This is a genomic window from Oceanotoga sp., from assembly GCF_030445905.1.
Classification (GTDB): Bacteria; Thermotogota; Thermotogae; order Petrotogales; family Petrotogaceae; genus Oceanotoga; species Oceanotoga teriensis.
Genome location: NZ_JASUSU010000014.1, coordinates 1 through 57,671, shown reverse-complemented (window position 1 = coordinate 57,671; position 57,671 = coordinate 1). Strand labels below are relative to the sequence as shown.

Sequence of the window (57,671 nt, the reverse complement as noted above, 5' to 3'; positions counted from 1 at the left end):
ATGCTTTTGCAGCTGCTAAAGCGTATGATCCTCCTGAACCTATTGCCATTATATTACCTTCGGGTTCCATTACTTCTCCATTTCCAGATATTAATAATAAATGATTTTTATCTGCTACCATCAGTAAAGCTTCTAATTTTCTTAAAGCTTTATCTGTTCTCCATTCTTTTGTTAAATTTACAGCTGCTTTTAATAAATTACCATTAGATTCTTTATATTTAGATTCAAATCTTTCGTATAATGCTAAAGCATCAGCAACTGATCCGGCAAATCCAGATATTACATTTCCATTTCCTAATCTTTTTACTTTTACAGCTGTACCTTTAAAAACAGTATTTCCCATAGTAACTTGACCATCACCAGCTATTACAGTTTTATTATTTTTTTTAACACCTATTATAGTAGTTCCTTTAAATTCCATTTTTATTCCTCCAATCATATATGGTTATTAATAATAATTTCAACAAGTTTTGTGAAATCTATTCCAGCAGCATTTGCTGATGTAGGTAAATCGCTTAAATTAGTGAGACCCGGAACTGTATTTATTTCTAGTATATAAGGTTTATTATCTTTTATTATTATATCTATTCTAAATATATCTTTGAAATTAAAATATTTTAAGAGTGTATTTTTTGTTTTTTCAATTTCATTCTTTATTTTAGGATCTTCTATGTTGTCTATTATTAAGTTAGTAAATCCTTCTGTATATTTAGATTGATAATCATAGAATTCTTTTTTTGGTTTTATTTTTAAATATGGTAAAGTTATAAAGTTTTGTGAATTTTCTAAAACTGATATTGTATATTCTTCACCTTTTATATATTCTTGTATCATTGTTTGATTATATTTTTTTAAATTGTATTTTAAATATTCTGAATATTCTTTTTCATCATGTGCAATAAATACACCGTTACTTGATCCACCTTTTCTTTGTTTTATTATAACTGGATAGTTTTCAAAAGGATTTTTTATATATTCCTTCGTTATATGGGTTTTTGGAAGATTTAATTTGTCTTTAAAAAATTCATAAAAAGCATATTTGTCATAAGTTATATAACATGCATCTGAATCAGAACAAGTATATTTTTTGTTTAAGGTTTCAAGAAATCCTTGTATTTTTCCATCTTCTCCATAATCACCATGTATACAATTAAAAACAATATCTATTTCTTGTATTTTTTTAAAAAAGTCTTTATCTGTAGGTTCAAATATGATAAAATCATAATTTAGTTTTTCAAGACTTTTTTTTACATTATAAGCACTTTTTAAAGAAATTTCTCTTTCTTCACTTTTTCCACCAACTATGAGTCCTATGTTCATTTTTTCTTTATCTCCTCGATATCATAAAATGTTTTTGTTTCTGGGTTATATAATTTTTCTTCTTTGTTTTTATAATAATAAAATAAAGTTTGATTTGTTTCTGGATCTTTATAATTTGAAGGCTCATTCCAAAACATTTCTCCACAGTCTTTATTAGTACATTTAAAGTATAATTTACCTTTTTTACTTTTTAATTTTGAAACTTCTGAGTTACATTTTGGACATTTTCCTCTTGCTGGAACACTTTTTGTATATTTACATTCTGGATAATTTGAACATGCAATAAATTCTCCAAATCTACCTCTTTTAAGTACAAGTTCTGAACCACAATTAGGACATTTTTCTCCAATTTCATTATTTTCTGATGAAATATCTTCAATATAATCCTTTATATATAATTTTTCTTTTAAAGTAATTCCATACATATAAAATGGAACTTTTTGAGTTTTTTCGCATTTTTCACATTGAAGGTACATGCCGTATCTTCCAAATTGTAATTTCATATTTTCATTACAGTCTTCACATTTTACATCTGATTCATAATTTAGTTTTAATTCAAAATTTTTTATTTTTTCACTTGCATCATTTAAAAAATTTTCAAAAGATGAATAAAAAGTTTTTAATACTATTTTTGAATTATTTAAACCTTCTTCTATTTTATCTAAATCTTCTTCCATGTTTGCTGTAAAATTTGTATTGATAATATCTGGAAAATTGTTTTCTAAAAAATCTGTAACTATGAATCCAGCGACAGTAGGCCTTAAGATATTTTTTTCAATTTTGTTTATATATTTTCTTGTTATTAATGTCGAAATTATAGTTGAGTATGTTGAAGGTCTTCCAATTCCATTAGATTCTAATTCTTTTACTATAGAAGCTTCGGAATATCTTGGAGGTGGCATGGTTTCTTTTTCTTCATTTTTTACATCTTTACCCTTAAAAACAATATCATCTTTTAACTTATATATAATTTCTTTATTATTATGACTCCAAAATACTTCAAATCCTTCAAATATTTTTTCTTTTGATATCAATTCAAATGTATATTTTTTTTCTTGATCTGATAACTCATATTTTGTTTCTATATATTTTGCATTTGATGTTTGAGAGGCCATGAATCTTTCCCAAATCATTTTATATAATTTTATAGTATCTCCAGATAATATTTTTTTTGCTTTTTCTGGAGTCATATTTATATCAGTAGGTCTTATAGCTTCATGAGCATCTTGTGTTTTATTTTTTGATTTTTTTTCTTTATATTTGCTTGTATATTCTTTACCATAATTTTCTTCAATGAATTTTTTAGCTGCATTTTGTGCGATATCAGAAACTCTTTTTGAATCTGTTCTCATATAAGTTATAAAAGCCAAATTACCATCATTTGTTTCTATTCCTTCATAAAGTTTTTGAGCTATTTGCATAGTTTTTTTTGATGACCAACTTAAAATTGAAACTGCAGATTGTTGTAAAGTTGAAGTTATAAAAGGATCAGGTGATTTTCTAAGACTATCTTTAGTTTTTTTATTAAATAATTTTATATCTTTATCTTTTAGATAATCTAATATTAAATCTTTTTTTTCTTGATCTATTTTTTCATTTTTAATTTTTTTCCCATTTTCTTTCACTAAAGGAATTTTTATATTATCTTTTTCTAAATATATTTTAAAATATTTTTTTGATTTAAATTGAAAAATTTTTCTTTCTTTATCTACTATAAGTTTTAAAGCAGCCGATTGAACTCTACCAGCACTTGTTTTATAATTTTTAAATACTTTCCATACTAATGGACTAACTTTGTAACCTACTATTCTATCTAAGATTCTTCTTGCAATTTGAGCATCAACCTTGTTTAAAGATATTTGTAGAGGTTTTTTTATGGAATCATTTATAGAATTTTTTGTTATTTCAGTAAATATAATTCTGTTTTTTTCTTTAGGATCTAATCCTAATATTTGAGATAAATGCCAAGCAATTGCTTCACCTTCTCTATCCATATCTGAAGCAAGTAAAATTTTTTTGTTTTTGACTTTAGATTTTATCTCTTTTATAACCTTTTCTTTTCCGCTCATTGTTTCAAATTCAGGTTCAAAATTATTTTCTATGTTTACACCAAATTTTTTCTTTGGTAAATCTCTTATATGCCCTTTTGAAGCTATAACTTCAAAATCTTTTCCCAAATATCTTTCTATTGTTTTAGCTTTTGCAGGTGATTCAACTATTACAATATATTTTGAATTTTTTGACATTACAAATCCTCCTGAGTCTTTATCATTAATTTTCTTCCGAGTCTTTTGTCAAAGAAGCTCCAATTTGAGTTGTTGTTATTAATATCATTATTATTTTCTATTATTTCTGATATTTGAGCTATTTTTGAGTCAATATTATCAGCATAGTGAATAATAAATGCTTCTATTGTTTTTGGAAGTATAGGACTACCATATTCTATTTCTCCGTGATGGGATAGAATTATATGGTTTAATTGATTTAATTTTATAAAATCAATTTTCTCTATAAATCTTAATTTAGAATTTATAATGTTTAAACCAATAGCTATATGACCTAATAATTCACCATTTTCAGTTTTTTCTATCCCCGTATTTGTTATTTTATATTCATATATTTTTCCCAAATCATGTAATAAAGCTCCAGATATTATAAGATCTTTATCAACTTTTATTTCATAATTATTTGCAATATTTTCTGCCATCATTAATACTTTTAATGTATGCTCTAATAAGCCATTTTTATAGGCATGATGAACTGTTATAGCTGCTGGTGATTCAATGAAAAGATCATGTATTTTTTTATCTTTTAAAAGTATTTCTGAAGTTAATTTTTTTAAAAATGGGTCTTTAATTTTTTCAATATTTAAGTTTAAATCGTTTATTAAAGTATTTATATTTTTATTAGAAGTTTTTATATACTTATCTTGGTTTTTTACATCTTTTATTATTTCTATAGTATAATTTTTATCTAAATTTATTTGAGGTCTATTTTCAAATATAACAGATTTACCTCTAACTTTTATTATATCTTCAATGTTTATGATCTTATCATGGTCTTCAGCTTTGAACCAATCTATTATTCTCAAAGATTCAGTTTTATCTTTTATAGTGATTAAAAGAAAGACTTTACCATCTTTTGTATTTTGTAATTTTTTAGATACGACTTTTCCTTCAACTTCTATTAATTTTCCAATTTCTATATCTTTTATAAACTCATAATAATTAAACTCATCTTTAAAAATAGATTTGTCTATCATTTGGCCTATACTGTATTGTTCATTCAATATATTTTCCTCCCTTTTTGTAGATTCTTTTGATTCTCTTAGTAATTTTTGAAGTTATTTCATAGTTAATTGTGTTGGCTTTTTCAGCATGTTCATTTGCTGTTGGATACTCTCCAAATATTATAACTTTATCACCAGTTTTAGCATTTAAATCATTTAGATTTACAACCATTTGATCCATTGAAATATTTCCTATTATTTCACATTTTTTTCCTTTTATATTTATAAAAGTTTTATTAGAAAGATTTCTAAATATACCATCAGCATAGCCTATTGGTATTATAGCTGTATTTATATCTTTATTTGTTTTATAAGTTCTACCATATCCAATTGTATCCCCTTTTTTTACATTATTTATTTTTGATATGGTACTTATAAGAGTCATAACCGGTTTTAATTCTTTAAATTGTTTTTTTGAACTTGGTTGAAGTCCATAAGTTGCAATTCCAGGCCTAACAAAATCTAAAGACATTTCAGGATGAAATAAACTCGCTGCAGAATTTGAAATATGTCTAATTGAAAAGTTAATATGTTTTGAATTTAAATAATTTTCAAAATTTTTAAATTCTTTAAATTGTTCAATTATAAATTCATCATCTTCATCAGCAGTAGCAAAATGTGAATAAATACCTTCTATTTTAATATTTTTTTCTTTTATTTTTCTTAAAATTTCATCTATTTCATAATCGTTTAAGCCTATTCTATTTATGCCTGTATTATAATTTAAATGAAATTTAAATTTTTGAATATTTTTTCCAGAATAATACAATATTTTTTCTAAAAATTCTAAAGATGAAATTGTAGGTATTATATATTCAGAATAATCATCTATATATTTCATCATTTCGGGATTAAAGTAGTTAAAAACTAATATTGGTTTTTTAATTCCATTTTTTATTAATTCTACTGCTTCATCTAAAAATGCGACTGCAAATCTTTCATATCCTTCTTTTAAAGCATGTTTTGCTAAGACTTTGCTTCCATGTCCATATGCATCTGCTTTTAAAACTGGCATTATTTTTGTATTTGTTTTTTTGTTTATATATTCAAGATTTTGTAGATAATTATCTATATCAATTAATGCAAAAGTTCCACGATTATCAAATATCAATTTAGTTCCCCCTTAAGAAGATTCAATAAAAGATTTATATTTTCTATTTTATTTGATATTATTATTTCATTATTTTGAAGTTTTATTATTAGATTTTTTGAGGTTAAAACTGTATCTTTTACATCTTTTATTTGATATTCAACATATCTTGGATTGAAAAAACCAAAGTTTATATAAAAAAGCTTTTTTTGACTATCTACTATTATTGGGAACTTCATATATTTTCTTATAAAAAAAATTAAAATGGATGAAAAACAGATTAAAAATAAAAATCCCAAAAAATTATTTTGAGTTTTAGAAATTAAATAATTTCCAATATAAAATATTATAAAAGCTAAAATTATTGGTAATATATGAAAAATTTTTAAGTATCTAAAATTATATCTCATAATATATTATTCTCCTAAATATTAATTAAATTATTCAAATTTATTATACTCTAACTTATATGATTATACAAATTTTTAATAAAAAAATATATATTTTTTTATTAAAATAATAAAAAGGACAGCTTAGCTGTCCTAATAATGATATTTTTCATTGTTATTTATTTTAAAAGATCTAAATATTTGTTCTGCTATGAATAATGAGACCATTTCATGTGTAAAAGTCATTTTAGAAAGTCCCATGATAAGATCTGCTGATTGATATATTTTTTGATGATGTCCAAGAGGACCTCCTATAAAAAAAGTTATATATTTTTTTCCGTAACATTGAAATTTGTCTAATTTTTTAGCAAATTCTATAGAATTAAAGTTTTCGCCTCTTTCATCTAAAACTATATTTATTGAGTTTTCCATATATTTTTCTATTTTATTATAATCGTTTAATTTATATTGTTCAGGAGATATTTTATTTAAATCTCCCGATAATGGGATTTCTATAAATTCTATTTTTTGAAATTTTGATATCCATTTTAAATACTGTGAAATTCCCTTTTTTATATAAGAAGTTTTTATTGGTCCAATTAATATTATTCTATATTTCATGAAAGTTTAGAGAGAATAAATTCTTCTATTGTTTGTAAATTTCCTTCAATATTATTATCAGCAATTTTTTTAAATGAATCTATTAATATTGAAGAAGTTAATGGTGTTGGAATATTTATTTTTTCTATTTCACAGTCAAAATGTTCAATTACTTTTCTCGATGTATAATATATATCTAATAAAGAAATATCTGATACTTTTGCGTTTAAAGTTAAAATGAAATTATTATCACTTTTTTTATCTATAAATATACTTCCTGGGATTTCAACTAATAATTCTCTTTTTATTTGTTCAGCAAGCCATCTGTTTTTTGAATTTATATAAAAATCTAATGTTATTAAATAACTCCTAACTCCAATTATACATCCTCCAGCATTTTCATTTGGCTCATTTGGTCCAAAATCAGATGTAAGCTTTCCTGTTTTCATTCTCCATTTCAATGATTCAAAACCATCTTTTCTTATATAATTTATATGTTTTTTGTTTGAAATATCAGTAGAATTTTCATATGAGAAAATTGGAATATTAAATTTAGAAGAAATTTTTTCAGAAAGATCAAGAGCCATTTTTTGAGCTTCATCATTTGTTATTTCTGTTATGGGAATTATAGGTATAACATCCACAGAACCTATTGCTGGATGTGCACCAGAGTGATTTTTCATATCAATTTCATTTATGCATATCTCTGTCATTTTAAATAAATAATTCATAACACATTCTGGTTTACCTATAACAGTTAATAATGTTCTATTATAATATTCATCCATTTTATAGGATATAACCCACATTTTTTCATATTCATTTGCCATGTCAATTATTTTTTTTATTAATTTTTCATCTTTTCCTTCGCTAATATTTGGGACAGCCCCCAATAATTTCATAATTAAATTCACCTCTTTATATTTTTATTAGTCATAGCTCCCTTAGTGGCTATTCCTAAAAGTATTGAAAATGATATTGTAGAAGTTCCTCCAGCAGACAAAAAAGGTAATGCGATTCCAGTAACAGGCATTATTCCCATATTCATACCAATATTTTCAAAAATATGAAAGAATAATAAAAATGCAGAAACGATATAAAAGTACTTCCAAAATATATCATAACTTATTTTATAAAGTTTATACAATCTTAATAAGATTAAAAGATAGAGAAATAGTACTAAAGAAATACCAATAAATCCAAATTCTTCCCCTATTACCGAAATGATAAAATCACTATGATTTTCAGGTACAAAATTTCCCAAATTCATATATCCATTCATATAACCTCTTCCCAATATTCCGCCAGAACCTATAGCTCTTGTAGATTGTATTACATTATAACTTATTCCTGAAGAATAAGCTTCTGGAGATAAAAATCCTATTATTCTTGCTTTTTGATAATCTTTCATAAAGAAAAATAAAACTGGTGCAGCAGCCATTCCAGAAAAAAATAAAAATTTCCATAAGAATTCAAATTTTCCAGACAAAAATATAAAAATAAACCATATTAATAATACTATAAAAGTAGTTCCTAAATCTGGTTCTTTATATATTAAAATTGCAGAAAATATAACCAATATAGATGAAAAATAAAAATGTTTTTTTGATTTATAAGATAAAATATAACTTAGGTAAAGAATTAAAAATAATTTAAAAAATTCAGAAGGTTGAAATCCTCCGAGAGGTCCAAGTCTTATCCATCTTTTTGCACCATAAGTAGTTGTTCCTAAAAATAAAACAGCTATTAATGATAAAAATGAAAGTATGAAAAAAATTGGAATAGATTTTTTAAAGGTTCTGTCTGGAATTATTAAAATAAAATTATAAATTATAAATCCAACTATTATAAATAAAATTTGTTTTTCTGATACAGATTCTCTATAGGTATTTAATACAGAACTTTTTATTGCGAAATAACCTATTATAGCCAAAATGATATAAGAAAAAAATAAAATATATTCAAATCTTACAAATCTTTCATTTTTATCATTAAATTTTTTTAACAAGTTCATCATTTCACCTCATTATTATTTTATAAAGTAATTATAACATTTAAAAGTTTAAAAAAGAGTTAAAAAAGACCATTTAAAAGATGACACGGTGTATTACTTATGTTATAATAAATATATAATAAAATATTGAATGGTGGTTTGAGATGATAGGAGAAAATTATATACATTTTTATGATATAGATTCTACTAATAATTATTTAAAAAATAATTGGAGAGATTTGCCATCGGAGACAGTTGTGAGGGCCAGTGTACAAAATTCTGGTTATGGTAGAAAAGGAAATCATTGGTCATCTGAGTTGGGTGGTTTATGGTATTCTGTTTTGTTTAAACCTAAGAGTAGACCTTTGAATCCTTGGCATTATGTTAGAGTTTTTTCTTTGGCTATATACGACACTTTAGCTAAATATAGTATAAATGCAAAAATAAAATGGCCTAATGATTTATTAGTTAATGATAAAAAAATTTGTGGTATTGTCGGTGAAAGTATAATAACCGGAAAAGTTCCAAATGCCATAATTGTTGGAATTGGTATAAATGTAAATAATGATATTCCGTATCATTTGAAAAATTATGCTGTAAATTTAAAATCTTTGATAGATAAAGAAGTAAGTGTTGAAAAGATTATGAATGAAATAAATCATAAAGCTTATAATTCTTATTATTTAAGGTATTTAAAGGAAAAATCTGTTTCTGTTATTACAAAAAAATGGCTCAAAGTTTTAAATATAAAGATTAATGATGAAGTTACTTTGATCAATTTTAATGAAAAAAAAGAAAATGTTTTTATTGAAAAAATAACACCAGATTATTTGGAGGTTATTGATATAGACGGCAATATAAAAAAAATATATGCAGGTGAAATAAGCGTTCGAAAATCGGGAGGTAAATGATGAATATCAAAGAATTAATAAGTGAGGAACAAATAGAAGAAAGAGTGAAAGAAATGGGAAAAGAAATCACAGATTATTATAAAGAGAAAACAGATGAATTAGTTGCTGTCTGTGTATTAAAAGGGTCAATAAATTTTTATAGTGATCTGGTTAAAAGAATAGATATGAATGTTTTATATAACTTCATTCAAGTGTCAAGTTATTCTGGTAAAAATACTACTGGTAGAATTAAAGTTAAGAGTTGGGTTGAAGAGTCTTTAGAGGGAAAACATGTTTTAATAGTTGAAGATGTTGTAGATACTGGTAATACATTAAAATATATTATAAAATATTTAGAAAGACAAAAACCAGCTTCTATAGAGATAGCATCAGCAGTTGTTAAGAATGTCTATCAACATGGAGTTAATGTTAAATTTCCTGGATTTGATCTTGGAGACTATTTTATTCTTGGCTATGGCCTTGATTATGATCAAAAGTATAGAAATTTACCATATATTGGTTATGTTGAATAAATAAGGAGGGTTTTTATGATTAAAAATATCGATGAATATGTTAAAAAAGTAGAAGAAGCATCAAAATATATAAAGGAACAAATAAAAGATAATATTGATTTAGCTATTGTTTTAGGTTCTGGACTCGAAACAGTTTTAGAAAGTGTAGAAAATCCTATCAATATATCTTATGAAAATATACCAAATTTTCCTAAGTCTACAGCCCCTGGTCATAAAGGGGAATTAATAATTGGAAATATAGGTTCTAAAAAAGTATTGCTCATGAATGGTAGGTTTCATTATTATGAGGGATATACTATGAAAGAAGTAACTTTTCCTATTAGAGTTATGAATGAAATTGGAATAAATAAGCTGATAGTTACCAATGCAGCTGGTGGAATGAATCCAAATTTTGAAAAGGGTGTACCTTGTATATTAACAGACTTCATAAATTTCTTTGGAGATAATCCATTACTTGGAGAGAATAATGACAATTGGGGTCCAAGATTCCCAGATATGTCAGAACCTTTTTCAAAAAAAATGATTGAAGCTGCTTTAAAATCTGCTAAGAATGTAGAAGAAAAAGTATTTACGGGAGTATATCTTGGAATTACAGGTCCAACTTTTGAAACACCTGCTGAATTGAGAATGATGAGAAATTTTGGAGCAGATTTAGTTGGAATGTCTACAGTTCCAGAAGTAATAGTTGCGAATCATGCAGGAATGGAAGTTTTAGGTATCTCAGCTATAACTGATATGGCAATTGCTGAAGGACTTGAAAAAGTTACATCTGATGATGTTTTAGAAGTTGCTAAGAATGCTGGTAGAAAAATCTCTAAAATAATTATGGATTTAATAAACAATATGTGATCCGGATTTTCCCAATCCGGATACTTTTTTTACTATCTTGGGGGCATTTTAATGAAAAAAAATATTATTTTATTTGTATATGTAACTTTTATTTTTATACATTTATTTTCTTTTTTTAATAAATATGAAAGGTTATTTCTAAAACCTGGATATTATTTTGAATATAATATTAGCAATAATAAACAGGTCAATTTTAATTTGTTCAATATTTCAAAATTCCCTGTATTGGATAGTAATGAAATCCTTTCTAAAGCTTGGTCTCAACAAAGAAGTTTGATTGGTGGACAAATTATGGTAGAATCTTCAAATTATACACATGCAATATCTTCATCAAATGCAATGGGACTTTTACAAATGAAATATTTAACTGGACAAGATTTATATGTATATAATTTATTCGATCCTTATGATAATTTAAAAGGAGCTTTGGAATATCATGGTTATCTTAGATTATTATTTGATGATGAAAAAAAGCAAATAGCAGCTTATCATGATGGTCCTTCAAAAATACTAAAGAATGGAATGACATCATCAGGCGAATTATATTATTTAAAAGTTAAAGAGCAACAAAAAAAATATCAGAATAGAAAAATATATTCACCTTTTATTTATGGCTTAAGTTTTGGATATGATGGCTTAAATCTCGATGTTGAAAAAATAAATACATCGATATATTTGTCTGCGGCTTACAGAAAAATCGAGTTTTATTCAGATTTATATATCAATTTATCTAAGAAAAGTGATATAATAAAAAGTGATTTTAATTTTGAAATTTCTGTTTTATATTATCCTTCGACGGTATTTGCTTTTGGAATAGAAAATTTATCTGGAGTAATAAGAATAGGGTTACCCTGGGAACATTTTATATTAAAATTTTATAATGATCCTGAATTTTCTTATTTTAAAAAAATCAATGATATAGTTGATTTTAAAGCAATTTTGAGAAACAATTACTCCAAATTAGGTTTTGGTTTTAAATATAAAAATATACAAAGTGATTTATATTATGAGATATTTTCAAATTCATTTATTTTTGAAATTAAACTATTTTGAGAGGGGTTTGTAAATGGGTAAATACTTAGCGAAAATTCGTGAATGGTGGTTAAGTCTTGAAAAAAGACAAAAAGTTATTTATTCCTCTTTACTTGCAGGGTTAATACTCGTGGTTATAGTGTCTGTTATTCTTTTAAACAAAGTTACTTATAGTTTTTTTCTTTCTGGTGTTGAACAATCAGAAGCTGGAAATATAATTTCTAAGCTTGAAGAGATGAACATAAAGTATAAAGTTACACCAGGTGGATCTATATATGTTGCTGATGTTAATGTAAATGAATTAAGAATGAAAATGGCTGCGCAAGGAACTCTTGGAGGAACTAATAGAGGATATGATTTGCTTAGTAATCAAGGTTTTGGAGCTACATCATATGATAAACAAGTTAATTATCAAATAGCTTTAGAAGGAGAATTATCTAAGAGTATATCTACAATACAAGGCGTTAAGTATTCAAGAGTACATTTAGTTATTCCGCCAAGAACATATTATCAAGTCGGTGAAACTGCTAAACCGAGAGCATCAGTCCTTTTAATATTAGATGCAGGTTATACTTTGAAAAATGATCAAGTTATGGGAATAGTAAATTTCATAACTGGTTCTGTACAGGGACTTGAAAGAGAAAATGTTAAAGTAGTTGATAATTATTCTAATGACTTAACAGCTAGTGTAACTGATTATGGAGTTGGAAATGCAAATACTAAATTTCAATTAAAAAAACAACTTGAAGACTATTATTCTGAAAAAGTTGAACAAAATCTTCAAACTATATTTGGTTTGGGGAATGTCGTTGTTATACCAGAAATAAATTTAAACTGGGAAAAAATAGAAAGTGAAGAAAGAGAGTTAAAACCTTCCACTAAAGATAAAGGAATAATATTAAGCCAACAAAATGAAAGTCAAGAGTCGTATGATAACAATTCTACTCAAGGAGTAGTTGGAACTGATTCGAATGTTCCGCCTTTTACATATCAATCTCCTGAGAATGCAGATGGAATACTTTATAAGAATTCAAAAACAATTACTAATTATGATGTTGGGGAAATTTATAAAAAAACTGTTGAAGATAAAAATGGAGAAATATCTTCAAAATCATTCACAGTTTTTGTTGACTTTCAAAAAGCTAATATACCTGAAAATGATGAAATCAAACAACAATTTACACAAGCAATTTCTAATGCGGTAGGTACTTCACAAGAAAATATAACTGTTATGTCTATGGCATTTAATAGAGAATATGAAACTATTAGAGCTGAACTTGAACAAAATATTAAAGAAAAAAACGATAAAATTATTTTAATTCTTACATTGATAATAAGTGTTAGTTTATTAACATTATTAATGTTTGTAGTTATGAAATTGATGAAGAGAAGAAAAACAAGAAAAATAATTGAAGAAAGAAAAAGAAAACTTGAAAGTAGAGTTAAAGAAGTTGTTAGTGAATTAGAAGAAGAAACTATAGAAGAATATACACCTGCTCAAGAAGCTCAAAAGAAATTAGAAGAAATTGTTGATGCGAGACCAGAAGATGTTGCCGAAATCATAAAAATCTGGATAAATTCGCAATAAGGGAGGGATTTATATGGAAAAAAATGAATTGAATGGAATTAAAAAATCAGCAATTTTATTAGTTCTTATGGGTTCTGATAGAGCGGGGAAAGTTTTGAAAAAATTAAATGATACGGATGTAGAGCAATTAACGCTTGAAATAGCTAATTTAGAAAAAATAGAGGAACCTATAAAAGAAAATATTTTAGCTGAATTTTTTGAATTTGCTAAGGTTAAAGAGTTTATCAATAAAGGTGGAGTAGAATATGCAAAACAACTTCTTGAAAATGCATTTGGTCCTGATAAAGCAATAGAAATAATAGAAAAATTGGTATCTAATTTACAGGTTAAACCTTTTGATTTTCTGAGAAAAATAGATGTTGCACAAATGGTAAATGTTTTACAAAATGAACATCCTCAAACAGTAGCTTTGGTTTTATGTTATTTACCTCCTGTTACTTCATCTCAAGTAATTGCAAATTTGCCAGAATCATTGCAAGTAGATGTAATAAAGAGAATATCTGTAATGAATTCAGCAACTCCTGATGTGGTAAAAGAAATAGAGTCAAAGATGAAAGATAGACTTTCAACATTTACGGTTCAAACTTTTTCTCAGGTTGGAGGAATAGAAGTTTCAGCTGAAATAATGAATAGTATAGATAGAGTTGTAAGTAAAAATATTTTTGACAGACTTTCTGAAAGAGATCCTAAACTTTCAGAAGAAATTAGAAAAAGAATGTTTGTTTTTGAAGATATTGTTAAACTTGATGATAGAGCAGTTCAAAGAATTGCAAGAGAAATCGAAACAAAAGATCTTACTTTGTCTTTAAAAGGAGCTTCTGAAGAAGTAAAAGAAAAAATGTTTTCAAATATTTCAAAAAGAGCTGGTCAGATAATAAAAGAAGAATTAGAATTTATGGGTCCTGTTAGAGTTAAAGATGTTGATGAGGCTCAACAAAGAATAGTCAATATAATAAGAAAGTTAGAAGAATCAGGTGAAATAATAATTGGTGGTGGTGGAGGTGAAGAACTAATTGTATAATAAAAAAATAATAGATAATAAGTACGTAGTTCTTGATACCCCAATAAATATAGAAGATAAAGATAAAATTAATAAAATAAACGAAAATAATAAAAGTTTGATTTTAGAGAAAGAAATAGAAATCAAATTGAAAGATGCTGAAAAAAAATCTGAGACATTAATAGAAGAAGCAATTTCAAAATCTAAAAAAATATTAGAAGAAGCAAGAATAAAAGCTGAAAATGAATCCAAAAAAATTCATGAAGAATCATTAAAAGAAATAGAAAATCTTAAGTTAAAAGAAGTTGATAATTTTAAAGAAAAACTTCAAAAAAATTTAGATGAATTAGATCATTATTATGATGATCTAATTTCATCATCTAATTACTTTATTTTTGAAGTCATAAAAACGGTTACAAAAAAATATTTAAATGAAGAAATTTTTAATAAACCAATATGGTTAAATGAGGCAATATCAAGATTAAAAAATCGTCTTACAACTTATAGTAAAGTAAAGATAAGAATGAATTCTAATATGAATGAAAAATATTATGAAATTTTTAAAGAACTTTTATCTGATTCTTTCACTATAAAAGAAGATAACTCATTAGAAGATAATCAAATAATTGCAGACACTGAATCAGGCATTTTTGATATAAATCCTGAAATGTATATAGAAGAAATAATGAACTCTTTGGAGGAATCCATAAATGAGGAAAATTGATTTTGAAAATATACTCTATAATTTTAAAAATAATTTAAAAAGCAAATCCAATTTAATATTAGAAGGAAAAGTTAACAGAATTGTTGGAGTTACTATAGAATCAACAGGACCAGATGCTGCTATAGGCGATTTATGTAAAATAAAATTAAAAAATAAAAACACTTCTCTTGCTGAAACAGTAGGATTCAAAGATAATAATTTATTACTCATGCCTTATGAAGATGTAGAAGGGTTATATGTTGGGGCTTCTGTAAAAAAATTAAATAAAAAAGTTTCAATAAATGTTGGAGATGAACTTTTAGGAAGAGTAGTTGATGGGCTTTGTAGACCAATAGATGAAAAAGATTTAAAACTTAAAGATAGTATAAGTATATATAATTCTCCTCCAAACCCTTTAAAAAGAAAAAATATTGAAAATCCTCTTTCTGTTGGAATTAAAGCTATTGATGGAATGTTAACTATTGGAAGAGGACAACGTATAAGTATAATGGCTGGTAGTGGAGTTGGAAAAAGTACATTATTAGGAATGATTGCGAGAAACACAGAAGCTGATATAAATATAATAGCCTTAATTGGTGAAAGAGGAAGAGAAGTAAGAGAATTTTTAGAAAGGGATCTTGGTGAAAAGGGATTAAAAAAATCAGTAGTAATTGTTTCTACCTCTGATCAACCAGCTCTTATGAGGGTAAAAGCTTTATATACAGCAACTTCTATAGCTGAATACTTTAGAGATAAGGGGAAAAATGTTCTTTTAATGGTTGATTCGCTAACAAGATGGGCTATGGCTAAAAGAGAAATAGGTCTTTCAACAGGTGAACCACCGGCAACTAGAGGATATACTCCAAGTGTTTTTTCAGATCTCCCAAAAATATTAGAAAGGGCTGGTAATTCAGATAAAGGTACTATGACAGGAGTTTATACAGTTCTTGTTGAAGCAGATGATATGAATGATCCAATTGGTGATACAGTTAGAGGTATTGTTGATGGTCATATAGTATTATCCAGAAAATTAGCTGATTCAGGACATTATCCTGCAATTGATATATTATCAAGTGTTTCAAGGGTTATGAATAATGTCATCAGTAAAGAACATTTAATTTCTTCTAGACTTATTAAAGATTTATATTCTACTTATAAAGATGCAAAAGATTTAATTGAAGTAGGGGCTTATAAAAAAGGAATGAATCAAAAGATAGACAAATCCATAGAGTTAATAAATGATATTAATTTATTTCTAACACAAGATGTTTCAGAAAGTTTTCTTATTGAGGATATAGTTCAAAAAATGTTAGAAATATCGAATATGGCCAATAATTAAATGGAGGTATTTTAAATGGGTATTCCTGCAGAGTATTTGATTTTAGTCATTTCTTTTGCAATAGTATTATTCTTATTGCTTTTAAAATTTCTTTTTAAAAAAACTTTAACTCCTGTAAATTACAGGAAAGCAAATGAAAGTATAACAGCTTATTTGTACTTACTACCATCTTTTGTGGTACTTTCAATATTTGTTTTTTGGCCTGTAATATACTCTTTTATTTTAAGTTTTTTTAAATGGGATTTCCAGAATCAGGCAAATCCAGCATTTATAGGTTTAGAAAACTATAAAAAATTATTTCAATTAAAAAATCCTATAGATGTCAGTTTTAATCAAGCCTTTTTTAATTCTCTATTAATTCTTTTGACATTTATATTTTTAATGCATTGGATTTTTGATATTAAAAAAATTCAAAATAAAAAACATAAAAATATAGTTAAAATAATGAGTATTTTGGGGATTGCTGGTATAATTTTGACTGTTTTTTTCAATGTTATTGGAATAATTAGTTCTTTAATTTTGGTTATTGCTTATACAATATTGGCTGCTAAAAAATTTGCTTATAATACAAATGATAAATTAATGGGAAGACTTATATTATTTTTTGTCTTCATATTTTTAACTTCTAAGATAGGGATTTTAGATATAATAAAATATGTTTCTATAGCGAAGCAAGAAGCAGATTTTATAAAAGCTATTTGGAATACTACATATTATGTATTATTATCAACGCCTATAACAATATTTTTGGCGCTTTTAATAGCACTTTTAATGAATAGAAAATTATTTGGAAAAACTTTTTTTAGAACTATTTATTTTATACCTTTTGTAACCAGTGTAGTTGCGGTTTCATTGGTATGGCAATGGATTTTTAATGATAATGGTCTTTTGAACTATTTTTTACAACAAATGGGATTTGAAAAGGTTTTGTGGCTTAAAGATGAAAAGTTTACAATACCAACGGTTGCTATAATATCTATTTGGAAATTGATAGGTTATTATTCTGTAATATTCCTTTCAGGATTACAAAATATAAGTAGAACATATTATGAAGCAGCAGAAGTAGATGGAGCTAATCCATGGCAAAAATTTAAATTTATTACTTGGCCATTATTATCTCCTACAACATTTTTTATTTTGATTGTTTCTATGATAGGTGCATTTAAGGTGTTTTCGGAAATTTTCGTTCTTTATTCAGGTATGCCTGGACCATACAATAACTCTGGTTTAACGGTTGTATATTTTATATATGATAAGTTCTATACACAACAAAGAATGGGAGAAGCAAGTGCTGCAGCTTATGTGCTTTTTGGAATTATTCTTTTGTTCACTTTCATACAAATAAAAGCCGGTAAAAAAAGAGTTCATTATGATTCTTAAGGAGGAATGAAGATGAATTATACTAAGTTTTGGAAAACGCTTATAAATGTAATAATATATTTATTGGTCGCAGGTGGAGCTGTTGTTATGATTCTTCCTTTTGCTTGGATGATAATGACATCATTAAAAACAGATGGAGAAGTTAATAATTGGCCACCTACATGGACATCTAAAAATTTTGGTTCAACTAGAGATATTAATTTGGCAAAAGGATCTTCTACTATTTCAAATAAATCTGTTTTATCATTAACCGAATTTAAATCGTTAACTTCAAATAGTATTTATAATCCTAATAAACTTGTTTATTATGTTAATGATGATAAGGTTAGAAGAGGTGAAATAACTTTAAATTATGATAAAATAAATTTTGCTGATTCTGAAGATTTAAATGTTTTATTAGAAGAATTTTATAAATATTTTGATAATAGTGATGTAAGAAAAGATATTAATTTATTTTTTATAGATAGGGAGGCTACGCCAGAAAATTTTGAAAAATTATATTTTGGATTATTTTCTCCAGAAACGGGCTACTATAAAAAAACTAATATGGTAAAAAATATAATATTAGATCTGAATAAAATGTCAAAATTTATAGATCTTACTTTAGAAAAAAATATAAATCGTTTGCCGTACTTTAGAATAAATGATTCTTATGATCAAAATAGAATAAATGAAATAAATGATAAAAAACAAGAATTTGAAAATTATTTAAAAGTTCTTAGAACAGAAATAAATAAAACTATAAATGAAATTGAAATATATTCAAAAGGTTTAGGTTTGATATCTATTGAAGAAAATGAAAAAATATTGAATTTATTGATGGACTTTAACACAAATATAAAAACTTTTCAAGATTCAATACTATCGAAATCTAATATGTTAATATCTAAAAATATATATGAACCTAATATACAAAATATAAATACATTGAATATGTACTCTTATTTTATTAGTAATTATGAAAATATTCAAAATAAAAAACTTGATAATTTAAAAATAACTTTTAAAGTTCCTTTAAAGGAAGATATGTATAATAATTTTGTAGAAGATATAAAAAAATCTGATTTTTCAGAAGAATTCAAAACAGAAGTTTTAAAATTATCAAATAAAAAAAATATTTTAGAATTAAAAGAATTAGTTATACAACATTTTGAAACAAAAATAATTGAAAATATAAAATCTGATTTTATAAATGAACCAAAAGATTTATCAAGATTTATAAGTGTATTAAGAACTCTTTCAAAAAATAATGCTAATATAAATAATTATGCAGAATATATAACTAATAGTGAGTTTGAATTTATAAATTCAAAGATATCAGATAAACAAAATGAATTTGAGTCACTGTTAAATTTAAGGATTTCTACAGATAATGAATTGAATAAATTTACAAAATTTTATTCAAATAGTATATCAAGAGTAGAATTATTAGAAACTTCAGAAATTATAGATAAAATACTTTATAAAGAGAATTCAAATATAGAAATATATACAAAAAAAATATATTCGAGTTGGTTAATAGATGAAATGCCTATCGCAAAAGCAAATTTTACATTTGGTGAAAAATTTAAAAACATATTTCAAAATTATGTAGATGCATGGAATGCTGCGCCATTTTCTAAATATTATATGAACACCGTTTTAATGGCTACAGCAACAACTGTTTTAGAAATAATAATTGGATCAATGGCAGCTTTTGCTTTTGCAAAATTGAATTTTTTTGGTAAAAATTTTATTTTTACTTTATTTTTGGCTACTATGATGGTACCTGGAGAAGTTATGCTTGTACCAAATTATATTACAATAAGTAGATTTCAATGGATAGACTCATATTATGCATTAATTGTACCTTGGGTTGTAAGTGTTTTTGCTATTTTCTTGTTAAGACAACAATTCCTTACTGTACCTAATGAATTATGGGATGCAGCAAAAATAGATGGTTCTTCAAGTTGGAGGTTCTTGTGGACTGTTATGGTTCCATTAAGCAAACCTTCAATATTAACTGGAGCTTTATTAAAGTTTGTAGGAAGTTGGAATGCATTTTTATGGGTTCTTATAGTTACAAAGAGTCCAGAAATGAGAACATTAGCTGTTGGATTGCAAACATTTAGAAGTGAATCTGGAGAAATATACAATTTATTGATGTCAGCATCTACATTCTCATTAATTCCGGTAATATTATTATTTATACTTCTACAAAACTACTTTGTTGAAGGTATAGCAAAAAGTGGTTTAAAAGGTTAAGGAGGAATTTTATGCCATTTGTAACGATAAAAGAGGTCAATAAAAAAAATCATAAAAAAGTAAAAAAAAGCAAAAAAGTTTCAATAGTATTTTTATTTGTACTAATGACTTTTTTTGGATTTCAAATTTTTAGAATAGTGTTTTATTATAAAGATCTTGAAAATCAATACAATGGCATAAAAGCAGAACAAATAAAGTTAGAAGAAATATATAAAAACAAATATGAAAAATATAGTCTTTTAAAAATAAAATTGGAAGAGAGAGGAGTTTTATTAAATAATGGAACAATACTCCAAAATGATATTTACAACATCCCACAAACCAAAGAAAGAACAAATTGAAAAAGCTTACGAATATGCTAAAGCTTATGATGGTGTCTATAAAAATAGAAGACATATATATAAATATATAAATGATGAAGATTTTTATTTTTCAATTGATAAAAATAATAATTTAGAGATAATCTGGAAGAATGGTAAGTTTTTTTACCATCCTTCCATTGCTAAGATTAGGTATAATAATTATGAGCATACTAAAGATGATTATTTAATAAAATCATTAACTCCTTGTAAAGAAGATTCTATTTTGGATTTAACATATGGTCTTGGTAGTGAAGCATTATTATTGGCAGCTTTTTCTGATAATGTGATAGGACTTGAAGGATCATATCCAATATATATAATTGTAAAAGAAGGTTTAAAAAATTATAATTTCCCAGATAATTGGATGAGAAAAGCCTCTAAAAACATAAAAATTAAAAATTTTAATTATAAAAAATATATTTATAAACAAAAAGAAAATTCCTTTGATCTTGTCTATTGTGATCCAATGTTTGAAAACCCACAAATGAAATCTGCCAGTTTAAATCCTTTGAGAAGATTTGCTGTTTATGATCAATTAGATGAAAAGGATATAGAACAAATGTATAAAATATGCAAAAAGAAAGTTGTTATAAAAGCTAGAGACAAAGATAGTATATGGAATTGGTTGAAAGTAGATGAAAAAATGGGTAGTAGTCATAGTGGAGTATATTATGGAGTGATAAATAAAAAATGAAAATTCCGATAATAACTGGACCAACAGCTAGCGGAAAAAGTGATATAGTTTTAAAATTGGCAGAAGATTTAAATGCTGAAATAATATGTATGGATTCAAGACAAATATACAAAGAAATAAATATTGGAACTGCAAAACCAAATATTTATGAAATGCAAAAAATAAAACATCATTTATTTGATATAATTGATTTAAAAGAAAGCTTCAATGCATATGAATATGTTAAACTTGTCGATAAAACTATAAAAAATATTATTTTGAGAAATAAAATTCCTATATTGACAGGAGGAACAGGTTTTTATATTGATGCTTTAACAAAAGGCTTTTTTAATGTGGAAAATAATTATTCTATAAGAAAATATCTTGAAAATATTTCTTTAGAAAAAAATTTATATCAAATTTTAAAACAAATTGATATTGATTCATATAATAGAATACATAAAAACGACAAAAAAAGAATAATAAGGGCTTTAGAAATATTTTTAAACACTGGAAAAACAATGACATATCATATGAAAAAAAGTATTTTAAATAAATCTAATTACGATTTTCAAATTATAGTTTTAAATAGAGATAGAAAAAATTTACATGATAGAATCAATAAAAGAGTTGACAAAATGATAGAAAATGGTTTAATTGAAGAGGTTAAATCTTTAAAAGAAAAAGGGTATGATCCAAATTTAAATGCTTTAAATACAATAGGCTATAAAGAAGTTTTTAAGTATTTGGATTATAATTGTGATTTAAAAGATACGGTAGAAAATATAAAAACTAATACAAGAAGATATGCAAGAAGACAAATTATATATTTTAGACATATAAAAGAAGCTATATGGGTAGAATTAAGTTCAAATAATGAAGAAAATAAAAATAAATTAATCCAAATTATTAAGGGGGGTTTTTGATGTCAGAGAAATTTAACTTACAGGACAGATTTTTGAATATTTTAAGAATTAGTAAGGTAGAAGTAAAGATATATTTTGAAGGTGATTTTCAAACAAGTGGCATAGTTAAATCATTTGATAATTATACTATACTTTTAGAAAAAAATGGTGAACAATCATTAGTTTATAAACATGCAGTTAAAATGATGGTTCCTTCAAAGTTTATAAAACTATTTCAACCTAATGAAAATCAGTGAAGGTGATAGAAATAAATAATGGTGTATTATTATCAGTACAACAAAGAGAAGATAAGTCTTCACAAATAGAAGAACTTATCTCTCTTTGTTCTAATATTGATATAAATGTTGAAAAAGTTTTTCAGCAAAAAAGAAATAAATATGATTTAAAATATTATTGTGGAAAAGGTAAATTATTAGAAATAAAAGAATATATGAAAGCTTTAAAAGATACAAATATAAAGTATTTAATAGTAAATGATAGAATAACTAATATACAGAGAAAAAATATTCAAAAAATAATTACAAATAATTTTGAAATAATAGATAGAACACAAGTAATATTAGAAATCTTTAGGAAAAATGCTAAAACTAAAATAAGTAAAATACAAGTTGAGTTGGCCAGTTTGAAGTTTGAATATTCTTCATTAAAAGGTCAAGGAAATGAGATGTCAAGAACTGGTGGTGGAATTGGAACAATTGGACCTGGAGAAACACAGTTAGAGTATGATAGAAGAACTATAAATAAAAGAATAAATCAATTAAAAGAAAAATTAAAAGAAGCTACTCAAAAAAGAGATTTGACCTCTAAAAATAGAGATAAACTTCCATATCCAAAATTTTCTTTAGTTGGGTATACTAGTGCTGGAAAATCTACTTTATTAAAAACTTTAACTGAAGATAAAAATTTAATAGTTTCAGAAAAATATTTTTCGACATTAAGTCCAACTAATAGAAAAATTCAATTTCCTTGTGGATTAAATAGTTTTTTTTCTGATACAGTAGGGTTTATTGAAAATCTTCCAATTGAATTAGTTGAATCTTTTAAATCTACATTAGAAGAAATAAATAATTCTGACATAATACTTCATTTAATAGATAGTACAGATAAAAATTTGAGTAAAAAAATATCTGTTGTAAATTCTATGATAGAACAAATAGAGTTTAAAAGGAAATTGATTATAAAAGTATTTACAAAAATAGATTTATTAAATGATGAAAAGTATGAAGATTTAAAAATTTTATATCCAGAGTCTTATTTTATAAATTGTTTAGATATTAATTCTATAAACAATTTTTTGAATAAATTAATTTTAGAACTTAAATTATTAAATGAATATGAATTTAAAAAAATACAAATAAATTATAATGAATATTGGAAAATTGAAAAAATGAATGGAATTATAGGAATTCTTTCTAAATCTGAAAATGAAAAAGGATATGAAATGGAAATTATAAAAAATCAATCTATAAAAGAGTTTTAATTTTTGGAGGTGAGCTTTATGAGAAAGATATTTATTTTAATAATAAATTTTTTATTTCTTATAAATATTTTTGCATCTGTATTTAATTTGCCTATAAAAGATTCCTATATAACTTCATCATTTGGAGAGTATAGAAATACTGGAAATAATCCTCATTTTCATATGGGTATTGACTTTTCTACTTTTAATAGAGAAAATATAGATGTACTTACAGCAGCAGAAGGTTATTTAGAAAAAGTTTGGATAAATGATCCAGTTTATGGAAATACTATATTCATAAAACATCCAGATCTTGGGTTAACTACTGTATATGCACATTTGAATTCTTTTTCAAAGAAAATAACAGGATTTACAGAACAGATAAATGAAGAATTTTCTACAAAAAGAATAGAAATAATATTTCCAGAAGAAGAATTAAAAATTAATAAAGGCGAAGTTATTGCTTATTCGGGTTCTACAGGAGAAGCTATGGCTCCACATTTACATTTTGAAGTTTGGGAAATGAAAGAAAATGGTAATATAATAAGAGATGCTTTGGAATATATTGAATACAAAGAAACAAGAGAAAAGAATCTGGAACTTTTAAGTATAAGATCTAATAATAAATATTTTGATATAAAAAAAGATGAAATATCAACTATTGAATATAGTGGAGATTACCCAAACTTAGAAATAAGAGTTAGAGAAAAAATTGGTAATAATACAACTATATTACCTAAAAAAATGTCTTTATACATAGATAATAGGATTGTTTATAAATTGAATTTTGCACAAATAAAAGAAGAAGAGGCATATAATCCAAGCGTTTTTGGTTATGGATCTACTGCTACTGTGTATTGGTTAAAACTTTATTCTAAAGAAGCCTTAACTCCTATTGAAATAGATAATTGGGGTCAATTTATTGGTAAAAATTTAAATAATTCTGTTGGTAAAATAGAATTAGAAGATTTTTGGGGAAATAAAGAAATTTATAATATAAGGTTTAATAAATTATATTAAATAAAAGAGATACATAAATTTTACACAAATCAATTATAATTAATAATTACATATTATAAAAAATGTTATAATAATTAAGGAAAAAATAACAAACGGGGAGGACAATTCATGAATAAAAGGTTATTTACAAGTGAAAGTGTAACTGAAGGTCATCCTGATAAAGTCGCTGATCAAATATCAGACGCAATTCTCGATGCAATATTAGAAAAGGAACCAGAAGAAAATAGAATAAATGCGAGAGCGGCTGTAGAAACACTTGTTACAACTGGTGTTGCTGTAGTTGCAGGTGAAATAAGAACAACATCATATGTAGATATTGCAAAAATAGTTAGAGAAACTATAGTTGAAATTGGATATGATAGAGCAAAATATGGATTTGATGGTGAAACATGTGCAGTTATGGTTAGTATAGATGAACAATCTGCAGATATAGCAATGGGTGTAGATAAAAATTTAGAAACAAAATCTGGAAAAGAAGATTTTGATCCATATGCTAAAATAGGTGCAGGAGATCAGGGAATAATGTTTGGATATGCAACTAATGAAACACCTGAATATATGCCAACACCAATAGTTTTATCTCATCAATTGGCGTATCAATTGGCAAAAGTAAGAAAAGATGGAACTTTAAAATATTTAAGACCAGATGGAAAAACCCAAGTTACAGTAGAATATGATGAAAATAATAAACCAATAGCTGTTAATACAATTTTAATATCTACACAACATAGTGCGGATGTTACAAGAGATCAAATAGAAAAAGATTTAATAAAATATGTTATAAATCCTATAGTACCTGAGAGTTTAATAAATGATGAAACTAAAATTTTGGTAAATCCAACTGGTAGATTTGTTTTAGGAGGCCCTCAAGCAGATACAGGATTAACAGGAAGAAAAATAATAGTTGATACATATGGCGGTTGGATAGCACATGGTGGTGGTGCTTTTTCAGGAAAAGATCCTACAAAAGTTGACAGATCTGCACATTATATGGCAAGATATGTTGCAAAAAACTTAGTTGCTGCTGGAGTAGCAGATGAAGTAATGATTCAGCTAGGTTATGCGATTGGCGTTGCTGAACCAGTTTCATTACTCATTGATACGAAGGGAACTGCTAAAGTTGATGAAGAAAAAATATTAAAAACTGTTAAAGAATTATTTGATTTTAGACCAGGTCAAATAATAAAAAATTTAAATCTTCTTCAACCTATATATAGGCAAACAGCAGCTTATGGGCACTTTGGTAGAACAGATATAGAGTTCCCATGGGAGAAGTTAGACAAAGTTTCTGAAATAAAAACTGCCTTAGGAATATAAAATTTAAGGAGGTTTATTGATGCCTAACATCAAGTCAGCAAAAAAAAGAGTATTACAGAGTGAAAAAAGAAGAGTTATTAACAAATCTTACAAAACAAGGATAAAGAATACAACAAAAACTGTTCTCACTAATATAAAGTTAAATAAGAACAGAGAAGAACTTCTTGAATCTTTATCAGTTGCTTTTAAAGCTATTGACAAAGCTGAATCAAAAGGAGTTATTCATAAAAATACTGCAGCAAGAAAAAAATCAAGATTACATATTAAAGTAAAGAAATTTTTAGGAGAAGTTGCTCCTGAATAATAAAAATTACCCCGGTAAAACCGGGGATTTTTTTTGAGAACAGGAGGTTAAAAATGAACGTAGCAAGTTTGAAATATGAAATTTTTTCACAAAATATAATTACTTATCCTTTTAATTGGGAAAAAGAATTTGGAAATAAAAGAAAGTTAAATATAGAAATTGGGTTTGGTGGTGGCGAATTCTTAGCTTATTTAGCCTCTAAAAATCCAGAAGAAAATTATATTGGCTTTGAAACTTCTTTATTATCATGTGAAAGAGCCCAAAAAAAATTTTTTGAAAAAAACTTAATTAATGTTAGAATTATAAGAGGTGATGCAAGAGTTTTAATACCAGAATTATTTAAAGATAAATCTGTAAGTAGGGTTTATGTTAATTTCCCTTGTCCATGGCCTAAAAAGAGACATGAAAATAGAAGAATATTTGTAAAAAATTTTAGAGATACGTTATCAGCTATTTTAAAAGATAATTCTGAAATGCATTTAGCAACAGATGTTGATTGGTATGCTGAAGAAGTTTATGAAAATTTTAAAAAAGATGAGAGATTTGAAGTTGAAGAAATAATAAAAAATTTTGATAGAGAATTTAAAACTAGATATGAAAAAAAATGGGATGATGAAGGTAGAAATAAATATTTACTTAAAATAAAAAAAGTAAATTATTCACCAATTGAAAGATATTTTATTGGAGAGGATAATATGCCACATAAAAAAATAAAAAAAATAAATATAAAAAAAATAGAAGAAATATCGGATAATATTTTTGAAGAAGATATGAAAAAAGTTATAATAAGGGAAAGTTATTACGATAATAAAAATAATAAATATTTAATAAAAACATTAGCTTCAGATAATAATTATACTCAAGAATTTTTTGTAACTGTTACAAAAAGAGAAGATGAATGGCTGATAAAATTAGATAGTATGACATCACCATATAGAACACCATCTGTAAAATATGCTATTGAAACAATAGCAAAATATTTAGGAGAGTGATCTAAATGAAAATAGCTGTCATCGGTGCTGGAAGTTGGGGTACTGCAATGGCAAGACTGTTATCCATCAATGGTCATGAAATAAGTATTTGGAATAGGGAAAAAGAAGTTTTGCAATATATAAACAATGGTCAAAACCCTTATTATTTACCAGGTATAAATATTCCAAGAAATATAAAAACTTTTAGTGAAATAAATAAATGTATAAAACAATCTGAAATAATAGTAATAGCTATACCCTCACAAGCTGTTAGAGAAGTATTAGAAAATATAAAACAAAATTATAATAATCAAATAATAGTTAATTTATCAAAGGGTATAGAAATAAAAACTGGAAAAAGAATATCAGAAATAGTTTATGAAATTCTAAATACTAATAAATATGTTTGTTTAAGTGGACCTTCTCATGCAGAAGAAGTGGCAAAAGATGTCCCAACTGGTATAGTAGCTGCAAGTAAAGATTTAAAAATTGCAGAAATAGTTCAACAAAATTTTTCAAATATATCACTTAGAATATATACAAATATTGATGTAAAAGGTGTAGAAATATCTGGGGCATTAAAAAATGTTTATGCAATAGCTGCGGGAGTAATAGACGGAATAGGTGGTTGGGATAATACTAAAGCAGCTTTAATCACCAGAGCTATGGTAGAAATGAAAAGATATATGAGCTTAAATAATGCAAAAGAAGACACAATATATGGATTAGCTGGTATAGGTGATTTAATGGTAACTTGCAATTCATTACATTCAAGAAATAGACATGTTGGAGAATTAATTGGAAAAGGAAAAAATTTAAAATCAATTCTTTCATCAATGCATATGGTAGCTGAAGGGATATACACAATTCAAGCATTAAATTTAATTATAGAAAATAATAAATTAGATATGCCAATAGCCTCAAAAATATATGATGTGCTTTATAATAATACAGATCCAAAATTAGCTATTAATGAATTGATGAATAGAGAATTAAAATCAGAATAATAGGAGGAAAAATATGCAAATAAGTTTAGAACAAATAATTCAAATAATAATGGCAAAATTAGATAATATTGAATTATCAATGGAAGATATGAAATTTAGAACAAATGTAGCATTAAGAATATTAAGGGAAGAAGGACTATTAACTCAAGATAGAATAAATAAAGCTATAAAAGATGAATTTGAAGCTAATAATATACTTGAAGACAATGATCAAGAAATAGAAGAAGAAAAAATTGAAGAGATATCAAAAGGAATACTAAATTGGGTAGACAATGATTTAGAAGAAATGAAGAATAAAATAAAAGATTATCAAGATAAGATGAAAAAAATGATGGATGAAGAAGAAAAAAATAATATAAGTGTTGCACCAGCAGATTTATTAAATAGATTAGATAGTATGAATAATAATAATAAAAAAGGTAAAAGTGGCAATATAATAATGCCTTAATAAAAATCCGGATTATTCCGGATTTTTATTTAATTTTAAAAAAGGGCATATAAAATTCAAAGGACATTTACTACAAAGGGGTTTTTTAGGTCTACAAGTTTTTTGACCAAATGCAACCATAGATCCATTTAATGGTCCCCATAAATCTTTATTAATAATTTTCATCAGAGCAAATTCGGAATCTTCAGGCTTTTTTGTACTTATCCAACCCAATCTATTAGAAATTCTATGTACATGTGTATCTACAGCCATTGCATTTAAACCAAAGCTTACATACAAAACTATATTCGCTGTTTTTCTTCCAACACCCGGTAATTCTAATAATTTTTCTAGATCATTAGGGACATTTCCATTATACTTATTAACAAGAATTTTAGATAATTTAACAATTCTTTCAGATTTTTGTTTAAACATTCCAGCTGGTTTTATTAAATCATATAAACTTTCGGGATTTACTTTTGATATTTCAAAGACATCCTTAAAAACTGAAAATAATTGTTTAGTTGCTTTATCAGTATTTTCATCCTTAGTTCTTTGAGATAGAACTGTAGATACTAAAACTACATAAGGATCGGTATTTTCGTGATAATAAGGATAATTTTCTATTATTATCTTTGCTTCTTTATTAAAATTTCTCATTATATCCTCCTTTTTTATAAAAATTAATTTAAAAATTAATTTAAAAATAAACACTAGTAAATAATTATTAAAGTAAATATATGGTAAAATTAAATAATAGAGGTGATATTTTGAAAATAATAAATATTGTTAATAAAAAACAAATTGATAATATTAAATTTAATCAAAATCAAATACTATATATTGATTCAATAGAAATATTAAAAGAATTTTTTTTACATATATCATCTAATTATAACGAAAAAATGATACCAATAAATAAAATATATGATAAAATAGATATTGAAAATATAATGATTCCTGATAAATGTAAAATTTTAGACAATTTCGGATATTTAAATTTTAAATTAGATAATTTTTTAATTATATATGATAAAATAAATTGTAAACAATATAAAGAATATACTATTTTTGGATACTGTGAAGATAATATTTTAATTGAAGATTTTATATTGAAAAATGAAATTGTAGAATTAATAGATTTAAAATTCAAAAACAATCAACTAAATATAAAATTAAAAACAAATTTAAATATTCAATTTATTTTTGATTTATATTACAAGTACCATAATATAATTTTTTATGAGAATACTATGACTCAAATATTGATAAATAAATTAAAACAAGTAAATTATACTATATCTACTGCAGAATCATGTACTGGTGGAATGATATCTTCTCAATTAGTTGATTATCCAGGCGTATCAGATATTTTTTTAGGAAGTATTATAAGTTATTCTAATAAAATAAAAAAACAAGTACTTGGAGTAAAAAAGATTACTTTAGAAAAATATGGCGCTGTTAGCTCTGAATGTGTAAAAGAAATGGTTGATGGTTTATATAAAATAATGCATACAGATGTATGTATATCAGTTAGTGGAATAGCTGGTCCTGGTGGTGGAACATTTCTAAAACCAGTTGGAACTGTTTACTTTGCATTTAAAATAAAAAAACAAATTATTGTTAAAAATAAACTATTTTCAGGAAATAGAGAAGAAATTAGAGAAAAATCTAAAAACTATGCAATATATTTTTTGACCCAACATCTAATGTCCATTGAGGAGGGATAATATGGGAGAAATGGATGTATACTTGAGTGTTTTCCTTGAAGAAGCAAGAGAAAATGTACAAAATTTAAATGACGCACTTCTCAATTTAGAAAACGACAATGAAAACAAAGACTTAATAAATGAAATTTTTAGAATTATGCATACACTTAAAGGAATGGCAGGTACATTAGGTTTTGATGAACTTGCTAAGCTTTGTCATACTATGGAAAATACATTGGATAAAGTTAGAAATAATATAATAAATGCAGATGAAACACTCATAGATTTATTGTTTAAAGGATTAGATACACTTGATGAATCTTTGAATGATATATCTGAAGGTGGTAATGGACATACTACAAATGTTGAAAGTTTAACAAAAAAATTCAATGAATTGCTTTCTGGCGGAAAAAAAGAAAGCGATGAAAAACCTATTAAATTAGAGAAAAAAGAAATTACTAAATCTGTTAAAACTGTAGAAAATAAAAATGAAGTTGATTTGGAAGATATTTCAAATAATATTAAAATAAATTTTGAAATAGATGATATTACAAAATCAACACTTTCGAAAATAAAAGAAAAAGCTGATGAAGAGGAATTAAATTTCTATTTTGTCAAAATAATATTAAAAAGTGATATACAATTAAAACTTGCAAGGGCTTATATGATATATCATAAATTTGAAGAATATAAATCAGAAATAGTTTATTCAAATCCTTCTACAGAAGATATAGAAGAAGAAAAATTTGATAATGAACTTTTATTTGGTATTGTCACAAAAGCTGATAAAAGAAAAATTGTTGAAGCTATAAAAAGTGTATCAGAAATTGAAAATGTTTATATAGATGTTTTTAATAAAGATTTAATTGAGAATAAAACAGAAGAAATAGAATCTGAATCAGAGATAAAAAAAGAAAAAGAAGATAAAAACAATAATACAAAGAAAAAAATTAAAACATCACAATCTATAAGAGTAGATATTAAAAAACTTGATGAACTTATGAATTTGATGGCTGAATTAGTTATTTCAAGGAGTAGAATTGTTGAAACTTTGAGAAAATATAATATAAAAGAAGTTGATGAAAGTTTATCTCAATTATCAAGAATTACTTTAGATCTTCAAGAAATTGTAATGAAAGTTAGAATGGTTCCTGTATCATTTGTATTTAATAGATTTCCTAGATTAGTAAGAGATATAGCTAAAGATCTTGGAAAAGATATAAATCTTATTATCGAAGGAGAAGAAACAGAGCTTGATAGAACTGTTATAGATGAAATAGGAGATCCTTTGGTTCACTTAATTAGAAATTCTTTAGATCATGGAATAGAATCACCAGAAGTGAGGATTTCTAGAGGAAAACCGAAAATAGGAACTATAAAATTAAGTGCAAGACATGAAGGAAATGAAGTTGTTATAGAAATATCAGATGATGGTAAAGGTTTAGATAGAGATAAAATATTAAAAAAAGCTGTTAATAATGGAGTTGTAGATTCAGTAAAAGCTCAATCTATGGCTGATGATGAAATATATAATTTGATATTTTTGCCAGGTCTTTCTACTAAAGAAAAAGCAACAGAACTTTCTGGTAGAGGAGTTGGAATGGACGTTGTAAAATCTGCTGTTGAATCTTTAAAAGGTAATGTTTCTGTGGACTCTGAACCAGGAAAAGGTACTGTTGTAACAATAAGATTGCCTTTAACATTAGCTATAATAGAAGCATTATTAATAACTGTTAATGAACATGTTTATGCTATACCTATAGCAAATATTGATACAACTCAAAAATTGAGTGATGGGGAAATAAAAGAAGTACAAGATAGAGAAGTGTTCTTATTAAGAGGAGAAGTCATCCCAATAGTAAGATTAAGAGAAATGTTTGAAATTGAGGAAAAGAAAAATACACAAGAAAACATAGTTATAATAAAGATAGGTAATAAAAAATATGGTATAATAGTAGACAAATTATTAGGTCAAGATGATATAGTAATAAAATCTCTTGGATCCTTATTAAATGATGTTAAAGAGTTTTCTGGTGGAGCTATTCTTGGAGATGGTAGCATAGCATTGATATTAGATGTAGGTTCCTTAATTTAAAAAGGAGGGATAAAATAAATGAGAGATGTCTTATCATTTCAAATATATAATCAAGAATTTGCTTTAGAAGTTGATAACATTGAAAGTGTTGTAGATATGCAAGAAATAACTCCTGTACCTAACTCTAAAAAATTCATCAATGGTGTTATTAATTTAAGGGGTAGAATAGTTCCAGTAATAGACTTAACAGCAATTTTAAATTTGAGTCTTCCAGAAGATTATAAATTCGAAAATATATTAATTTTAAAGATTGATGAAGAAGAAATAGGGGTTTTTGTAGATGAAGTTAAAAATGTATTGAATATTGATCCAGAAAAATTGGAAAATTTTCAATCAAACAATGAAATTTATGCAGGAAAAGTTAAGGGGATTATAAAGGTTAATAATCGTCTTATAGTATACCTTGATATAAAAGAAGTCTTAAATTTTAATAAAAATAATTAAGGAATATTTGGGAGGTGCACTTCTTAATGGGCAAAAAAATATTGATAACTGATGATGCCGCTTTTATGAGAATGATATTAAAAGATATAGTTACAAAAGCCGGTTATGAAGTAGTTGGAGAAGCTGCTAACGGTCAAGAAGCTGTAGACAAATATAAGGAACTTCAACCAGATTTTGTAACTATGGATATAACTATGCCGGTAATGGATGGTATTCAAGCCATAAAAGAAATAAAAGCTGGAGATAGTGAGGCTAAAATAATTGTATGTTCGGCTATGGGACAACAGGCAATGGTAATTGAAGCTATACAGGCTGGTGCAAAAGACTTTATAGTTAAACCTTTCCAATCAAATAGAGTAATTGAGGCTATACAAAAATTGGAGCAAGGTTGATGAACTTAGAATATGAAACAATAAATGCTTCCTCCACATTGCTAAAAAGCAGTGGAGGACTTTCTATATTTTTATGGTTTTTAAGTATGATTGCATTAATAATAATAATGTATATACTATATAGAATAATTATAAAATATAGTAAAAATGGTGTAATAAATTCCGAAATAAAAATTTTAAAAAAGTACTATATAGAAAAAAATATATATATAGGAGTTTTAAAATTAAATGAAGATTATTATTATACTTTAATAGGAAATAATTCAACAGAAATTATAAGAAAATTAACTCAATCAGAAATTGAAAATATTCAAATAAATAACATAAATTTTAAAGATACTTTAAGAGGCTTCATGAAAAAAAATGAAAAATGAAATTAGAGGGGTTCTATAAATGAAATCTATTTTAAACAAAAAAATTTTTATTATATTGTTTATTATTTTTATTAATATTTTGAGTTTTTCAGAAAATATAGGTTTACCAGATATAAGTATCGATATACAACAAACACAACCTAATACTTTAAATCCAGTTTTAGAAATAGTATTAATAATAACAGTAATTTCGATTGCTCCTGGTTTATTGATGCTATTAACTTCGTTTACCAGATTGGTAGTTACTATGGGTTTCTTAAGGCAAGCATTAGGAACAAGACAAGCACCACCAAATCAAGTTCTTGTTGCATTGGCACTCTTTTTAACTATAATGATAATGTATCCAACCTTTGATAGGGTTTATAATGAAGCTATTATACCTTATAATAATCAAGAAATTGGATATGAAGAAGTTATTGAAAAAGCTTATAATCCTTTTAAAGATTTTATGCTTAGAGAAATAATAGATCATAAAAATCAAGATAATATAATACTTCTTGCTAATTCTACAAATACACAAATACAAAATATTGAAGACACCCCTTTTCAAATATTAATACCTGCATTTGCTTTAAGTGAATTAGAAATATCATTTAAAATGGGTTTGTTATTATATATTCCATTTATTCTGGTAGATATGGTTGTAGCAAGTATATTATTATCTATGGGAATGATAATGATTCCTCCTGTACTGATTTCTCTACCTTTTAAAATAATGCTATTTATTATAGTAAATGGTTGGGATTTAGTAATAGGAAGTTTAGTAAGAAGTTTCGGAGGGGGCTGATCATATGACAGAAGAAGTCATGATAGAAGTTTTTGTTAATGGTATAAATGTTTTTTTGACTACTATAACTCCTATATTATTGATAAGTATAGCTGTTGGTTTAATAATTAGTATATTTCAAGCGGTAACTCAAATTCAAGAACAAACACTTACATTTGCTCCAAAAATAATAATAACTTTTTTAGCATTAGCTTTTTTATTTGGTTGGATGATACAAGAAATAGCAGATTATACAAATATAATATTAACAACTTATATGGGAATGATTTAAATTGGAGCTTTTAAGCTATAAACTTTGGATTTATTTTTTTATATTAACAAGATTAATAGGAACTTTTTTTTATATTCCATTTATAAACTCTAATATGGTACCAAGGAATGTAAAAATTTTTATAGCTATTTTTTTATCTTATTTAATATTATTAAATGACAATTCAAACTTTCCAATTGATTCAAGTGCGATGTTGATAGTCTATTATCTAATAGTAAACTTTATTATTGGAATAACTATAGGAATAGTTACAAATCTTATATTTTATGCGGTTCAATTTGCTGGAGAATTTATAGGAGTTCAATTGGGTTTTGCAATGGCAAATGTTCTTGATCCAACACTTAATGAAGAAGTCTCTATATTATCTCAATTTTCTTATATTTTTGTAACCTTTTCTTTCTTCATATTTAAAGGTCACATATTGATTTATAATTTGTTTATAGAAAGTTTTAATAAAGTTCCAGTTTTATTTAAATTAAATGGAGAAAATTATTTGATAATAGCAAGTAAAATATCAGATATACTTTTAATAGGGTTACAATTTTCTATGCCAATAATAGCATTTATGATATTTATTAAAATAGCTTTAGGTATAATATCAAGATTAATGCCTCAGATGAATGTTTTTATGGTTGGATTACCTTTAAATGTGCTTGTAGGATTTATAATTTATATGGTGGTGATAGTTTCATGGAACGAACAATTCACAAAACTTTTTTTCGAAATATATCATTGGATAGAAAATACGATGATTCTATTATCGAAATAGATATACTACTTTTTGCCGATCCAGATAAAACTGAAGAACCAACACAAAGAAGAATCGAAAAAGCAAGAGAAGAAGGTAATGTAGCTCAATCAAAAGAATTTAACATGGCAATGTCTTTTTTAACTCTTTCAGGATTATTGTATTTTTTTGCTGGAGGAATAATTGAGGACTTAAATAAAATTTTTCAAGATTATTTTTTACTTGATACTGATATAGTTGGAGTAAATGTTTTTCAATATGGATATAAATATCATTCTGGAATTTATATTAAAATAATGATATTATTTATTGCTGGTGCTTTAATGTCTTTACTTTTTGGATTATTACAAACAAGGTTTTTAGTTGCAAAAAATGCCATAAAACTTGATTTCAGTAAAATCAATCCAGTAAAAGGATTAAAAAACTTATTTTCTTTAAAAAAATTAGTTGAACTCATTAAGAATATAGTAAAATTAGCTGTTATAGGTTATATTTCATATTCTATAATTGCAAAAAGAATATCAGAAGTTCAAAAATTATCTTCTGAAGAGTTAATTTATTCATTATACTTTATAGGTTCAATATCAGTTGAAATAATGTTTAAACTTGGATTAGCACTTTTAGTTCTCAGTTTAATAGATTATTGGTATCAAAGATATGAATATAAAAAGAATTTAAGAATGAGTAAACATGAAATTAAAGAAGAAATGAAAGATACAGAAGGAAATCCGCAAATAAAAAGAAAACAGAGAGAATTTATGCAAAAAATTGTTTTTAGCCGAATGATACAACAGGTTCCAACAGCAGATGTAATTGTTACTAACCCAACACATTATGCTGTTGCAATAAAGTATGACTCAAATACGATGAATGCTCCAAAAGTTATTGCTAAAGGTGCAAATGAAATTGCAAATAAGATAAAAGAAGTAGCAAGAAAAAATAATGTTCCTATAATAGAAAAACCACCTTTGGCAAGAGCTTTATATAAAGAAGTTGATATAAATGAAGAAGTTACAGAAGAACTTTATAAACCTGTTGCAGAAGTTTTAGCTTATATTTATAAATTATCTAATAAAAAATGAGGGGTGTAGAATGAAATTTAAGGGTATGGATGTAATAGTAGCTGTTTTAATAGTTGGAATGGTACTATTGATGGTTTTGCCAATACCGCCATTCTTACTAGACTTTTTACAGTTATTTAATATAGGATTATCTATAATAATATTATTATCTTCATTATATGTAAAAAAAGCGTTGGATATATCTTCTTTTCCTTCATTATTACTTATAACAACTCTATTAAGATTATCATTAAATGTTTCATCTACAAGATTAATATTACTTCAAGGTCAAGCTTTTGAAGGAAAAGTAATAAGAGCGTTTGGAGATTTTGTAGTTGGAGGTAATTTTATAGTAGGTATAGTAATATTTTTAATTTTAATAGTAATTCAATTTTTAGTAATAACAAAAGGTTCTGAACGTATATCTGAAGTTACTGCAAGATTTACACTTGATGCTATGCCGGGAAAACAAATGTCAATAGATGCTGATTTATCTTCTGGATTGATAACTGAGGAACAAGCAAGAAACAGAAGAGAAGAAATAAGAAGAGAAGCAGATTTTTATGGTGCCATGGATGGAGCCAGTAAATTTGTAAGGGGAGATGCAATTGCTGGATTAATAATAACTCTTATAAATATTCTTGGAGGATTATTAATAGGAGTTTTACAGCAGGGTTTGAGTATAGGAGAAGCAGCAGAATTATATACTTTATTTACTGTTGGAGATGGATTGGTTGCACAAATTCCAGCATTATTAATATCGACAGCTTCTGGTATGATAGTTTCAAGAGCCGCTTCAAAAGAAAATTTTGGTACAGATGTTATAAAAGAATTAGCATCAGAAAAAAAAGTGTTATATATAACAGGGATAATGATAATAAGTATAGGTTTATTTTCTCCATTACCAGTATTACCAGCAATAATTTTGGGTTTTTTCCTAATATTAATTGCAATCATGAATAATAAAAATTCAGAAGAGTATTTATTAGAGAGTGCTGGAAAAGTAGACTCTTTTACACCACAAAATTCTTTAAATCAATCAGAAAATCAAATGCCAAGAAATATTTCTCCTCCATTAACAAGTCCGGATGAAGTATCTGAAGTAATACAAAATGATACTATTGAAGTAGACATAGGTTATGGTTTAATACCTCTTGCAGACCCAAGCCAAGGGGGAGATCTTTTAGATAGAATAACAATAGTAAGAAAACAAATTGCATATGAACTTGGAATAGTTATATCACCTGTGAGAATAAGAGATTCTGTTTTATTGAGTTCAAATGAATATATAATAAAATTAAAAGGTGTAGAAATAGGAAGATATGAACTATTACCTGACAGACTTTTAGCAATAAATTCTGGAATGGCATCTGAAGAATTAGCTGGAATTCAATCTCAAGAACCATCTTTTGGATTATCTGCTTATTGGATAGATGAAAGTGAAAAAGATAATGCTATAAGTAATGGATATACTGTGGTTGATGCTCCAAGTGTTTTTGCTACACATTTATCAGAATTAATAAAAAAATATTCTCATGAAATTGTTGGTATAAAAGAATTAGAAATTCTTGTAGAAGGGTTAAGAGTAAAAAATTCTACATTAGTAGACACATTAATCCCTTCAATGCTAAAAATGCACGAGCTAAAAAATATAATACAGGGACTATTATATGAAAAATTATCTATAAGAAATTTACCTTTAATTTTTGAATATTTAATAGAATCATCTGATAAATATGGAAATGATCATGAAAAATTATTAGAACATGTAAGAATAGGTCTTGGTAGACAAATTTGTGAACAACTAAAATCTTCAGATGGTCAATTACATGTAGTTGCTTTAGATTCAATGGTAGAAAAAAAGATATTAGATTCTATTGCTGAAGGAGAAGAAGGAAGATATTTAGCTATAGAACCTGAATATACAAACATACTAATAGAAAGACTATCAAAAAATTTGGAAAATTTAATGATGAAAGGTTTTAATCCAGTATTAATATGTTCTAAAAGTATAAGATATCCATTATCAACTGTATTATTAAATTTTGTACAAAATATAAATATAATAGCTTATGAAGAAGTACCTGCTGACACCTCACTTAATGTTGATCAGGTAATAGCTATTTAAGGGGGCTCATTTATGAAAGTAAAAAAATATATGGTAAAAAATATATCTGAAGCTATGGAGCAAATAAGAGGAGATTTTGGTGATGATGCATATATATTGGATACTAAAAAAATAAAAAAAGGTGGTTTTTTAGGTATAGGAAGTAAAAAATATGTTGAAGTTACCGTATTAAGCGAAAAAGCAGAAGAAAAAAATAAAAACTTTCAAAATGAATATATTACAAATAATGCAAATGAAATTTATTCTTTAAATAATATGGTTGAAAGAAATAAAAGATTAAATCAAAGAATAGAAAAAGAAAAAAATAAACAAGTTCAAGATACTGAAGAACCAACATTAGCTCAAGAATTACTTGAATTAATAGATTCACAGAGAGAAGTATCAAGAACAATAGATAAAGATGCTGAATTATTTTACAAAAATAAACAAAACAATAATTTTGATGATCAACTAAAAAAACAAGAAAAAATATTAAAATCAGAAAATAATAATCCAAATAATGATTTACATATAAATTCAAAAGATAATGATTTAGAAGAAATAAAAAAAATGATATCACAATTAAATAAAAATATGAATAAAAATAATAATTTTTTTCAAGAAGTAAGAGATATACTTATAAAAAATGATTTTTCTGATAAAATTGTAGAAATGATATATGATGAAATACAAGATTTAGAAATAAATGAAAATTGGCGTGAAGATAATAATTTTATTTTAAAAATTAAAAATATTCTTATGAAAAATATAATAATATCTGAAAAAGATTTAGAAGGAAAAGTAATGCTTATAGGTCCTACAGGTATAGGAAAAACTACAACATTGGCTAAATTAGCTGCTATTGCTAAAAAAGATAATAAAAAAGTTGCAATAGTTACTATTGATACATATAGAATAGCTGCAGCAGATCAATTAAAAATTTATGCTGATATAATGGGTATACCGGCTCATGTATGTTATACACCAATGGATTTAAAAACTACTTTAGAAAGTTTAGTAGACTATGATACAATTTTAATAGATACAGCTGGAAGGTCTCATAAAAATGATATTCAATTAGGAGAATTAAAAGTATTTATAGATACAGTAAAACCAGATTTTAAAATTTTGGCTATTTCATCTAATATAAAAACTATAGATGCAATAAATATATATGAAAAATTTAGTATAGCATCTCCAAATGCATTAATTTTTACTAAAAAAGATGAAACATCAACTATTGGCCAATATTTTTCATTGATAAATTATTCTAAATTACCTTTATTGTATATAACAAATGGACAAAAAGTTCCAGATGATATAAAAAAACCTAATATAAGTGAATTAATTCAAGAAGTTTTAGAGGAGGTAAAAAAATGACCCCCCAATATCAAGATCAGGCTCAGAGTTTAAGAGAACAATTCAACAATGTTGAAACTAAAATAATATGTATTTCTGGTGGAAAAGGTGGAGTAGGTAAATCTGTATTTTCAGTTAATCTTGGTACAGAAATTGCTAAAACTGGAAAATCAGTTCTTTTGTTTGATTCTGATGCAGGATTTGCAAATGCTTCAATATTATTAGGAAAGAATGTGAATTTTACACTTAGTGACTATATAGATGGAAAAGCTAATATAGAAAAATGTGTTCAAAAAACAAAATATGGTGTAAATGTAATAAGTACAGGCTTTGATTTTAAAGATTGGAAAATATTTCAAAATAATTTTACAAATAAAATGGCAGATGAATTTTTAAAAGTGGCTTCAAAACATGATTATCTAATAGTAGATATAGGCGCTGGATATTCTGAAAAGTTAAACTCATTTTATATATCAGCTGATAAAATACTTTTGGTAACAATACCCGAACCTACTGCTATTGTTAATGCATATACTCTTATAAAGGCATTATCAATGATAGGAGTTAATGCAGAATTAAATATAATTTTAAATATGATAAGAGATAAAAATGAAATAGAACCTGTCAAAGAAGTGTTGAATAGAACTGTTAGCAAATTTCTAAATAAAAAAATCGAAAAATTTTATGATGTATACTATGAAAAATTAGTACATGATTCAATAAAAAGACAAATTCCTATTGTAGAATTTAAAGAAAATATAAGATTTTCGAAGATTATAAAAGAAATATCTATGGATATAATGGAAGAAGATTATCAACAAAAAGAACCTTTTATAAATAAATTTAAAAAATTATTTGGTTTGGGTGTATGATATGAAAAAAGAATTCATATATATAATATTAAAATTAGCTTTAAGTAAAGGGAATTCTTTAAGTATACAACATAAAATGAAAAGATATTCTACAAAAATAATAAAGTATATAAACAATAAAATACTTATAATAAATCCAGAATCTGATATGCAAATTAATGATATAATAAACATAGAGATAGAATATAATGGAACATTTAAAATGTTGGGAAAAGTTACAGAAATAAAAGAAACTAATATAACAATAGAATTAAAAAAAGATTTTCAATATATAACAAAAAGACAGAGTTTTAGGCTTCCTCTATTTTATCCTATTATAATAAATGATGAATATAAAGGAATAATATTAGATTTCAACAAAAATAATTATATAGCAATTACATCTACGGAAAATAATTTTAATATAGAAGATGAAATTAAAATAAAACTTATATCTGTTAATGATATAATTATAAAAGGGAAAATTGAAAAAATAAGAGACGAAATTTTTAATTTTAAAAGATATATAATAAAATTTGAAGATTCTGAAAATACAGATGCTATTAATTTTTTCAATAAAATTATAAGTAATTATATTTAAAGAGGAGGACAAAATGTCTGAATTTATTGAAAAAGTCTTTGCCAAAAAATCCTTAGAACCCAATCTTGCAATTGAAATAGAAGTAGATGAAGAGTATTATAAAGGTACTTATAAAAGTATATTACATGATTATTCAACAGAAAAAAATCTTGCAAATATAGGAATTCCAATATATAAAGGCGGTTTAATAAAATTACCAATAGGTATTAATATAAAAGTTAGAGTTTACTCAAATACATCTGTTTTTCTATTTAAAAGTAAAATTTTTAAAATGGGAAAAGAAGGCAATATTAGATACTTAACGATATTTGTTCCAGATATAATATTTAAAATTCAAAGAAGAAAATATGTTAGAGTTCCATTGGTAGAATCTGGTTATTATTATTTATTCGAAGAATATGAAAAAGAAAAAAAACCTAAAAAAAATAGATTTCTCACAAAAGATTTTTCCGCAGGTGGAATATCTATGATAAGTTCACAAACCTTAAATGAAAAAGACAGATTATATATAAATATTGATTTAAAAGACGATTTAAAGATAGAAAATCAATTATCTCAAGTAATAAGATTAATAGGTAAAACGGACTTAAATGAATATATATATGGCGTTGAGTTTATGAATTTAGACAATAAAACAGAATCGGAATATGTAAAATTTGTATTCAGATATCAAATCAATTCTATGAAAAAAAATAAAAGAATATGAATGGAGGAGTTTAAATGTCTTTATATGATCATATAGATAAGATAAGACTTGATGCATTGAAAGAACTTGGTAATATAGGTGCTGGAAATTCTGCAACATCAGTTTCTATGATGTTAGATAGAAAAGTAGACATAAATGTTCCCGATGTAAAAATAATATCTTTATCTGATTTATGGAAAATATTCGATAATCCAGAAGAAATAACTGCTGGTGCAATGATAGGTGTTGGTGGAGATCTTGATGGTGCAATATTATTTTTGATGGGAACTGAAGATATAAAAAATTTATTGGAAATGATGATGTTACCTAAACCTGAAGATTTAACTAATATGGATGAAATAACAACTTCAGCTATAGGAGAACTCGGAAATATAATGTGTAGTTCTTATGTTGTGTCATTATCTAATTTTACGGGATTAAATATACATTCATTGCCTCCAAAAGTCGTAGTTGATGTGCTTGCCGCCATTGTTTCTGAAGTATCTCTGATAACAACAGATGGTGATGATTATATAATTCAAATAGAGACGAATATGAAAGTAGAAAATTATAATAAAAAGATATCAGGATACATAATATATATACCTGATCAAGAAAGCCTTGCAAAAATCTTAAAAACAATGGGGTTGGGGATTGATGGGTAAGAAGATAATCGGTATAGGAGAATATGTAACTTCTCAAAATGAAGATCTCTTAGTAACATTAGGTCTTGGTTCTTGTGTTGGTGTATGTATAAGAGATAAAAGAAAAAAAATTGGTTCTATGATACATATAATGTTACCAGAGAGTAATGGTAAAGATATTAAAAAACCAGGTAAGTATGCCGATACTGGATTAGATATAATAATAAATGAAATGAAAAAAAATGGTAGCAGTTCTACTTCGATGGAAGCAAAAATTGCTGGTGGAGCTGCTATGTTTGGAAATTCTTCAAAAGCAATGGATATAGGAAATAGAAATGTAGAGGCGATAAAAAAAATTCTAAAAAATAATGGTATTAAAATAATTGCAGAAGATACAGGTGGTAGTAGAGCAAGAAGTATAGAATATAATATTGAAAATGGTGATTTACAAATTAAGAAAGTTGGTGGAGGAGAAAAGGTTGAAATATTTACAATTTAAAGGGTGATATTATGAATTATAGATTGGATAAAGACCAAGTTGTAAAAAATTTCTTACCGAAAATAAAAGTTATAGCCTTAAATTTAATGACAAATCTTCCAAAAAGTGTTGAATTAGATGATTTAATTCAAGAAGGAGTAATTGGTTTATTGCAATCATATGAAAGATATGACCCTAAACATGGTGCGACTTTTTATACTTATGCTATGACAAGAATTAGAGGGGCTATGTTGGATTATCTGAGAAAAATAGATTGGCTACCAAAAGAAGTAAGGCATTTAGTAAAAAAATATGAAGAATTTTTAGTTAATAATTCTGATTCTTTTTATAGTGATGAAGAAATACAAGAAAAACTTAATATAAGCAAAGAAGAATTGAATAAAATAAAATTTTCAATAAAAAAAAGCCAAATATTAGATCTTGATATGTATATATTAAATCATGGAGAAGAATCTATAGACTTAGAAAAGAATGATGAAAATGATCCAGAAATAATAGCTTATAAAGAAATGCTTAAAGATGAATTAGAAGAAAATATAAAAAAATTAAAAGAAAAAGAACAATTGATTTTGTCATTATACTACGAAAAAGGGCTTACTTTTAAAGAAATTGGTGAAATAATAGGAGTTAGCGAATCAAGAATATCACAAATACATTCGTCTATAATAATTAAATTAAAAACCTCAATAAAAAGAGGGTGATGAATATGAGCGAACTTCATAATTTACAAATAATAATGAATAATAATACAGATGTTGCAAAAAATGTATCTGCAATAGATACAAGTTTTAGTGCATCAAAAAATATTAATTTAATAAATCAAATACAAGAATATCAAAGAGAAAAACAAAAAATAAAGAAAAATGAAAATATTGAAAAAAAGAATATAAATATAGATGAAAAAGAACAAAATATAGAAAAAGAAAATAAAAACATAAAAAACAAAATAAAAAACAAAAAATATCTTTTTGATGAATATAGAGGAAAAAATTTAGATATAAGATTATAAAGGTGGAATATTTATGATTGGATATTTTAAGATATACAAATCTGAAGATGAAAAATTTACGGGTGGAATATTGATATTGAATAATAAAGGATTACCAGTATCTTTTAAATATACAGAACCTATAAAACCCGGAAAAATACAAAAAATAATATACGGTAAAAATTTGAAATCTTATCTTGCAAATGAGATTATAGGACAAAAAGTATTAGAAAATGTTGAAAATTTAGAAATAATATTTATAAATGATCCTGAAATAAAAGATATGATTGATACTGAAAAAAATATATGTTTTATTAATGAAGTTTTTTCAAATAATGAAACAAAATTGAATCAAAAAGAAGCCTATGTATCGATTTCAGATAATAAATCTTTAAAACTACAATTCATAAAAGAAATAGGTTCCGATTTATTTCAAGAAATTATAAAAATTTCGGAAATTTTTGATATATATGAACCATTTCAAAGATTAAGTGAGGCATTAAATCATATATGTTATTCAGAAGATTAAACATAATAGAAAGAGATTTGGAATATGATATAAGAATAAAAAATATAAATAAAAATAAAATAAAATTTGCGGACATACAAAATAAAAGTCCGCAAATTATTTTTAATAATATAGATATAAAAAATTACTATAATATTAAAAAAATTGATGAAAATATTGATTTAAATTTAAAAAGCATGGAAAATTATAAAAATACTAAACTTTTTGATGATGCAATAAAAGAAGCAAAATTAATAAAAACAAATTTAATTTTAAATTTTGAAATGAAAAAAATAAAATTAAAAGAAAAACTAAATATAATAAAAATGGAAACCATAAAAAAACATTCTAAAACCATAAATATGAATATAAATGTTAAAATAAAAACTGGAAAAATAAATAATCAAATAATAAAAAATCCTTTAAAAAATATAGAAAATAAATTTAATAAAGAAATAATAAAAAAAACATTATTAGAATTAATAAAAGAAGAAAATTTAAATCCAAAAAATTTAAAATTTATAGGATTTTATATAGATGTACCCGTAGGAACGAATATAAAATACTATTGGATAAAAAATCAATTAGCTGTTTTAATAGATTCTAAAGTTAAATATTATTCAGAAGCAATTGGATTTTACGACTCTAAAAATAATGAAAAATATTTAAAATTAATCGGAGGATGAACCGATGAGTTTAAAAAAATTTATAGAAGAAAACAAAGAAGATAAAATAAAAATATATGTATTACCTGAATACTTTAATATAAATATAGATATAAAGAATACTTATTATTATCCTGACTTTGATATATTTCCATTTGAAAATATAGATGTTTCCTCAAATATAAAAAATCAAAGAATAAATGTATTAAATAAAATCAAAAAAAATCAAAATATAAATATTATAACTACATTTCATTCTTTAACGAGATATACAATACCTCCAGAAGATTTTAAAAATATAAAATATAAAATAAATGAAAATTATGATGAAAATTTATTTGAAATGGGATATCAAAATGTTTCAGAAGTAAGAAATAACTCTGAATATTCCAAAAGAGGATTTATAAGAGATTTATATATACCCGGAGAGGTTTTACCAAATAGAATAGAATTATTTGATAAAGAAATAGATAGAATAACTTATTTTGATTATAATAATCAGAAATCTATAAAAAATATTGAGAGTATAGAAATAATACCTGGATCTGAAATATTAAAATTTAAAGAAAATATAAATAAAATGAAAGAGAGGATAAAGGATGCCATTGATATAAATCAATTAAATACTTTTCCAGCACTTTTTTATAAAAACAAAAAAACATTGTTTAGTTATATAAAAAATGATTATGAAATAATTTTTATAAATAAAGATGAAATAATAAAAACATTTTCAGAAAAAGAAAAAGAAAATTTTGAAATGTGTGATGATGAAAATAAAAAACTTATATACAAAGAATTTTCTGGATTACCTTTAGAGATAATAAATACTATAAAATATAAAGAATATACCTTAAACTTAAAAAATAACACTTATAAATTAAAAAAAGAAAATAATACTTTAGAATCATTGCCATTGATAGATTGGGAAGATCTAAAAGAAGATGATTTAGTTGTGCATGAAGATTATGGAATAGCTTTATATAAAGGCATAAGAAAAATGAAAAATGCTTTAGGCGAAAGAGAATATATAACATTAGAATATGCTTCTAAATCAAGAGTTTTTGTGCCAGTAGAAAGATTAGATAAACTTTCAAAGTATCTTGGAGATAAAGATACTATAAATATATCTAATTTAAATGGAAAGAAATGGAAAAACACCAAAAAAAAGGTAGAAGAAAAAATAAAGCAAAAAGTAAAACAATTAATAAAAATATATGCTTTAAGAGAAAATCAAAAAGGAATAATAATAAAAGGTGATGAAGAACTTGAAGATCAGTTAAAAAAAACATTTCCATATATAGAAACATTAGATCAAGTTAAATGTATTGAAGAAATAAATTCAGATTTAGAAAATTTAAAACCTATGGATAGATTATTGGTAGGAGATGCTGGATTTGGCAAAACTGAAGTTGCTATAAGAGCAGCTTTTAAAACAATAATTTCGAATTATCAAGTATTATTTTTAGCTCCTACTACAATATTATCTTCTCAACATTATGAAACTTTAAAAGAAAGGTATGAACCTTTTGGAATAAATATAGAGCTTTTAAATAGAAATACCACACCTAAAAATAGAGAAAAAATAATAAATAATTTGAAAAATGGAATTATAGATATATTAATAGGAACACATTCGCTTTTAAGTGAAAAAATAAATCCGAAAAAGTTAGGGCTTGTAATAATAGATGAAGAACAAAGGTTTGGAGTATTACAAAAAGAAAAATTTAAAAATCTTTCAAAAGGTGTAAATTTTTTAATGATGAGTGCAACTCCAATTCCAAGAACATTATATATGTCAATAAGTGGATTAAGAGAAATATCAACTATATCAACTCCACCCATCGGAAGAATACCTATACAATCATTTATAGGTAAATACTCTGAAAGAATTGTTAGAACTGCTGCTCTTAGAGAAAAAGGAAGAGGTGGCCAGATACTTTATGTACACAATAGAATAAATACTATAGAAAAAGTATATAAAAAATTAAAAGATGTAATTCCAGAATTAAAAATAGAATATATACATGGAAGAATGAATAAAAGTGAAATAAACAAAAAAATAAAACAATATTATGAAGGTGAAATAGATTTATTGATATCAACATCAATAGTTGAAAATGGAATAGATATTCCTAATGTTAACACTTTAATAATAGACGATTCTCAAAGATATGGAATTTCTCAATTATATCAAATAAAAGGTAGAGTTGGTAGATCTAATAAAAGAGCATTCGCATATTTTTTATATAAAGATGAAAAATTAAAAGAAGAAAGTCAAAAAAGACTTGAAGCCATTAAAAAATTCAATGAACCTGGTTCAGGATTAAAATTAGCGCTTAGAGACTTAGAAATAAGAGGCTATGGAGATTTATTAGGTTTAGATCAAAAAGGTCATATTAATTCAGTAGGGCTACATTTATATAAAAATATACTTGAAAAAGTTACGAATGAATTATTAAATGAAAAAGAAAAAGAAATTATAAAAAATATTGAATATACAGAAATTATAGGAATAAGGGGAAATTTATTGATACCAGAAAAATATATATCAAATTCTATAGATAGAATGAGAATATATAGGAGAATTTCTGTTAGTAAGAATATTGATGAAGTTGAAGAATTAAAAAATGAAATAAATGATAGATATGGTAAAATCCCAATAGAAGTAAAAGAACTATTTGAATATGCTAAGATAAGAGTAAAAGCAAGTAATCAAAATATAAAAGAAATTGAAATAGATGAAAAGTATATAAGATTTAAGTTTTCAGAAGAAGTTACTCCAAATTTAAATATATATAAAAAATATTCAAAAAAAGTTATATATGAAAATAATGTAAATGAATTAATAAGTTATGGAATAAAAGATCCTATAAAATATTTATATAAAATATTAGAAATTGGAGAGTGAAAGATATGATATATGATAATATAGCAGCAATATCTTCTCCAAGAGGAATTGGAGCTATATCTGTTATAAGAATAAGTGGTTATAATTTATTAGAAATATTAAAAAAATTGACAAAAAAAGAAAAGATAAAACCAAAATATATGTATTATGGATGGATATATGAAGAACAAGAAAAAATAGATGAAATAACTTTTGTATATCATGAAAATCCCAATTCATATACTGGAGAAGATATGATAGAAATATTTGGACATGGTGGAGATTTAATAACTAAAAGTGTATTTAGAAGAATTCTAAAAGAAAATATAAGAGAAGCATTACCAGGAGAATTTTCTAAAAGAGCAGTATTGAATAAAAAAATGAATCTTATAAAGGCTCAAGCTATAAATGATATAATAAACTCTAAAACAGAATATTCTTTAAATGCTTCACAAAAAATGTTTACAGGTGGTATATCAAAAAAAATAATTGAAATAAAAGAAGATATATTAAATATTTCAGCAAGACTTGAAGTAGAAATGGATTATCCAGAAGATATAGAGGAAGACACATTTGAAATAAGAAAAGAAATAGAAAATATAAAAAGTAAAATAGAAAATATATTAAAAAACTCTGAAAATGGGATAATTGCATTTAATGGAATAAAAACAACTATAGTTGGGAAACCTAATTCTGGCAAAAGTACTCTATTAAATGCACTTTTAAGAAAAGAAAGAGCCATAGTTACAGATGTGCCTGGAACAACGAGAGATACTATAGAAGAAATGTTAAATATAAAAGGAATATTAATAAAATTGATAGATACCGCTGGAATAAGAAATACAGAAGATCAAGTAGAAAAAATTGGTATAGAAAGATCAAAAAAAGCAATTGAAGAATCAGATTTAGTAATATTTATAATAGATGGAAATAAAAAATTTGATTCAGAAGATACAGATATATTGCAATTTTTAAATGAAAAGAAAAAAGAAAAAATTATAGTATTAAACAAAATTGATAAAGAATATAAAGATATTAAAATAGAAAAAGAAAAAATTATAAAAATATCAGCAAAAAACAAACAAATAGAAGATCTTGAAAAAGAAATATATGAAAGATATTCTGAAAAATTATATATAAAAGAACCAACCTTGACGAATGAATCTCATAAAAATATACTTGAAAAAGTTTTAAAAGATGTAAAATCAGCTTTAGAAGCTTCAAAAAATAATTTAACTAATGATTTTATAATGTATGATTTAAGAAATTCATTAGAAAATATATATAAATTAACTGGTGAGAATTATACGGATGAACTTTTAGAAAAAATGTTTTCAAATTTTTGTGTTGGAAAATAAGGAGGGTATAATGAAAAATTATTTAATAAGTATAATATTTTCTTTAATCATATACTTACAATTTTTAATACGTGGATGGCCTTTTATAGGCATAAGTATTTTATCTATGATAATATTTTATAATTTAAATAAGAAAAAAGGTTCCATATATTTTACTTTATTTTCTGCTCTTATACTTATAAATCAAGTGATAATGTATATATTAAAATCTTCGAGTTTATTAGAATTTGTTTTTATAATAATATCGGCTTTAATATTTTTTGTTGCTGCATCAGATGAAAAGAAAGTAGATATTTTAAAAAAATATTTAAAAGAAAATTCTGAAGACCCAAAAAAATTTAAATATGATTTATGTTTTTTTGGAATGGGAGAGATAGACAATCTTGAAAATATGAAAAATCTTTCTCAAGCTGTATTGGCTTATAATAAAGACAAAATTGCTTATAATGTTAAATTGATAACTGGAGAATATAGTAGAATCATATCAAAAAAAGAAATAGAAGATTATGGTTTAATAAGGGTAAAAAAATCTCAAGAACCCTATTATCCAAAACTTTGGGAAATGGTATGGCCTTCTCCAAGACTTAGAACATTACATAAACCTTATTTAGAGACATTTATATTAGCTATACAATTAAAAGATGAAAGAATAACTTTTTATGAAGAGCCAAAAATATTATATAAAATAACGAAGGAATTGGATGATAAAAATTGAATTTAGAAGATTATATAAAAATTTATAAAAAATCTATAGAACTCGAAAGAAAAGCCGAAATAGAAAGAACACTCGAAGAAATAAAACAATTAAGCCCAGAAAAAAGAGAATTAATTGGTAAGACTATTTTAAATTTAGATGGGAAAATAGATGGTTATGAAGTAGGTGGATTTACATTAATAAAATATGGTAGAAAAAAAGAAATAAAAACAAATATTTCTGTAGGTGATGAAATAATTGTGAGTACAAATAACCCATTGAAAAAAAATCATCAAGGAACTGTTGTAGAAATAGGGAAAAAATATATAACAATAGCATTTGGAACAAATGTACCAGATTGGATTTTTAGAAAGGTTAGAATAGATTTATATTTTAATGATGTGATATATAAGAGAATGAATAAGACTCTTGAAAAATTAAAAAAACTTTCAGATAAAAAAGTTACAAAAATGTTAAACGAAAAAATTGAACAAAAAATAAACGTAAATCAAATAGATTTTTTTGATAAACAATTAAATGAATATCAAAAATTATGTGTAGAAAAAGCTTTATCTCATGAAACCTTATATATATTACATGGACCACCTGGTACTGGTAAAACAAGAACCATTATAGAAATAATAAAACAAGAAGCAAAAAAAGGTAAAAAAGTATTAGCAACAGCTGAATCAAATATTGCTGCTGATAATATAGCTGAAAGATTGAATGATCAATTTAAAATAACAAGATTAGGACATCCAGCCAGAACCAGTAAAAAAATTAAAGAAAAAACAATATATAATCAATTAGAAATGTCGGAAACTTATAAAAATGCAAAAAAAATGAGAGAAGAAATGGAATATTATATACAAATAAGAAATAAATATAAAAAACCAACTCCTTCTTTAAGAAGAGGAATGCATGATGAGGATATAATAAAACATGCAAAAAATAATAAAAATTTTAGGGGAATATCTTCTAAAGTTTTAAAATCTATGTCAAATTGGATAAAAGAAAATGAATTAATTGAAGATTTATATAAAAATATTAAATATATGGAAGAATTTGCTATGAAAAATATTATAGAAGAAGCAGATATAATTGTAACAACAAATTCTGGAGCTGGAAGTGAATATCTTGAAAAAATAAAATTTGATGTTAATGTAATAGATGAAGCTTCTCAAGCAAAAGAACCCTCATGTTTAATACCTCTTATAAAATCAGAAAAAGTAATACTTACTGGTGATCATAAACAACTTCCACCTACAATAATATCAAAAGAGGCAAAAGATATACTTGAAAAGACACTTTTTGAAAGACTTATAAAAAAGTATCCAGATTATTCATCTATATTAAGAGTACAGTATAGAATGAATAAAAAAATAATAGAATTTTCAAATGAAAATTTTTATAATGGAAAATTAAAAACTTCTGAACTTATAAAAAATATAAAGGTGAAAAATAATTCTAACAATATAATATCGATGCCTGAAAATGTTTTAATTTTTATAAATTCAGAAAATGAAGAAACAGAAAAACAAAAATTTGGATCTAATTCAAAATATAATATTTATGAAATAAATATTATAAATGAAATAATAAATGAATTATTAAAATATCATGATGAAAAAGAAATAGGAATAATAACTCCTTATTATGATCAAGTTGATATTTTAAGTGAAAAATATAAAAATTTAAATTTAGAAATAAATACTGTAGATGGTTTTCAAGGTAGAGAAAAAAATATAATAATAATATCTATGGTTAGAAGTAATAAAGATAATCAAATAGGATTTTTAAAAGATCATAGAAGATTAAATGTATCATTAACAAGATCGAGAAAGAAATTAATAATAATCGGAGATACAAATACATTAAAAAATGATGAAATATATAATAATTTAATAAATCATATAAAAAATAAAGGTGTATATATAGATAGCTGGAGGGATTACCTTGAAATCATTTAAAATAAGTTTTTTTGAATTAAAAAAAATATTTAGAAACCCAGGTTTATTTCTTTTGATGATAATTTTACCTGTTATAATAGCCTATTTAGGAACATCATTTTATCCAGAAAATTTATTAGGCAATTATAAAATAGGTGTTTATAATGAAGATAATTCATTTCTTGGAAGATTTGGATTTGTTTTTTTAAGACAATTTTTAAAATGGGATAATGCAGTAGAATTAAAAAGTCAAGAAGAACTTCAAGACTATTTAAAATCAAAAGATTTTGATTCTGTATTAATAATTCCAAAAGGATTTTTACAAAATTTAAAGGATTATGAAGAAACTAAATTATTTTTAATACCAAATCCAGATAGAATACAAGAATCAATGACAGTATACACACTTTTAAAAACTCTTTTTAAAGAATTATCGGGTATACCTGATATAAAAAATGGTTCTACAACTGAATTTTTATTAAAAGGTGGAATTGGAGTAGATGAAAATAGAAAAGCTCCTAATTTAGAATTAATGGTTCCAGATTTGAATACTGGGAATATAAAAACAACAAATCAAAATAATCTTGGATTTAAAGACATATTTACACCAAGTATAGCTGTAATAATGATAATATTATTTTCTATGATTGGAGTAGGAAATTCTATAGCTCACACTAAAGAAAGTGGTCTATTAGATATATATAGAGCTAATGGATTAGAAATAAAGCAATTTATTTCTTTTAAATTTATAGCCTATTTTTTTATAGGTTTAATATCAAGTCTAATGACTTGGTATTTATATAGATTGTTTGGTACAAAATCTATTGGAAATGAATTAGAAGTAATTATAATAATAATATTAAGTGTTTTATCTTTTACAACTATGGGGATATTTATATCATCATTTACTAAAACTACAAAATCAGCATCATTCATGCTTACAGCTATAACGGGTACTATGATATTATTTGGAGATATCATAATTCCAATACCTTCAGATTCAAAAATAAAATTCATATCTTATATATTTCCGGTTAAATATGCCGTTGAATCGTGGAGAAAAATTTCGATATTAGGATATCATTTAAATCAAATACCTTGGAATTTACTAATTCTAATTTCATTTATAATAATATTTTCAGTTGGAAGTATTATATTGACAACTATAAATCAAAAAAAGTAAGAGGTGTGAAATGTGTCATATTATTCGATAATAAATGAAAAAGAAACAAAATTAAATATAAAAAGATCTGAATTTATAACTAATATAAAAAAAGTAAAAAATGAAGAAGCTGCAAAAAATTATATAAAAAAAATTTCTGAAAAATATAAAAATGCGACTCATAATTGTTGGGCATATTATGTTATAGAAGAAATAGAAAAGTATAATTATTCAGACAATGGAGAACCTTCTGGTACTGCTGGAAAACCAATATTTGGTCAAATAGAAAAATATAATCTAAAAAATGTTGCAATAGTTGTTACTAGATATTATGGTGGAATAAAATTAGGAGTAAGAGGATTAATAGATGCTTATTCAAGTTCTGCAGAAAATTCAATAAAAAATTGTGATATAGTTGAAATGAATAATTCTATTAAGTTAATTTGCGAAACTGACTATTCAAAATTTAATGAAATAGAAAAACTTTTAAAAAGAGAAAAAGGATGGAAAATAACAGAAAAAAATTTTACAGATAAAGTAGAATTTCAAATAAATATAATAGAAAATAAATCAGAAGAAATAATTAATATATTAAAAGAAAAAACAAATAAAATTCATGAAAATGGATTTGTTGAGATAGCTTTAAAAATGGGGGATAAAAATGAATGAGAGTTTGTATAGAAAATATAGACCTATGACTTTTGAAGATATTGCAGGTCAAAATCATATAAAAAAATATTTTAAAAATGCATCTAAGAAAAATAATATATCTCATGCATATATATTTAACGGACCAAGAGGTACTGGAAAAACAACTATAGCAAGAATAATATCTAAACTAATGAATTGTAAAAATCCAATAAATAATAATCCTTGTAATACTTGTGAAAATTGTAAATCTATAAATCAAAATGCTTTTATGGATGTTATGGAATTAGATGCTGCATCAAATAGAGGAATTGATGAAATAAGACAGATAAGAGATTCTGCAAATTATAGACCTGTAGCTGGCAAATATAAAATATATATAATAGATGAATTTCATATGTTAACGAGAGAGGCATTTAATGCACTTTTAAAAACTTTAGAAGAACCACCAAAACATGTTATATTTATACTTGCGACTACTAATATGGAAAAAGTCCCTGAAACAATAATATCCAGATCACAAGTCATAAATTTTAAAAATATTTCAAATATAGATATAGAAGAAAGATTAAAATATATATGTAAAATGGAAAATATAGAAACAGAAGATTCAGTTTTACAAATAATTGCAAAAAAAGCTAAAGGTGGAATGAGAGATGCTATATCTCTTTTAGAACAAGTTATAAAGTTTTCATCAGATAATATATTAAAAAAAGAAGAATTATATGATGTACTTGGAATATATGATGAAAAATATATAGAGACTTATATTTATGATTTAATAAATGGGAATACAGAAAAAATATTAAAATATAATAAAGAAATATATGATATGGGAAAAGAGCCTGAAATTCTTATAGAAGAAGGAATAGAAAGTTTATTTGATAAAATAAAAAAAGAAGGATTTCAAAATAAATACATATTTACATTAAATGAATTGAATGAAATATTAAAAGAACTAAAAAATAATGAAGATAAAAAAATGGTATTTAATATCAAAACAACGATACTATCTTATATAAATTCAAAAGATACACAAGATAAAAAAATTTTAGAAAATCTTGAGAAAGATTTTTATGGTCAATCGGAAGCAGACGAAGAAGACATAATAAAAAATATTATGGATTTTTATACGGAAAACAATAAGAAAACTAATTTGGCTTTATATTATAGTATAAAAAATTCTGAAAAAATAATACAAAATAATAAAATAATATTTAAATTTAATGAGACACAAAATTTAGAATATCAATTTATAAAAAAATATTTACAAGATTTAAAAATAAATATTAGTTCTATGACAAAAAATAATTTAGAAATTGATATACAATATTTAAATAAAATAGAAAAAAGTGAAGAAGATATAAAAAATTCATTATTTTAAGTAGGGAAAATAAATGTTATATATAGTTACAGCTTTAAAATTTGAAGCTTTACCGATAATAAAAAAATATAATTTAAAAAAAACAGAAGATAAAATGAAAATATATAAAAATGAAAATATAACTCTAATAATATCTGGAATTGGTAAAATCAACTCTGCTATTTCAGTAGCTTATTTAAATAACAATAAAAATGACAAAATATTAAATATTGGAATTGCGGCTACTTCAAATTCAAAAATATATAAAAAAGATGAAATATATTTAATAAATGAAATATACGATGAAGAAATTCAAAAAAATTATTATCCAGAAATATTTTATGAAATAAATGAATTAGAAGGAAAAATAGTTACAACATCTAGAATTCAGAAAGAAAAAATAAAATATCCTATTATGATAGATATGGAAAGTTCAGGATTCTATCAATCGGCAAAAAAGTTTTATAAAAGTGAAAATATTTTTATTATAAAATATATATCTGACATACTTGAAGAAACAATTGATTATGAAGTAATCAAAAAAAAATATATAAATAATTTTGAAAAAATAATAAAAATTATAGAAATTCTTATAAAAAATGATGAAAAAATAGAAGATATAGAGAATATAAAAGATAAAATAGAACAAATAGTAGAAAAAACATCATTTACAAAATATCAAAAATTAGAATTAAAAAATCTTTTAACATATCATTATTTAAAATATAAAAATATACCACAATTGAAATCTTCAGAAATATCTGAAAAAAGAGAAAGGAATAAACTTTTTTATGAAATCAAAAAAGAAATTATATAAAAATACATTTTCACATATATATATTGAAGAAAAAGCTTTTAATTATAAATCAACAAATGAAATATTAAAAAAATTCAAACAATCTAAAATAATAAGAATAAATAATTATAAAGAAATATTTTCTTTAAAAAATCAAAGTTTTAACAAACAAAAACTATCTCAAAATTTAATTCTAGCAGTTAAAAATGAAAATTTAATATATAAAGGCTCTGATTATTGTCAAAATTTTGATAATGAAAATTTTTATTATACGAATTCAATATATAATTGTTTATTTGATTGTAAATACTGTTATCTTCAAGGAATGTATGATTCAGCAAATATAGTTATGTTTGTTAATTTAGAAGATTATTTTAAAAAATTAGATGAAATAACAAAAGATAAAAAAATATATTTATCAATTTCTTATGATACAGATTTAATGAGTTTTGAAAACATTTATCCATTTGTAGATAAATGGATAAAATATGTACAAGATAATGATAAAATCAAAATAGAAATAAGAACTAAAAGCATAAATATAAAAAATTTAATAAATATAATTCCAAATGATAGAATAATAATAGGCTGGACACTTTCACCAGAAGAAATTATAAAAAAATATGAAAAAAAGACTCCTAATTTACAAAATAGATTAAATGCTATAAAAACACTTCAAACAAAAGGATATGATATAAGAATATCAATAGATCCTATTTTAAAAGTCGATAATTTCGAAGAAATATATAAAAATTTTATAAAACAAGTTTCTGAAAATTTAGACTTGAATAAAATATCTGATATAAGTTTAGGAGTATTTAGAATGCCAAAAGATTTTTTAAAAAAAATCAGAAAATTTTCAGATTCAGATATAATATATTATCCGTATATAAATGAAAAAAATGAAAAAACATATGATAAAAAAGATAAAGAAGAAATGATAAAAAAAATACAACATTATTTATTTTTATGTAATTTTAAAAATAAAATTTATATTAGGTAGGTGGCTTATGAAAAAAAAGATATTATCAATATTATTAATATTATTATCATTGATATCATTTTCTTATGTTTATACTTCTGGAAATAATGTTATTTCCAAAGGAGATTCTATAAGTATTTATGGATATGATGAAAAAAATGTAATGATGAATGTATATCAAATAACAAATCCTGAAGAATTTTATGTGGAAAATAAATCATTAATTGAATTGAAAAAAGAATTTAAATATTCAAGATATATAAAATTAGATCAAAGTGGAAATATAGAAGATAAAGAAAAATTTAATGATTATGGATTATTTGTAATTGAATTTAAAAA

61 protein-coding genes (1 of these 61 running past the window's edge) are annotated in these 57,671 nt (G+C 24.4%); 51 read left to right on the top strand and 10 right to left on the bottom strand.

Annotated elements, in window-relative coordinates:
- From hslV to PWP28_RS05955, 9 genes are all read right to left on the bottom strand, one after another.
- A protein-coding gene (gene hslV, locus PWP28_RS05995; protein ID WP_109605817.1) for an ATP-dependent protease subunit HslV crosses the window boundary here: on the bottom strand, window positions 1-421 show its 5' portion. Its footprint begins 110 nt before the window's first position; the window shows 421 of its 531 coding nt (coding positions 1-421); its start codon is at window positions 419-421; the stop codon falls past the left edge of the window.
- Between the two features lie 14 nt (window positions 422-435).
- The gene (locus PWP28_RS05990) at window positions 436-1,320 is read right to left on the bottom strand and encodes a D-alanine--D-alanine ligase (RefSeq protein ID WP_308644414.1); all 885 of its coding nucleotides are present in this window, start codon (window positions 1,318-1,320) and stop codon (window positions 436-438) included.
- A complete protein-coding gene (gene topA / locus PWP28_RS05985) occupies window positions 1,317-3,566 on the bottom strand; it encodes a type I DNA topoisomerase (protein WP_308644413.1) in 2,250 nt (749 codons plus the stop codon). The genes PWP28_RS05990 and topA overlap by 4 nt, the downstream gene beginning before the upstream one ends.
- Window positions 3,566-4,609, bottom strand: a complete 1,044-nt coding sequence (locus PWP28_RS05980; protein WP_109605811.1) for a 3'-5' exoribonuclease YhaM family protein — start codon at window positions 4,607-4,609, stop codon at window positions 3,566-3,568. Before PWP28_RS05980 ends, topA begins: the two co-directional genes overlap by 1 nt.
- Window positions 4,602-5,720: an alanine racemase gene (alr, locus tag PWP28_RS05975; protein WP_109605809.1), complete on the bottom strand. Its 1,119-nt coding sequence runs from the start codon at window positions 5,718-5,720 to the stop codon at window positions 4,602-4,604. The genes PWP28_RS05980 and alr overlap by 8 nt, the downstream gene beginning before the upstream one ends.
- Window positions 5,717-6,109: a hypothetical protein gene (locus PWP28_RS05970; RefSeq protein ID WP_109605807.1), complete on the bottom strand. Its 393-nt coding sequence runs from the start codon at window positions 6,107-6,109 to the stop codon at window positions 5,717-5,719. The genes alr and PWP28_RS05970 overlap by 4 nt, the downstream gene beginning before the upstream one ends.
- A 132-nt stretch (window positions 6,110-6,241) precedes the next feature.
- Window positions 6,242-6,709 carry a 23S rRNA (pseudouridine(1915)-N(3))-methyltransferase RlmH gene (locus PWP28_RS05965; RefSeq protein WP_109605805.1) on the bottom strand — a complete coding sequence of 156 codons (468 nt, stop codon included), beginning with the start codon at window positions 6,707-6,709 and terminating at the stop codon, window positions 6,242-6,244.
- Window positions 6,706-7,590 (bottom strand): hypothetical protein, encoded by an 885-nt coding sequence (locus PWP28_RS05960; protein WP_109605803.1) that lies wholly within the window; start codon window positions 7,588-7,590, stop codon window positions 6,706-6,708. The genes PWP28_RS05965 and PWP28_RS05960 overlap by 4 nt, the downstream gene beginning before the upstream one ends.
- 8 nt (window positions 7,591-7,598) lie before the next feature.
- Window positions 7,599-8,702 (bottom strand): FtsW/RodA/SpoVE family cell cycle protein, encoded by a 1,104-nt coding sequence (locus PWP28_RS05955; protein ID WP_158274880.1) that lies wholly within the window; start codon window positions 8,700-8,702, stop codon window positions 7,599-7,601.
- Between the two features lie 143 nt (window positions 8,703-8,845).
- On the opposite strand from PWP28_RS05955, the gene PWP28_RS05950 reads away from it, so the two are divergent.
- The 21 genes from PWP28_RS05950 to PWP28_RS05850 all read left to right on the top strand — a co-directional run bounded on the left by PWP28_RS05950 (window position 8,846) and on the right by PWP28_RS05850 (window position 28,726).
- Entirely contained in the window at window positions 8,846-9,592 is a 747-nt protein-coding gene (locus tag PWP28_RS05950; protein ID WP_308644412.1) for a biotin--[acetyl-CoA-carboxylase] ligase, read from the top strand.
- Complete coding sequence (gene hpt, locus PWP28_RS05945) at window positions 9,592-10,104, top strand: hypoxanthine phosphoribosyltransferase (RefSeq protein ID WP_109605797.1); 513 nt, start codon at window positions 9,592-9,594, stop codon at window positions 10,102-10,104. Before PWP28_RS05950 ends, hpt begins: the two co-directional genes overlap by 1 nt.
- A gap of 15 nt (window positions 10,105-10,119) precedes the next feature.
- On the top strand, window positions 10,120-10,953 hold the full coding sequence (locus tag PWP28_RS05940; protein WP_308644411.1) for a purine-nucleoside phosphorylase: 834 nt from the start codon (window positions 10,120-10,122) through the stop codon (window positions 10,951-10,953).
- 51 nt (window positions 10,954-11,004) lie between these two features.
- A complete protein-coding gene (locus tag PWP28_RS05935; RefSeq protein WP_109605793.1) occupies window positions 11,005-12,006 on the top strand; it encodes a lytic transglycosylase domain-containing protein in 1,002 nt (333 codons plus the stop codon).
- A gap of 13 nt (window positions 12,007-12,019) precedes the next feature.
- The gene (gene fliF / locus PWP28_RS05930) at window positions 12,020-13,573 is read left to right on the top strand and encodes a flagellar basal-body MS-ring/collar protein FliF (protein ID WP_109605791.1); all 1,554 of its coding nucleotides are present in this window, start codon (window positions 12,020-12,022) and stop codon (window positions 13,571-13,573) included.
- A 13-nt stretch (window positions 13,574-13,586) separates the two neighbouring features.
- Window positions 13,587-14,594, top strand: a complete 1,008-nt coding sequence (gene fliG / locus PWP28_RS05925) for a flagellar motor switch protein FliG (RefSeq protein ID WP_109605789.1) — start codon at window positions 13,587-13,589, stop codon at window positions 14,592-14,594.
- Window positions 14,587-15,297, top strand: a complete 711-nt coding sequence (locus PWP28_RS05920; protein WP_109605788.1) for a hypothetical protein — start codon at window positions 14,587-14,589, stop codon at window positions 15,295-15,297. Before fliG ends, PWP28_RS05920 begins: the two co-directional genes overlap by 8 nt.
- On the top strand, window positions 15,284-16,615 hold the full coding sequence (gene fliI, locus PWP28_RS05915; RefSeq protein ID WP_109605786.1) for a flagellar protein export ATPase FliI: 1,332 nt from the start codon (window positions 15,284-15,286) through the stop codon (window positions 16,613-16,615). The genes PWP28_RS05920 and fliI overlap by 14 nt, the downstream gene beginning before the upstream one ends.
- A 15-nt stretch (window positions 16,616-16,630) precedes the next feature.
- Window positions 16,631-17,995 (top strand): carbohydrate ABC transporter permease, encoded by a 1,365-nt coding sequence (locus PWP28_RS05910; protein WP_109605784.1) that lies wholly within the window; start codon window positions 16,631-16,633, stop codon window positions 17,993-17,995.
- Between the two features lie 12 nt (window positions 17,996-18,007).
- A complete protein-coding gene (locus tag PWP28_RS05905; protein ID WP_206050585.1) occupies window positions 18,008-20,239 on the top strand; it encodes a carbohydrate ABC transporter permease in 2,232 nt (743 codons plus the stop codon).
- Between the two features lie 11 nt (window positions 20,240-20,250).
- Window positions 20,251-20,580 (top strand): hypothetical protein, encoded by a 330-nt coding sequence (locus tag PWP28_RS05900; RefSeq protein WP_109605782.1) that lies wholly within the window; start codon window positions 20,251-20,253, stop codon window positions 20,578-20,580.
- Window positions 20,519-21,295, top strand: coding sequence for a class I SAM-dependent methyltransferase (locus PWP28_RS05895; RefSeq protein ID WP_109605780.1), 777 nt, complete (start codon window positions 20,519-20,521; stop codon window positions 21,293-21,295). The genes PWP28_RS05900 and PWP28_RS05895 overlap by 62 nt, the downstream gene beginning before the upstream one ends.
- Entirely contained in the window at window positions 21,292-22,200 is a 909-nt protein-coding gene (gene miaA / locus PWP28_RS05890) for a tRNA (adenosine(37)-N6)-dimethylallyltransferase MiaA (protein WP_109605778.1), read from the top strand. Before PWP28_RS05895 ends, miaA begins: the two co-directional genes overlap by 4 nt.
- Complete coding sequence (hfq, locus tag PWP28_RS05885; RefSeq protein WP_109605776.1) at window positions 22,200-22,436, top strand: RNA chaperone Hfq; 237 nt, start codon at window positions 22,200-22,202, stop codon at window positions 22,434-22,436. Before miaA ends, hfq begins: the two co-directional genes overlap by 1 nt.
- Window positions 22,437-22,438: 2 nt before the next feature.
- On the top strand, window positions 22,439-23,680 hold the full coding sequence (gene hflX / locus PWP28_RS05880) for a GTPase HflX (protein WP_158274879.1): 1,242 nt from the start codon (window positions 22,439-22,441) through the stop codon (window positions 23,678-23,680).
- Window positions 23,681-23,698: 18 nt separating this feature from the next.
- Window positions 23,699-24,679 carry a M23 family metallopeptidase gene (locus PWP28_RS05875; protein WP_109605772.1) on the top strand — a complete coding sequence of 327 codons (981 nt, stop codon included), beginning with the start codon at window positions 23,699-23,701 and terminating at the stop codon, window positions 24,677-24,679.
- Window positions 24,680-24,787: 108 nt separating this feature from the next.
- Window positions 24,788-25,996: a methionine adenosyltransferase gene (metK, locus tag PWP28_RS05870; protein ID WP_308644410.1), complete on the top strand. Its 1,209-nt coding sequence runs from the start codon at window positions 24,788-24,790 to the stop codon at window positions 25,994-25,996.
- 19 nt (window positions 25,997-26,015) lie between these two features.
- Window positions 26,016-26,300, top strand: a complete 285-nt coding sequence (gene rpsT, locus PWP28_RS05865; protein WP_109605768.1) for a 30S ribosomal protein S20 — start codon at window positions 26,016-26,018, stop codon at window positions 26,298-26,300.
- Window positions 26,301-26,353: 53 nt separating this feature from the next.
- Window positions 26,354-27,292, top strand: coding sequence for a tRNA (guanosine(46)-N7)-methyltransferase TrmB (gene trmB / locus PWP28_RS05860; RefSeq protein WP_109605767.1), 939 nt, complete (start codon window positions 26,354-26,356; stop codon window positions 27,290-27,292).
- Window positions 27,293-27,297: 5 nt separating this feature from the next.
- Window positions 27,298-28,278, top strand: a complete 981-nt coding sequence (locus PWP28_RS05855; RefSeq protein WP_109605765.1) for an NAD(P)H-dependent glycerol-3-phosphate dehydrogenase — start codon at window positions 27,298-27,300, stop codon at window positions 28,276-28,278.
- A gap of 13 nt (window positions 28,279-28,291) precedes the next feature.
- Entirely contained in the window at window positions 28,292-28,726 is a 435-nt protein-coding gene (locus PWP28_RS05850; RefSeq protein WP_109605763.1) for a hypothetical protein, read from the top strand.
- A gap of 12 nt (window positions 28,727-28,738) precedes the next feature.
- On the opposite strand, the gene nth is transcribed toward PWP28_RS05850, so the two are convergent.
- Complete coding sequence (gene nth / locus PWP28_RS05845; RefSeq protein ID WP_109605762.1) at window positions 28,739-29,365, bottom strand: endonuclease III; 627 nt, start codon at window positions 29,363-29,365, stop codon at window positions 28,739-28,741.
- A gap of 110 nt (window positions 29,366-29,475) precedes the next feature.
- On the opposite strand from nth, the gene PWP28_RS05840 reads away from it, so the two are divergent.
- The 30 genes from PWP28_RS05840 to PWP28_RS05695 form a co-directional block, all read left to right on the top strand.
- Window positions 29,476-30,435, top strand: coding sequence for a CinA family protein (locus tag PWP28_RS05840; protein ID WP_158274878.1), 960 nt, complete (start codon window positions 29,476-29,478; stop codon window positions 30,433-30,435).
- A gap of 1 nt (window position 30,436) precedes the next feature.
- Window positions 30,437-32,509, top strand: coding sequence for a chemotaxis protein CheA (locus PWP28_RS05835; RefSeq protein WP_109605758.1), 2,073 nt, complete (start codon window positions 30,437-30,439; stop codon window positions 32,507-32,509).
- Window positions 32,510-32,527: 18 nt separating this feature from the next.
- Window positions 32,528-32,953 (top strand): chemotaxis protein CheW, encoded by a 426-nt coding sequence (locus PWP28_RS05830; protein WP_109605756.1) that lies wholly within the window; start codon window positions 32,528-32,530, stop codon window positions 32,951-32,953.
- 26 nt (window positions 32,954-32,979) lie between these two features.
- Window positions 32,980-33,345 (top strand): response regulator, encoded by a 366-nt coding sequence (locus tag PWP28_RS05825; RefSeq protein WP_109605754.1) that lies wholly within the window; start codon window positions 32,980-32,982, stop codon window positions 33,343-33,345.
- Window positions 33,345-33,719 carry a hypothetical protein gene (locus PWP28_RS05820; RefSeq protein ID WP_109605752.1) on the top strand — a complete coding sequence of 125 codons (375 nt, stop codon included), beginning with the start codon at window positions 33,345-33,347 and terminating at the stop codon, window positions 33,717-33,719. Before PWP28_RS05825 ends, PWP28_RS05820 begins: the two co-directional genes overlap by 1 nt.
- Before the next feature lie 19 nt (window positions 33,720-33,738).
- A complete protein-coding gene (gene fliP / locus PWP28_RS05815; RefSeq protein WP_109605751.1) occupies window positions 33,739-34,506 on the top strand; it encodes a flagellar type III secretion system pore protein FliP in 768 nt (255 codons plus the stop codon).
- Between the two features lie 4 nt (window positions 34,507-34,510).
- On the top strand, window positions 34,511-34,777 hold the full coding sequence (gene fliQ / locus PWP28_RS05810) for a flagellar biosynthesis protein FliQ (protein WP_109605749.1): 267 nt from the start codon (window positions 34,511-34,513) through the stop codon (window positions 34,775-34,777).
- Window position 34,778: 1 nt separating this feature from the next.
- On the top strand, window positions 34,779-35,546 hold the full coding sequence (fliR, locus tag PWP28_RS05805; protein WP_109605746.1) for a flagellar biosynthetic protein FliR: 768 nt from the start codon (window positions 34,779-34,781) through the stop codon (window positions 35,544-35,546).
- Window positions 35,468-36,607 (top strand): flagellar biosynthesis protein FlhB, encoded by a 1,140-nt coding sequence (gene flhB, locus PWP28_RS05800; RefSeq protein ID WP_264150165.1) that lies wholly within the window; start codon window positions 35,468-35,470, stop codon window positions 36,605-36,607. Before fliR ends, flhB begins: the two co-directional genes overlap by 79 nt.
- 10 nt (window positions 36,608-36,617) lie before the next feature.
- Entirely contained in the window at window positions 36,618-38,714 is a 2,097-nt protein-coding gene (gene flhA, locus PWP28_RS05795; protein WP_308644409.1) for a flagellar biosynthesis protein FlhA, read from the top strand.
- A gap of 12 nt (window positions 38,715-38,726) precedes the next feature.
- A complete protein-coding gene (flhF, locus tag PWP28_RS05790) occupies window positions 38,727-40,073 on the top strand; it encodes a flagellar biosynthesis protein FlhF (RefSeq protein WP_264150167.1) in 1,347 nt (448 codons plus the stop codon).
- A complete protein-coding gene (locus tag PWP28_RS05785; RefSeq protein ID WP_109605740.1) occupies window positions 40,070-40,924 on the top strand; it encodes an AAA family ATPase in 855 nt (284 codons plus the stop codon). The genes flhF and PWP28_RS05785 overlap by 4 nt, the downstream gene beginning before the upstream one ends.
- Before the next feature lies 1 nt (window position 40,925).
- Window positions 40,926-41,504: a hypothetical protein gene (locus tag PWP28_RS05780; protein ID WP_109605739.1), complete on the top strand. Its 579-nt coding sequence runs from the start codon at window positions 40,926-40,928 to the stop codon at window positions 41,502-41,504.
- A 13-nt stretch (window positions 41,505-41,517) separates the two neighbouring features.
- The gene (locus PWP28_RS05775; RefSeq protein WP_109605737.1) at window positions 41,518-42,210 is read left to right on the top strand and encodes a flagellar brake protein; all 693 of its coding nucleotides are present in this window, start codon (window positions 41,518-41,520) and stop codon (window positions 42,208-42,210) included.
- Between the two features lie 14 nt (window positions 42,211-42,224).
- The gene (gene cheC, locus PWP28_RS05770) at window positions 42,225-42,854 is read left to right on the top strand and encodes a CheY-P phosphatase CheC (RefSeq protein WP_308644408.1); all 630 of its coding nucleotides are present in this window, start codon (window positions 42,225-42,227) and stop codon (window positions 42,852-42,854) included.
- Window positions 42,847-43,332, top strand: a complete 486-nt coding sequence (cheD, locus tag PWP28_RS05765) for a chemoreceptor glutamine deamidase/glutamate methylesterase CheD (RefSeq protein ID WP_109605734.1) — start codon at window positions 42,847-42,849, stop codon at window positions 43,330-43,332. The genes cheC and cheD overlap by 8 nt, the downstream gene beginning before the upstream one ends.
- Window positions 43,333-43,343: 11 nt before the next feature.
- Entirely contained in the window at window positions 43,344-44,033 is a 690-nt protein-coding gene (locus tag PWP28_RS05760; protein ID WP_308644407.1) for a FliA/WhiG family RNA polymerase sigma factor, read from the top strand.
- A 5-nt stretch (window positions 44,034-44,038) separates the two neighbouring features.
- Window positions 44,039-44,341, top strand: a complete 303-nt coding sequence (locus tag PWP28_RS05755; RefSeq protein WP_308644406.1) for a hypothetical protein — start codon at window positions 44,039-44,041, stop codon at window positions 44,339-44,341.
- Between the two features lie 13 nt (window positions 44,342-44,354).
- Window positions 44,355-44,849, top strand: a complete 495-nt coding sequence (locus PWP28_RS05750; RefSeq protein WP_109605728.1) for a hypothetical protein — start codon at window positions 44,355-44,357, stop codon at window positions 44,847-44,849.
- The gene (locus tag PWP28_RS05745; RefSeq protein WP_308644405.1) at window positions 44,831-45,514 is read left to right on the top strand and encodes a hypothetical protein; all 684 of its coding nucleotides are present in this window, start codon (window positions 44,831-44,833) and stop codon (window positions 45,512-45,514) included. Before PWP28_RS05750 ends, PWP28_RS05745 begins: the two co-directional genes overlap by 19 nt.
- Before the next feature lie 4 nt (window positions 45,515-45,518).
- A complete protein-coding gene (locus PWP28_RS05740; protein WP_305081943.1) occupies window positions 45,519-48,401 on the top strand; it encodes a helicase-related protein in 2,883 nt (960 codons plus the stop codon).
- Window positions 48,402-48,406: 5 nt separating this feature from the next.
- Window positions 48,407-49,738, top strand: a complete 1,332-nt coding sequence (mnmE, locus tag PWP28_RS05735; RefSeq protein ID WP_305081942.1) for a tRNA uridine-5-carboxymethylaminomethyl(34) synthesis GTPase MnmE — start codon at window positions 48,407-48,409, stop codon at window positions 49,736-49,738.
- A gap of 10 nt (window positions 49,739-49,748) precedes the next feature.
- The gene (locus PWP28_RS05730) at window positions 49,749-50,453 is read left to right on the top strand and encodes a hypothetical protein (protein WP_308644404.1); all 705 of its coding nucleotides are present in this window, start codon (window positions 49,749-49,751) and stop codon (window positions 50,451-50,453) included.
- Entirely contained in the window at window positions 50,450-52,402 is a 1,953-nt protein-coding gene (locus PWP28_RS05725) for an IGHMBP2 family helicase (RefSeq protein ID WP_308644403.1), read from the top strand. Before PWP28_RS05730 ends, PWP28_RS05725 begins: the two co-directional genes overlap by 4 nt.
- On the top strand, window positions 52,389-53,564 hold the full coding sequence (locus tag PWP28_RS05720; protein ID WP_109605716.1) for an ABC transporter permease: 1,176 nt from the start codon (window positions 52,389-52,391) through the stop codon (window positions 53,562-53,564). Before PWP28_RS05725 ends, PWP28_RS05720 begins: the two co-directional genes overlap by 14 nt.
- 12 nt (window positions 53,565-53,576) lie before the next feature.
- Window positions 53,577-54,212 (top strand): YigZ family protein, encoded by a 636-nt coding sequence (locus PWP28_RS05715; protein ID WP_305081938.1) that lies wholly within the window; start codon window positions 53,577-53,579, stop codon window positions 54,210-54,212.
- The gene (dnaX, locus tag PWP28_RS05710; RefSeq protein ID WP_308644402.1) at window positions 54,205-55,575 is read left to right on the top strand and encodes a DNA polymerase III subunit gamma/tau; all 1,371 of its coding nucleotides are present in this window, start codon (window positions 54,205-54,207) and stop codon (window positions 55,573-55,575) included. Before PWP28_RS05715 ends, dnaX begins: the two co-directional genes overlap by 8 nt.
- 13 nt (window positions 55,576-55,588) lie before the next feature.
- A complete protein-coding gene (locus tag PWP28_RS05705) occupies window positions 55,589-56,371 on the top strand; it encodes a hypothetical protein (protein WP_308644401.1) in 783 nt (260 codons plus the stop codon).
- Window positions 56,346-57,353, top strand: coding sequence for a radical SAM protein (locus PWP28_RS05700; RefSeq protein ID WP_308644400.1), 1,008 nt, complete (start codon window positions 56,346-56,348; stop codon window positions 57,351-57,353). Before PWP28_RS05705 ends, PWP28_RS05700 begins: the two co-directional genes overlap by 26 nt.
- A 7-nt stretch (window positions 57,354-57,360) precedes the next feature.
- A partial coding sequence (locus PWP28_RS05695) for a hypothetical protein (protein ID WP_308644399.1) occupies window positions 57,361-57,671 on the top strand: 311 nt, incomplete at its 3' end.

What these genes read in the sequence shown, in the direction of transcription:
- PWP28_RS05990 (WP_308644414.1), bottom strand. Translation starts at nt 1,320, where the DNA reads ATGAACATAGGACTCATAGTTGGTGGAAAAAGTGAAGAAAGAGAAATT.
- topA (WP_308644413.1), bottom strand. Translation starts at nt 3,566, where the DNA reads ATGTCAAAAAATTCAAAATATATTGTAATAGTTGAATCACCTGCAAAA.
- PWP28_RS05970 (WP_109605807.1), bottom strand. Translation starts at nt 6,109, where the DNA reads ATGAGATATAATTTTAGATACTTAAAAATTTTTCATATATTACCAATA.
- PWP28_RS05965 (WP_109605805.1), bottom strand. Translation starts at nt 6,709, where the DNA reads ATGAAATATAGAATAATATTAATTGGACCAATAAAAACTTCTTATATA.
- PWP28_RS05960 (WP_109605803.1), bottom strand. Translation starts at nt 7,590, where the DNA reads ATGAAATTATTGGGGGCTGTCCCAAATATTAGCGAAGGAAAAGATGAA.
- PWP28_RS05955 (WP_158274880.1), bottom strand. Translation starts at nt 8,702, where the DNA reads ATGAACTTGTTAAAAAAATTTAATGATAAAAATGAAAGATTTGTAAGA.
- PWP28_RS05950 (WP_308644412.1), top strand. Translation starts at nt 8,846, where the DNA reads ATGATAGGAGAAAATTATATACATTTTTATGATATAGATTCTACTAAT.
- hpt (WP_109605797.1), top strand. Translation starts at nt 9,592, where the DNA reads ATGAATATCAAAGAATTAATAAGTGAGGAACAAATAGAAGAAAGAGTG.
- PWP28_RS05940 (WP_308644411.1), top strand. Translation starts at nt 10,120, where the DNA reads ATGATTAAAAATATCGATGAATATGTTAAAAAAGTAGAAGAAGCATCA.
- PWP28_RS05935 (WP_109605793.1), top strand. Translation starts at nt 11,005, where the DNA reads ATGAAAAAAAATATTATTTTATTTGTATATGTAACTTTTATTTTTATA.
- fliF (WP_109605791.1), top strand. Translation starts at nt 12,020, where the DNA reads ATGGGTAAATACTTAGCGAAAATTCGTGAATGGTGGTTAAGTCTTGAA.
- fliG (WP_109605789.1), top strand. Translation starts at nt 13,587, where the DNA reads ATGGAAAAAAATGAATTGAATGGAATTAAAAAATCAGCAATTTTATTA.
- fliI (WP_109605786.1), top strand. Translation starts at nt 15,284, where the DNA reads ATGAGGAAAATTGATTTTGAAAATATACTCTATAATTTTAAAAATAAT.
- PWP28_RS05910 (WP_109605784.1), top strand. Translation starts at nt 16,631, where the DNA reads ATGGGTATTCCTGCAGAGTATTTGATTTTAGTCATTTCTTTTGCAATA.
- PWP28_RS05905 (WP_206050585.1), top strand. Translation starts at nt 18,008, where the DNA reads ATGAATTATACTAAGTTTTGGAAAACGCTTATAAATGTAATAATATAT.
- PWP28_RS05900 (WP_109605782.1), top strand. Translation starts at nt 20,251, where the DNA reads ATGCCATTTGTAACGATAAAAGAGGTCAATAAAAAAAATCATAAAAAA.
- PWP28_RS05895 (WP_109605780.1), top strand. Translation starts at nt 20,519, where the DNA reads ATGGAACAATACTCCAAAATGATATTTACAACATCCCACAAACCAAAG.
- miaA (WP_109605778.1), top strand. Translation starts at nt 21,292, where the DNA reads ATGAAAATTCCGATAATAACTGGACCAACAGCTAGCGGAAAAAGTGAT.
- hfq (WP_109605776.1), top strand. Translation starts at nt 22,200, where the DNA reads ATGTCAGAGAAATTTAACTTACAGGACAGATTTTTGAATATTTTAAGA.
- PWP28_RS05875 (WP_109605772.1), top strand. Translation starts at nt 23,699, where the DNA reads ATGAGAAAGATATTTATTTTAATAATAAATTTTTTATTTCTTATAAAT.
- metK (WP_308644410.1), top strand. Translation starts at nt 24,788, where the DNA reads ATGAATAAAAGGTTATTTACAAGTGAAAGTGTAACTGAAGGTCATCCT.
- rpsT (WP_109605768.1), top strand. Translation starts at nt 26,016, where the DNA reads ATGCCTAACATCAAGTCAGCAAAAAAAAGAGTATTACAGAGTGAAAAA.
- trmB (WP_109605767.1), top strand. Translation starts at nt 26,354, where the DNA reads ATGAACGTAGCAAGTTTGAAATATGAAATTTTTTCACAAAATATAATT.
- PWP28_RS05855 (WP_109605765.1), top strand. Translation starts at nt 27,298, where the DNA reads ATGAAAATAGCTGTCATCGGTGCTGGAAGTTGGGGTACTGCAATGGCA.
- PWP28_RS05850 (WP_109605763.1), top strand. Translation starts at nt 28,292, where the DNA reads ATGCAAATAAGTTTAGAACAAATAATTCAAATAATAATGGCAAAATTA.
- nth (WP_109605762.1), bottom strand. Translation starts at nt 29,365, where the DNA reads ATGAGAAATTTTAATAAAGAAGCAAAGATAATAATAGAAAATTATCCT.
- PWP28_RS05835 (WP_109605758.1), top strand. Translation starts at nt 30,437, where the DNA reads ATGGGAGAAATGGATGTATACTTGAGTGTTTTCCTTGAAGAAGCAAGA.
- PWP28_RS05830 (WP_109605756.1), top strand. Translation starts at nt 32,528, where the DNA reads ATGAGAGATGTCTTATCATTTCAAATATATAATCAAGAATTTGCTTTA.
- PWP28_RS05825 (WP_109605754.1), top strand. Translation starts at nt 32,980, where the DNA reads ATGGGCAAAAAAATATTGATAACTGATGATGCCGCTTTTATGAGAATG.
- PWP28_RS05820 (WP_109605752.1), top strand. Translation starts at nt 33,345, where the DNA reads ATGAACTTAGAATATGAAACAATAAATGCTTCCTCCACATTGCTAAAA.
- fliP (WP_109605751.1), top strand. Translation starts at nt 33,739, where the DNA reads ATGAAATCTATTTTAAACAAAAAAATTTTTATTATATTGTTTATTATT.
- fliQ (WP_109605749.1), top strand. Translation starts at nt 34,511, where the DNA reads ATGACAGAAGAAGTCATGATAGAAGTTTTTGTTAATGGTATAAATGTT.
- flhB (WP_264150165.1), top strand. Translation starts at nt 35,468, where the DNA reads ATGGAACGAACAATTCACAAAACTTTTTTTCGAAATATATCATTGGAT.
- flhA (WP_308644409.1), top strand. Translation starts at nt 36,618, where the DNA reads ATGAAATTTAAGGGTATGGATGTAATAGTAGCTGTTTTAATAGTTGGA.
- flhF (WP_264150167.1), top strand. Translation starts at nt 38,727, where the DNA reads ATGAAAGTAAAAAAATATATGGTAAAAAATATATCTGAAGCTATGGAG.
- PWP28_RS05785 (WP_109605740.1), top strand. Translation starts at nt 40,070, where the DNA reads ATGACCCCCCAATATCAAGATCAGGCTCAGAGTTTAAGAGAACAATTC.
- PWP28_RS05780 (WP_109605739.1), top strand. Translation starts at nt 40,926, where the DNA reads ATGAAAAAAGAATTCATATATATAATATTAAAATTAGCTTTAAGTAAA.
- PWP28_RS05775 (WP_109605737.1), top strand. Translation starts at nt 41,518, where the DNA reads ATGTCTGAATTTATTGAAAAAGTCTTTGCCAAAAAATCCTTAGAACCC.
- cheC (WP_308644408.1), top strand. Translation starts at nt 42,225, where the DNA reads ATGTCTTTATATGATCATATAGATAAGATAAGACTTGATGCATTGAAA.
- cheD (WP_109605734.1), top strand. Translation starts at nt 42,847, where the DNA reads ATGGGTAAGAAGATAATCGGTATAGGAGAATATGTAACTTCTCAAAAT.
- PWP28_RS05760 (WP_308644407.1), top strand. Translation starts at nt 43,344, where the DNA reads ATGAATTATAGATTGGATAAAGACCAAGTTGTAAAAAATTTCTTACCG.
- PWP28_RS05755 (WP_308644406.1), top strand. Translation starts at nt 44,039, where the DNA reads ATGAGCGAACTTCATAATTTACAAATAATAATGAATAATAATACAGAT.
- PWP28_RS05750 (WP_109605728.1), top strand. Translation starts at nt 44,355, where the DNA reads ATGATTGGATATTTTAAGATATACAAATCTGAAGATGAAAAATTTACG.
- PWP28_RS05745 (WP_308644405.1), top strand. Translation starts at nt 44,831, where the DNA reads ATGTTATTCAGAAGATTAAACATAATAGAAAGAGATTTGGAATATGAT.
- PWP28_RS05740 (WP_305081943.1), top strand. Translation starts at nt 45,519, where the DNA reads ATGAGTTTAAAAAAATTTATAGAAGAAAACAAAGAAGATAAAATAAAA.
- mnmE (WP_305081942.1), top strand. Translation starts at nt 48,407, where the DNA reads ATGATATATGATAATATAGCAGCAATATCTTCTCCAAGAGGAATTGGA.
- PWP28_RS05730 (WP_308644404.1), top strand. Translation starts at nt 49,749, where the DNA reads ATGAAAAATTATTTAATAAGTATAATATTTTCTTTAATCATATACTTA.
- dnaX (WP_308644402.1), top strand. Translation starts at nt 54,205, where the DNA reads ATGAATGAGAGTTTGTATAGAAAATATAGACCTATGACTTTTGAAGAT.
- PWP28_RS05705 (WP_308644401.1), top strand. Translation starts at nt 55,589, where the DNA reads ATGTTATATATAGTTACAGCTTTAAAATTTGAAGCTTTACCGATAATA.
- PWP28_RS05700 (WP_308644400.1), top strand. Translation starts at nt 56,346, where the DNA reads ATGAAATCAAAAAAGAAATTATATAAAAATACATTTTCACATATATAT.